At 40.5% G+C, this 57,671-nt stretch carries 54 protein-coding genes, 1 tRNA gene and 1 other RNA gene (2 of these 56 only partly in view); 21 read left to right on the top strand and 35 right to left on the bottom strand.

Annotated elements, in window-relative coordinates; genetic code table 11:
• Both OFY17_RS08505 and OFY17_RS08510 read right to left on the bottom strand, forming a co-directional pair.
• Positions 1 to 475 carry the 5' portion of an AI-2E family transporter gene (locus OFY17_RS08505; protein WP_263530298.1) on the bottom strand. 590 nt of this gene lie to the left of the window's left edge, so only the first 475 of its 1,065 coding nucleotides appear in the window; it begins with the start codon at positions 473 to 475; its stop codon lies off the left edge, out of view.
• A 12-nt stretch (positions 476 to 487) separates the two neighbouring features.
• Positions 488 to 724, bottom strand: a complete 237-nt coding sequence (locus OFY17_RS08510; protein WP_263530299.1) for a sulfurtransferase TusA family protein — start codon at positions 722 to 724, stop codon at positions 488 to 490.
• 33 nt (positions 725 to 757) lie between these two features.
• On the opposite strand from OFY17_RS08510, the gene OFY17_RS08515 reads away from it, so the two are divergent.
• Complete coding sequence (locus tag OFY17_RS08515; RefSeq protein WP_263530300.1) at positions 758 to 2,155, top strand: M48 family metalloprotease; 1,398 nt, start codon at positions 758 to 760, stop codon at positions 2,153 to 2,155.
• A 52-nt stretch (positions 2,156 to 2,207) separates the two neighbouring features.
• On the opposite strand, the gene OFY17_RS08520 is transcribed toward OFY17_RS08515, so the two are convergent.
• The gene (locus OFY17_RS08520; RefSeq protein ID WP_263530301.1) at positions 2,208 to 2,594 is read right to left on the bottom strand and encodes a cytidine deaminase family protein; all 387 of its coding nucleotides are present in this window, start codon (positions 2,592 to 2,594) and stop codon (positions 2,208 to 2,210) included.
• Positions 2,595 to 2,812: 218 nt separating this feature from the next.
• Here OFY17_RS08520 and OFY17_RS08525 point away from each other — a divergent pair, with 218 nt between their 5' ends.
• The 6 genes from OFY17_RS08525 (at position 2,813) to OFY17_RS08550 (ending at position 9,035) form a co-directional block, all read left to right on the top strand.
• Positions 2,813 to 3,706, top strand: a complete 894-nt coding sequence (locus OFY17_RS08525) for an AraC family transcriptional regulator (RefSeq protein ID WP_263530302.1) — start codon at positions 2,813 to 2,815, stop codon at positions 3,704 to 3,706.
• Positions 3,707 to 3,734: 28 nt separating this feature from the next.
• Complete coding sequence (locus tag OFY17_RS08530; protein WP_263530303.1) at positions 3,735 to 4,115, top strand: MAPEG family protein; 381 nt, start codon at positions 3,735 to 3,737, stop codon at positions 4,113 to 4,115.
• A 197-nt stretch (positions 4,116 to 4,312) separates the two neighbouring features.
• Complete coding sequence (locus OFY17_RS08535) at positions 4,313 to 4,564, top strand: TIGR03643 family protein (protein WP_263530304.1); 252 nt, start codon at positions 4,313 to 4,315, stop codon at positions 4,562 to 4,564.
• Positions 4,561 to 6,126 (top strand): cryptochrome/photolyase family protein, encoded by a 1,566-nt coding sequence (locus OFY17_RS08540; RefSeq protein WP_263530305.1) that lies wholly within the window; start codon positions 4,561 to 4,563, stop codon positions 6,124 to 6,126. Before OFY17_RS08535 ends, OFY17_RS08540 begins: the two co-directional genes overlap by 4 nt.
• 66 nt (positions 6,127 to 6,192) lie before the next feature.
• Entirely contained in the window at positions 6,193 to 7,551 is a 1,359-nt protein-coding gene (locus OFY17_RS08545; protein ID WP_263530306.1) for a DASH family cryptochrome, read from the top strand.
• Positions 7,527 to 9,035 carry a cryptochrome/deoxyribodipyrimidine photo-lyase family protein gene (locus OFY17_RS08550; protein ID WP_263530307.1) on the top strand — a complete coding sequence of 503 codons (1,509 nt, stop codon included), beginning with the start codon at positions 7,527 to 7,529 and terminating at the stop codon, positions 9,033 to 9,035. Before OFY17_RS08545 ends, OFY17_RS08550 begins: the two co-directional genes overlap by 25 nt.
• Before the next feature lie 171 nt (positions 9,036 to 9,206).
• Here the strand turns inward: OFY17_RS08550 and OFY17_RS08555 are convergent, their stop codons facing one another.
• The 12 genes from OFY17_RS08555 to ffs all read right to left on the bottom strand — a co-directional run bounded on the left by OFY17_RS08555 (position 9,207) and on the right by ffs (position 22,271).
• Complete coding sequence (locus tag OFY17_RS08555; protein WP_263530308.1) at positions 9,207 to 10,304, bottom strand: zinc-binding metallopeptidase family protein; 1,098 nt, start codon at positions 10,302 to 10,304, stop codon at positions 9,207 to 9,209.
• A gap of 317 nt (positions 10,305 to 10,621) precedes the next feature.
• Positions 10,622 to 11,206, bottom strand: a complete 585-nt coding sequence (locus OFY17_RS08560; protein ID WP_263530309.1) for a dTMP kinase — start codon at positions 11,204 to 11,206, stop codon at positions 10,622 to 10,624.
• Between the two features lie 72 nt (positions 11,207 to 11,278).
• Positions 11,279 to 11,527: a ParE family toxin-like protein gene (locus OFY17_RS08565; RefSeq protein WP_263530310.1), complete on the bottom strand. Its 249-nt coding sequence runs from the start codon at positions 11,525 to 11,527 to the stop codon at positions 11,279 to 11,281.
• Between the two features lie 2 nt (positions 11,528 to 11,529).
• Positions 11,530 to 12,450, bottom strand: coding sequence for a viperin family antiviral radical SAM protein (locus OFY17_RS08570; RefSeq protein WP_263530311.1), 921 nt, complete (start codon positions 12,448 to 12,450; stop codon positions 11,530 to 11,532).
• Between the two features lie 126 nt (positions 12,451 to 12,576).
• The gene (locus OFY17_RS08575; RefSeq protein ID WP_263530312.1) at positions 12,577 to 13,245 is read right to left on the bottom strand and encodes a hypothetical protein; all 669 of its coding nucleotides are present in this window, start codon (positions 13,243 to 13,245) and stop codon (positions 12,577 to 12,579) included.
• Positions 13,235 to 13,612, bottom strand: coding sequence for a hypothetical protein (locus OFY17_RS08580; protein WP_263530313.1), 378 nt, complete (start codon positions 13,610 to 13,612; stop codon positions 13,235 to 13,237). The genes OFY17_RS08575 and OFY17_RS08580 overlap by 11 nt, the downstream gene beginning before the upstream one ends.
• A gap of 15 nt (positions 13,613 to 13,627) precedes the next feature.
• Positions 13,628 to 14,212, bottom strand: a complete 585-nt coding sequence (locus OFY17_RS08585; protein ID WP_263530314.1) for a hypothetical protein — start codon at positions 14,210 to 14,212, stop codon at positions 13,628 to 13,630.
• Between the two features lie 41 nt (positions 14,213 to 14,253).
• Positions 14,254 to 15,189, bottom strand: a complete 936-nt coding sequence (locus tag OFY17_RS08590; protein WP_263530315.1) for a hypothetical protein — start codon at positions 15,187 to 15,189, stop codon at positions 14,254 to 14,256.
• Positions 15,190 to 15,258: 69 nt separating this feature from the next.
• Positions 15,259 to 16,725: a restriction endonuclease subunit S gene (locus OFY17_RS08595; RefSeq protein ID WP_263530316.1), complete on the bottom strand. Its 1,467-nt coding sequence runs from the start codon at positions 16,723 to 16,725 to the stop codon at positions 15,259 to 15,261.
• Positions 16,722 to 18,311: a type I restriction-modification system subunit M gene (locus OFY17_RS08600; protein WP_263530317.1), complete on the bottom strand. Its 1,590-nt coding sequence runs from the start codon at positions 18,309 to 18,311 to the stop codon at positions 16,722 to 16,724. The genes OFY17_RS08595 and OFY17_RS08600 overlap by 4 nt, the downstream gene beginning before the upstream one ends.
• 94 nt (positions 18,312 to 18,405) lie before the next feature.
• Complete coding sequence (gene hsdR / locus OFY17_RS08605; RefSeq protein ID WP_263530318.1) at positions 18,406 to 21,951, bottom strand: type I restriction-modification system endonuclease; 3,546 nt, start codon at positions 21,949 to 21,951, stop codon at positions 18,406 to 18,408.
• A 223-nt stretch (positions 21,952 to 22,174) separates the two neighbouring features.
• Positions 22,175 to 22,271: signal recognition particle sRNA small type (gene ffs, locus OFY17_RS08610), an RNA gene on the bottom strand.
• A gap of 195 nt (positions 22,272 to 22,466) precedes the next feature.
• On the opposite strand from ffs, the gene OFY17_RS08615 reads away from it, so the two are divergent.
• The 4 genes from OFY17_RS08615 to OFY17_RS08630 all read left to right on the top strand — a co-directional run bounded on the left by OFY17_RS08615 (position 22,467) and on the right by OFY17_RS08630 (position 26,598).
• Positions 22,467 to 23,330: a 6-carboxytetrahydropterin synthase gene (locus OFY17_RS08615; protein WP_263530319.1), complete on the top strand. Its 864-nt coding sequence runs from the start codon at positions 22,467 to 22,469 to the stop codon at positions 23,328 to 23,330.
• Positions 23,327 to 23,731 carry a phosphoribosyl-AMP cyclohydrolase gene (hisI, locus tag OFY17_RS08620; protein WP_263530320.1) on the top strand — a complete coding sequence of 135 codons (405 nt, stop codon included), beginning with the start codon at positions 23,327 to 23,329 and terminating at the stop codon, positions 23,729 to 23,731. The genes OFY17_RS08615 and hisI overlap by 4 nt, the downstream gene beginning before the upstream one ends.
• A 281-nt stretch (positions 23,732 to 24,012) precedes the next feature.
• Positions 24,013 to 25,680 (top strand): methyl-accepting chemotaxis protein, encoded by a 1,668-nt coding sequence (locus OFY17_RS08625; protein ID WP_263530321.1) that lies wholly within the window; start codon positions 24,013 to 24,015, stop codon positions 25,678 to 25,680.
• Between the two features lie 147 nt (positions 25,681 to 25,827).
• Entirely contained in the window at positions 25,828 to 26,598 is a 771-nt protein-coding gene (locus OFY17_RS08630) for a class II glutamine amidotransferase (protein ID WP_263530322.1), read from the top strand.
• Between the two features lie 59 nt (positions 26,599 to 26,657).
• On the opposite strand, the gene OFY17_RS08635 is transcribed toward OFY17_RS08630, so the two are convergent.
• Positions 26,658 to 27,605, bottom strand: a complete 948-nt coding sequence (locus tag OFY17_RS08635; protein WP_263530323.1) for an isopenicillin N synthase family dioxygenase — start codon at positions 27,603 to 27,605, stop codon at positions 26,658 to 26,660.
• Positions 27,606 to 27,617: 12 nt separating this feature from the next.
• Complete coding sequence (locus OFY17_RS08640) at positions 27,618 to 29,927, bottom strand: ATP-dependent helicase (protein WP_263530324.1); 2,310 nt, start codon at positions 29,925 to 29,927, stop codon at positions 27,618 to 27,620.
• Between the two features lie 221 nt (positions 29,928 to 30,148).
• Here OFY17_RS08640 and OFY17_RS08645 point away from each other — a divergent pair, with 221 nt between their 5' ends.
• From OFY17_RS08645 to OFY17_RS08655, 3 genes are all read left to right on the top strand, one after another.
• Positions 30,149 to 31,348 carry an ABC transporter substrate-binding protein gene (locus OFY17_RS08645; protein WP_263530325.1) on the top strand — a complete coding sequence of 400 codons (1,200 nt, stop codon included), beginning with the start codon at positions 30,149 to 30,151 and terminating at the stop codon, positions 31,346 to 31,348.
• Positions 31,349 to 31,513: 165 nt separating this feature from the next.
• A complete protein-coding gene (locus OFY17_RS08650; RefSeq protein ID WP_263530326.1) occupies positions 31,514 to 33,247 on the top strand; it encodes an ABC transporter permease in 1,734 nt (577 codons plus the stop codon).
• Positions 33,235 to 33,870 carry an ATP-binding cassette domain-containing protein gene (locus tag OFY17_RS08655; RefSeq protein ID WP_263530327.1) on the top strand — a complete coding sequence of 212 codons (636 nt, stop codon included), beginning with the start codon at positions 33,235 to 33,237 and terminating at the stop codon, positions 33,868 to 33,870. Before OFY17_RS08650 ends, OFY17_RS08655 begins: the two co-directional genes overlap by 13 nt.
• 57 nt (positions 33,871 to 33,927) lie before the next feature.
• Here the strand turns inward: OFY17_RS08655 and OFY17_RS08660 are convergent, their stop codons facing one another.
• The 3 genes from OFY17_RS08660 to OFY17_RS08670 all read right to left on the bottom strand — a co-directional run bounded on the left by OFY17_RS08660 (position 33,928) and on the right by OFY17_RS08670 (position 39,300).
• Positions 33,928 to 35,973, bottom strand: a complete 2,046-nt coding sequence (locus OFY17_RS08660) for a putative bifunctional diguanylate cyclase/phosphodiesterase (protein ID WP_263530328.1) — start codon at positions 35,971 to 35,973, stop codon at positions 33,928 to 33,930.
• Positions 35,974 to 36,046: 73 nt separating this feature from the next.
• Positions 36,047 to 38,098, bottom strand: coding sequence for a phosphodiesterase (locus tag OFY17_RS08665; RefSeq protein WP_263530329.1), 2,052 nt, complete (start codon positions 38,096 to 38,098; stop codon positions 36,047 to 36,049).
• 107 nt (positions 38,099 to 38,205) lie between these two features.
• Positions 38,206 to 39,300, bottom strand: coding sequence for a tRNA-queuosine alpha-mannosyltransferase domain-containing protein (locus OFY17_RS08670; protein WP_263530330.1), 1,095 nt, complete (start codon positions 39,298 to 39,300; stop codon positions 38,206 to 38,208).
• 102 nt (positions 39,301 to 39,402) lie between these two features.
• On the opposite strand from OFY17_RS08670, the gene OFY17_RS08675 reads away from it, so the two are divergent.
• Positions 39,403 to 40,143 (top strand): dienelactone hydrolase family protein, encoded by a 741-nt coding sequence (locus OFY17_RS08675; RefSeq protein ID WP_263530331.1) that lies wholly within the window; start codon positions 39,403 to 39,405, stop codon positions 40,141 to 40,143.
• An 82-nt stretch (positions 40,144 to 40,225) separates the two neighbouring features.
• Here OFY17_RS08675 and OFY17_RS08680 read toward each other — a convergent pair whose 3' ends face one another.
• The gene (locus tag OFY17_RS08680) at positions 40,226 to 40,780 is read right to left on the bottom strand and encodes a YaeQ family protein (RefSeq protein ID WP_263530332.1); all 555 of its coding nucleotides are present in this window, start codon (positions 40,778 to 40,780) and stop codon (positions 40,226 to 40,228) included.
• A 539-nt stretch (positions 40,781 to 41,319) separates the two neighbouring features.
• On the opposite strand from OFY17_RS08680, the gene OFY17_RS08685 reads away from it, so the two are divergent.
• The 6 genes from OFY17_RS08685 (at position 41,320) to OFY17_RS08710 (ending at position 45,954) form a co-directional block, all read left to right on the top strand.
• The gene (locus OFY17_RS08685) at positions 41,320 to 41,535 is read left to right on the top strand and encodes a hypothetical protein (RefSeq protein ID WP_263530333.1); all 216 of its coding nucleotides are present in this window, start codon (positions 41,320 to 41,322) and stop codon (positions 41,533 to 41,535) included.
• Positions 41,536 to 41,683: 148 nt separating this feature from the next.
• Complete coding sequence (locus OFY17_RS08690; protein WP_263530334.1) at positions 41,684 to 43,045, top strand: MATE family efflux transporter; 1,362 nt, start codon at positions 41,684 to 41,686, stop codon at positions 43,043 to 43,045.
• Positions 43,046 to 43,110: 65 nt separating this feature from the next.
• The gene (gene yciH, locus OFY17_RS08695) at positions 43,111 to 43,455 is read left to right on the top strand and encodes a stress response translation initiation inhibitor YciH (RefSeq protein ID WP_263530335.1); all 345 of its coding nucleotides are present in this window, start codon (positions 43,111 to 43,113) and stop codon (positions 43,453 to 43,455) included.
• 158 nt (positions 43,456 to 43,613) lie between these two features.
• Positions 43,614 to 44,624, top strand: a complete 1,011-nt coding sequence (locus OFY17_RS08700) for a GGDEF domain-containing protein (RefSeq protein ID WP_263530336.1) — start codon at positions 43,614 to 43,616, stop codon at positions 44,622 to 44,624.
• 20 nt (positions 44,625 to 44,644) lie between these two features.
• Complete coding sequence (locus OFY17_RS08705; protein WP_263530337.1) at positions 44,645 to 45,055, top strand: acyl-CoA thioesterase; 411 nt, start codon at positions 44,645 to 44,647, stop codon at positions 45,053 to 45,055.
• A gap of 203 nt (positions 45,056 to 45,258) precedes the next feature.
• Positions 45,259 to 45,954: a LacI family DNA-binding transcriptional regulator gene (locus OFY17_RS08710; protein ID WP_263530338.1), complete on the top strand. Its 696-nt coding sequence runs from the start codon at positions 45,259 to 45,261 to the stop codon at positions 45,952 to 45,954.
• Between the two features lie 151 nt (positions 45,955 to 46,105).
• On the opposite strand, the gene OFY17_RS08715 is transcribed toward OFY17_RS08710, so the two are convergent.
• From OFY17_RS08715 to ruvC, 14 genes are all read right to left on the bottom strand, one after another.
• Positions 46,106 to 47,119 (bottom strand): pentapeptide repeat-containing protein, encoded by a 1,014-nt coding sequence (locus OFY17_RS08715; RefSeq protein ID WP_263530339.1) that lies wholly within the window; start codon positions 47,117 to 47,119, stop codon positions 46,106 to 46,108.
• Positions 47,120 to 47,388: 269 nt separating this feature from the next.
• Positions 47,389 to 48,114 (bottom strand): hypothetical protein, encoded by a 726-nt coding sequence (locus OFY17_RS08720; RefSeq protein WP_263530340.1) that lies wholly within the window; start codon positions 48,112 to 48,114, stop codon positions 47,389 to 47,391.
• Positions 48,115 to 48,865: 751 nt separating this feature from the next.
• Positions 48,866 to 48,953, bottom strand: a tRNA-Ser gene (locus OFY17_RS08725).
• 90 nt (positions 48,954 to 49,043) lie between these two features.
• Positions 49,044 to 49,610: a nitroreductase family protein gene (locus tag OFY17_RS08730; protein ID WP_263530341.1), complete on the bottom strand. Its 567-nt coding sequence runs from the start codon at positions 49,608 to 49,610 to the stop codon at positions 49,044 to 49,046.
• Between the two features lie 44 nt (positions 49,611 to 49,654).
• Positions 49,655 to 50,698, bottom strand: coding sequence for a quinolinate synthase NadA (nadA, locus tag OFY17_RS08735; protein WP_263530342.1), 1,044 nt, complete (start codon positions 50,696 to 50,698; stop codon positions 49,655 to 49,657).
• Positions 50,699 to 50,808: 110 nt separating this feature from the next.
• Complete coding sequence (gene ybgF / locus OFY17_RS08740; protein WP_263530343.1) at positions 50,809 to 51,633, bottom strand: tol-pal system protein YbgF; 825 nt, start codon at positions 51,631 to 51,633, stop codon at positions 50,809 to 50,811.
• Positions 51,633 to 52,211: a peptidoglycan-associated lipoprotein Pal gene (gene pal / locus OFY17_RS08745; protein ID WP_263530344.1), complete on the bottom strand. Its 579-nt coding sequence runs from the start codon at positions 52,209 to 52,211 to the stop codon at positions 51,633 to 51,635. Before pal ends, ybgF begins: the two co-directional genes overlap by 1 nt.
• 24 nt (positions 52,212 to 52,235) lie before the next feature.
• Entirely contained in the window at positions 52,236 to 53,534 is a 1,299-nt protein-coding gene (gene tolB, locus OFY17_RS08750) for a Tol-Pal system beta propeller repeat protein TolB (protein WP_263530345.1), read from the bottom strand.
• The gene (locus tag OFY17_RS08755) at positions 53,535 to 54,527 is read right to left on the bottom strand and encodes a TonB C-terminal domain-containing protein (protein WP_263530346.1); all 993 of its coding nucleotides are present in this window, start codon (positions 54,525 to 54,527) and stop codon (positions 53,535 to 53,537) included.
• Positions 54,527 to 54,955, bottom strand: a complete 429-nt coding sequence (gene tolR / locus OFY17_RS08760; RefSeq protein WP_263530347.1) for a protein TolR — start codon at positions 54,953 to 54,955, stop codon at positions 54,527 to 54,529. The genes OFY17_RS08755 and tolR overlap by 1 nt, the downstream gene beginning before the upstream one ends.
• Entirely contained in the window at positions 54,955 to 55,635 is a 681-nt protein-coding gene (gene tolQ / locus OFY17_RS08765) for a protein TolQ (protein WP_263530348.1), read from the bottom strand. The genes tolR and tolQ overlap by 1 nt, the downstream gene beginning before the upstream one ends.
• Before the next feature lie 9 nt (positions 55,636 to 55,644).
• Positions 55,645 to 56,658, bottom strand: a complete 1,014-nt coding sequence (ruvB, locus tag OFY17_RS08770; RefSeq protein WP_263530349.1) for a Holliday junction branch migration DNA helicase RuvB — start codon at positions 56,656 to 56,658, stop codon at positions 55,645 to 55,647.
• A 3-nt stretch (positions 56,659 to 56,661) separates the two neighbouring features.
• Positions 56,662 to 57,264 (bottom strand): Holliday junction branch migration protein RuvA, encoded by a 603-nt coding sequence (gene ruvA / locus OFY17_RS08775; protein WP_263530350.1) that lies wholly within the window; start codon positions 57,262 to 57,264, stop codon positions 56,662 to 56,664.
• On the bottom strand, positions 57,261 to 57,671 hold the 3' portion of the coding sequence (ruvC, locus tag OFY17_RS08780; RefSeq protein WP_263530351.1) for a crossover junction endodeoxyribonuclease RuvC. 147 nt of this gene lie beyond the right edge of the window; only the last 411 of its 558 coding nucleotides appear in the window; the start codon falls outside the window, past its right edge — the gene reads right to left on this strand; the stop codon is at positions 57,261 to 57,263. The genes ruvA and ruvC overlap by 4 nt, the downstream gene beginning before the upstream one ends.

Here is a 57,671-nt window from a genome sequence, read left to right on the forward strand (position 1 = left end):
ACGATGGGATGCTAGATAGAGAAAAAGACACCAACCACTGGCCTAAATTGGTAGATTCATTTGCCAATGAATTGAGCAGCTCGTCAATCGTCGCCTGATTAACAAACTCACTATGCTCTTCAGTAAAAGCGAACACACCATCTCGTAATCCGGTAAACATTCCCGGAACTTCTTGTACAAAGCGCACCGCCTGTCGCCAAATAATCGGCACCATAAAGGCAATGAACACACCGCACACACTTAAAAAAGCAAAAAATACCAGTATCACAGAGGTGTTGTGGCCAACTCCTAGCTTTTTAAAGCTATCTACCAAGCCTTGCATTAAAAAAGCCAGCACAACGGCGACTAAAACAGGTGCTAACACACCACCCCAAAACGCCAACACACCCATTGTAGCCACTAGCAACAACAGGAACACCACCACTTCTTCATTGGAGAAATATCGTTTTATCAGGGTATCGACTATTTTAAACATACTGGGAACATCTCAGTTTTTTTGAATAACAAAAGTGAATATATTATCGTCTTGATCGACAGACAATAAGGAAAAGCCAACTAATTCTATATATTGGGGAATATCTTTTAATGAACCCGGGTCCCCTGCAATAACACACAAGGACTGCCCTTTTTGCATTTTACTCAATGACAGCTTGGTCTTTAGTAATGGCATTGGACACCTATCTTCTCTTGCATCCAAGATTACGTCATACTGAGCACTTTCCATTTATTCATTTCCAATAATGACACTCGCCATATTATGAGACTATTTTCCAAGGTTACAACAGGCATATTGATAGGATTACTCTTATCCACGCTTTCTTTTGCCCTAACACCCAACCTAGAGTCTCATCAAGACGAACGCTCGCTCTCTAATCCTTCCTATGTATTGGGCCAGCATTGGTTCAGAAAGCTCAATGGCAGTAACGCATTAATCGATTACCCGCCGGCTTATAACTATCTAAAAGAAACCTTATCAACACTCTTACCACAAACAGGCCTGTACAATAAAACTGTCGAAATAACGTTTTTAAACAGTTCAAAAAGTAATGCTTTTGTTATTCCCGGCAGCCATATGTTTATTTATTCAGACATTATGGAAACCATCACCAGTGAAGACATCCTATTAGGCTTACTCGCCCACGAGGTTGCCCACCTTGATTTGAAGCACCATGAGCGTCGCAGCCAAAACTCAGGTCAAGAAACGCAAAAAACATTGGCTTTTCTAGGGGCTGGTCTGGTGGCCATGCTTGCAGGTGCCGATTCCGATACAACCGCAGCACTTTGGATTGGCGGTATTGCTAACCAAGTAGATAATACCCTCGCCTATAGCCGCCAACATGAGATAGAAGCAGATAGGCAAGGGAGACAATATCTAATAGATGCAGGCCTATCCCCTGATGGCATGACCAAACTCTTCCAAGCCTTTTTCAAAAAAGCCATTGGTCGCCCTAAACTGGAGTTTCTATCTACCCACCCATTACCCAATACCAGACTGTCTGACTCATTCACAGGGGAGCAATCAGCCTCTATTCTGGAATATCAAAAACAAACCGAGTTTGAATTCTTCCGTGCCACTTTACTTGCTTATCGGGCTGGCCTAGAAGAAAAACCATACGCCTACCTCAATCAACAAGTAAAAGACATTAACGCCAACCTGTTTGCTAAGGCACTCTTCTCTTACCTTATTCAATCTCCAGAACGTGCTTTGTCTTTCTTAACGAAACTTACGGTCCAAAACCAATTTACCGACTATTTAGCCGCCCTCAGTTACAGCGCTGCGGGTGCACAAGATCAAGGCCTTGCCGTTACCCAAAAGCAACTCGACCTTGCTCCTAACAACTTCATTTTCTCAATGCTGCAAGCTGAAATTGGCAAAACTAGACCCAAAGCACTCACAGCAGAGTATTTATACGAAAGGCGCCTATTGTGGAGAGCGAACATCCAGTATTTCCAGACGACAAGAAACCTAGCTATGACACTGGCCTACCAAGCCCTACTCGACTTTAGCCAAGGCAAAAGTAAAACCGCACGATTTTTACTGACAAGAGCAGAAGACAACGCCACAGATAAAGAAAAAAGCTTTATCGATGAAATAAAGCTTTCCTTTGAAAGCATTCAGAATGCTGAGAAGCATGAGGATATTGAAGAGGGTTAGAGCGATGGATAGCTACAATTACATTTATTCAAGGAGTAATAAACAAGACTGATTAAGCATTGATATTCCATCTATGGGGTAGCAGATCATCCAATAAAAGCGCTTTACCCTTTGATAAATGTACTTTTGTTTCTATATTTCTAGAGTTAATTTGATAAATAAACTCTCGGCAACGACCACAAGGAGGCATAACTGCATCCTTACTAATCGCTATTATTTCTAAAATACGTGTTTCACGATTTTTTAACATCTCAGAAATGGCAGAGTGTTCAGCACAAAAACCAAGGCCACATGCAACATCGATACAAATTCCAGTAAAAATATTTCCCTGTTCAGTCATAAGAGCAGATGCAACCGAGCCGGCAGAAAAACCTGAACCTGCTAATGGAAAATCACCTAACACTTTAAACGCTTCTTCATACAGTTTTTCGTAACTCATACCTTTCACTCCAAATACAAAATATCTGTTTCATTCATTAGGAATACATACTAAACACAAGAGAGCGAGACATGGTTTTAGCATAAAGATATTAGAGATAAAAAAGTAGACCTAAATTCAAACCGGTTACTCTTAAGGATTTTAAAAAAGCACAAAAAATCAAATGAAGGTTTGGGTATTCGGTTTACTATAGCTGAAACGCTAAATAAGGGACTGATATGAAGTATTTAGACCGCATTCAAAAAGGCATTGATTTTATCGAAGAGAATTTAGACTCACCAATTCCTCTTACCTCGATTTCAGCCCATGCCAATATGAGCCACTGGCATTTCCAGCGTATATTCAAAGCCTTAACCAATGAAACCTTAAAGTCTTATGTACGCTCTAGACGCATTGCCAACTCTATGGACAGTCTTTACAACAAAGACTTGTCTATTTTAGATGTTGCCCTAGCTGCGGGTTTTGAGTCCCACGAGGCCTATACACGGGCTTTCCAAAAGCTATTTGGTTATTCGCCGAATGAGTATCGTCAGCGTGCACGCCAACCCTTAATCATTAAAAAAGCGCGAATCAACCAAGACTATTTAGAAAACCTTAGCCAGAACCTTACCCTAGAGCCGAGAATATACACAGCACCGAAAAAGATATTGGTGGGCACTAAGATTGAAGTGATCGGTATTGAGTCTGAAAAAACCAACATCGCAGAGAAACTGCCTGAGCTATGGCAAGACTTCATGCCAAGACTAACTGAGATTGAGCATAAAGTAGAAGGCACTTGCTACGGCATCATCAGTGTAGAAAAGAATGATAATGAAGAGCAGAAGCTATTTTATACCGCCTGCATTGAAGTCACTGATATCACCTCTCTACCTGAAGGCATGGTGAGTACTTCTCTCCCCGAACAAGAGTACGCTGAGTTCAAACACACAGGCCAAGTCAATACCGACGAGTTTAACCAGACTATTGGTTACATCTACTCAAGCTGGTTACTGAGATCTGACATGAAGCACACCTACGGGCCTGATGTGGAAACCTATGGTCCTGAGTTTGAATATCTGTCAGACAGTTCAGTCGTCTATTACGCCATCCCTATTGAGCCGATTACGGTTTAAAGCCTCCCCCACTACTTAGGAAACTCTTATGCATTTTGTGGAATTAATCGCAATATTATCGGTTTGTCAGTTCTTATTTTTTGGCGCTATGACAGGGCGAGCAAGAAGAAGGACAGGGCTATTGGCACCAGCAACAACAGGCGCACCAGAATTTGAACGCATGTACCGTGTGCAAATGAACACCCTTGAATTATTAGTGGCATTTCTACCCGCGTTATTGATTGCTGGCACCCACCATAACCCTATTTGGATGGCAGCTATCGGCAGTGTGTACCTAGTTGGGCGCTTTATTTATTGGTTCGCCTATGTCCGCAGCCCTTCAAGCAGAGGGCTAGGCTTTATGTTGAGCCTAATCCCAATCCTATTACTTTGTGTATTCGCCCTAGTTGGCGTGATAGGAGCGTTTTAATTAATTGAAAAAGGAAAGTGATCACTCAATTTGGCTTTGCCCCTAACTTAGATCTGGCTGACCCTAGCCCTTTTTAAGGGCTAGCTGTGCAACCCAAACTATTCCTATCCACTCAAATAATATGAACCATTCATTTTGCCTTGATCGTATTCCCTGTACATCACATAAATACTAAACCAAATTCATGGGTAGAATGAATGCAGTTAACTAAAAGCGATTTGTCTCGTGTCATTGAGATGGCTTGGGAAGATAGAACACCGTTTGAAGCCATTAACACCTTGTTTGGCCTTAGTGAACCGCAGGTGATTCGACTCATGCGCTCAAACTTAAAACGAAAAACCTTTATTGTCTGGCGCAAAAGGGTCACTAGCAGGAAGACGAAACACTTGCACCTGCGTCACCCTGACATCATTCGCAGCCACTGCCCTAGCCAATACAAGCCATCATGAAGGGAAAAACACTCAGGCTAATTTTAGGCGACCAACTGAATGCGTCGCACTCTTGGTTTGCAAATACAGATGAAAATACCCTCTATGTGATTGCAGAATTACACCAAGAAGCGAACTACACAAAGCACCATATTCAAAAAATATGTGCCTTCTTTTCTGCCATGCTGTCTTTCTCCCAAGCCCTAGAAAAAGCGGGGCATAAAGTGATCCATTTAACCTTAGATGATACGACTCAATATAAAGACCTGCCCGCGCTACTCTTAGCCTTACTCGATGAACACCAAGTTAGTTGCTTTGAATATCAGTTACCTGACGAATATCGCTTACGGGAGCAATTAAGAGAATTCTCAACTCAGTTAGCTATCCAGACTAGCGTGTATGAAAGTGAGCATTTTTTCTTAGAGGATCATGAACTTTGCCGCTTTTTTACAGCAAGCAAAAAACATCGGCTCGAAGCCTTTTATCGAAAAATGAGAGTGCGCTTTAATATTCTGATGGATGGGCCTGAACCATTGGGCGGACAATGGAATTACGATGCGGATAACCGCCAAAAGCTGAAACCTCAAGACTACTCTGCCGTGCCAGAGCCCTTGCTCTTCAGTAATGACGTACAAGATATTTTACTGAGGCTGAAGCGCCATAATATAAGCACCATAGGCAAAGCGGAAACAAACCTAATTTGGCCCACAACTCGTCAACAGGCTTTTGTTTTATTGGATCATTTTTGCCAATACGGGCTAGTCAATTTTGGCCGTTTTCAAGACGCCATGTCTGGCAGACTCGATACCTTAACGGAGCAAAAGCAATGGTCTCTTTATCACTCAAGACTGTCCTTTGCTCTGAATGCAAAAATGATATCGCCACAACAAGTGATTGACCGGGCTGTGTACCACTTTCATCATGCTGAAACCGATATTTCACTCGCGCAAATTGAAGGCTTTGTTCGTCAGATTTTAGGCTGGCGTGAATTTGTGCGAGGTATCTATTGGGCAAACATGCCAGATTACGCTGAGCTAAACTTTCTCACCGCCCAGAATAATTTGCCTAAATGGTTTTGGTCTGGGGATACCAAGATGCGCTGCCTATCCCATGCGGTGAAACAATCCCTCTACTACGCTTACGCCCACCATATCCAGCGGCTCATGGTTACAGGTAACTTTTGTTTGATCGCTGGCATCCATCCAGATCAAGTGGATGAATGGTATTTAGGAATCTACATAGACGCAATTGAATGGGTGGAAATGCCCAACACCCGTGGAATGAGCCAATTTGCCGATGGAGGTATTGTAGGTTCAAAAGCTTATGCTGCCAGCGGCAATTACATCAATAAAATGAGCGACTACTGCGGCGATTGCCATTACAAAGTAAAAGAAACCGCTACTGATAATGCTTGCCCATTAAACTCCCTCTATTGGCAGTTTATGGATCAACATCAAGAAAAATTTTCGAATAATCCAAGAACCAAAATGGTGTATGCAAACTGGCTAAAGAAAGAACCCGAAGCCAGAGAGTCGATATTATCCCATGCTAATAAATTACTCAGTGATTTGGATAATATCTAACAGCAACAAACCAATTCCTCTGGTGCTACGTATTAAATACATAAGCTCATATTACAGAGGTAAGGTATGAAATTGGGATTGGTTTGGTTCGGTAATGACCTGCGTTGTGCCGATCAAAGTATGTTGTCATTGGCAGCAAAAGAAGTCGATCAGTTAATCTGTTTGTATTGTGATGAGCCTAAATATAAAAAGCCCAGTCGTTATGCTACCCGAGGCATGTCTGCACTACGTCGTCGTTTTCTAAATTCAGGGCTGAACAGCTTAGCGGCAGAATTAAAACAACTCGATCAAACCTTATTTGTGAGTCAAGAAGACGCTGTTTCTAGTATCAGACTATTACTGAACGAAATGCCGATTTCCCACATTTATTGCAATCATCACAGTGGTTGGGATGAGCAGCAAAACCTCCGACAGCTAGCGTCTGAGTTTTCAGATGTGCACTTTCATATTGAACATGGCTTAACCTTGTTTGAGCCAGAGCAACTGCCTTTCACTTTACTGTCTTCTGAGACGCTAGACAGATCACCTAGTCTCCCGAGTTCTTTTTCAAAATTTCGAAAATTAGTCGAGCCATTAGAAGTTTCTTTACCAAAGCCCAAGGTGACGTACTTACCGATAGTGCCAGAATTGTTGAGCAAACTTTCTTTGCCATCCATTCGTCCATGGAAGATCGAGCCAGATACAGACGAGCAAACCTTTGCAGGCGGTGAAGAAGGCGCTCAAAAGCAGCTTAATGACTACTTTTCAACCAAGTTACCCAGTCATTATAAGGAGGTACGAAACGCCTTAGACGGTTGGGTTAATTCGACAAAGTTCTCACCATGGCTTGCCCAAGGAAGCCTTTCACCACGACAGATAAAAGCTGCGCTAACCCAATACGAAGAGCAACATGGGGCAAACGAATCGACGTATTGGATTTATTTTGAGCTGCTATGGCGCGAATACTTCCATTGGTATGCCACCTATTACGGTAAACAACTCTTCTTAGTCGGTGGTTTATCCAATAAAAAAGCTTACGGTAGTTATTATCCAGAGCGTTTTCGTAAATGGTGTGAAGGCAATACGCCATACCCAATTGTGAATGCCTGCATGAAGCAGTTAAAGCAAACGGGCTTCATGAGTAATCGTGGTCGCCAGATTGTGGCTAGCTGCTTAGTTCATGAACTCGATATCGATTGGCGCTATGGCGCGGCCTATTTTGAAGAACAGCTTATCGATTACGATGTGGCATCGAACTGGGGCAACTGGCAATACATAGCAGGTGTTGGTGCTGACCCACGTGGCGGTCGACGTTTTAATCTAGAAAAACAAACTGAGCAATATGACCCGAATCACAGCTTTATTCGTCAATGGCGAGGTCATATTTATGATAGCCAGTTGGATTCTGTGGATGCCTCAGATTGGCCAATTATGCCAAAGCCATGACAAGTTTGATTGATACTCAAAAGCCAACCGTTGTCTGGTTTAAGCGAGATTTACGCCTGACCGATCACTTGCCTTTAAGTCTGGCCATACAGGCGAACCGTCCGATCATTTTGCTCTACATCTTTGAGCCAGAGCTCCTATCTGATCCACATTATGATGAACGCCATTGGCGATTTGTCTGGCAATCCCTCGAAGATTTAAACCGTCAACTGGCTGAGCATGGCGGGCAAGTTCAGGTCTATTTAGACGAGCCGCAAGCAGTACTTCAACAGTTCCATGAAAGCACCCAATTCGATACGCTTTTTAGCAGCGAAGAAATCGGTCTAGGTGTTACCTTCAAGCGTGACATTCGTATCAAGCAATGGTGCCAAGAAAACAAAATCAAATGGCATGAATCGCCAACAGGCGCAGTTGTTCGACCACTGACTCATAGAAGAGACTGGGATAATGACTGGCAAAAAGTAATGCGAGCGCCGGTGGTAAAAGTCGAACTTGAGAGCATTGTCTGGCACCCTATAGAGGCGGTAAAAGCAGATATTCCCACAGCGTGGACAACCTACCAAAAAGGCATGCAAACAGGCGGACCAAGCTTAGCTTGGCAGACCTTGCATAGCTTTTATGAAGGTCGTGGTAAAAATTATTATCGATCGATTTCTAGCCCATCAAGCAGTCGCTCTGCCTGCACGCGACTGTCGCCTTACTTGGCTTGGGGAAATATCAGTTTAAGAGAGGTTTACCAAGACCTATTATCACGCTGGAATACGGTTGGCTGGCGACGCAGCTTGATCGCCCTTAGCTCTCGCTTGCACTGGCATTGCCACTTCATGCAAAAATTTGAGAGCGAATGCCGTATGGAGTTTCAGCCTGTTAATCGTGCCTATGAAGAATTCCCCTATCGCCAAGACGACCAAGTTATGGCCGACTTACAAGCTTGGCAACAAGGAATGACAGGTTACCCAATGGTCGATGCTTGCATGCGTGCTTTACAGTCGACGGGCTATATTAACTTTCGTATGCGAGCTATGTTGGTCAGCTTTTTATGCCACCACTTAAACATTGATTGGCGTTTAGGGGTACACCATTTAGCACGGCTATTTCTCGACTTTGAGCCCGGCATTCATTACCCACAATTTCAAATGCAAGCGGGCATGACAGGCACCAACACCATTCGTATTTACAACCCAGTAAAGCAGTCTCAGGAAAAAGACCCAGAAGGAGTATTTATTCACCGCTGGGTGCCAGAATTGCAGCAGGTGCCAGCCCCGTTAGTACACACCCCGTGGGACATGTCGCCTATGGAAGAAGCCCTTTATGAATGCCAGATTGGTAAAGACTACCCTGCTCCTATTGTTCACCTTGCTGACGCTGCAAAAGACGCCCGTGATCGCTTATGGGGATATCGAAAAAATCCAAATGTAAGCGCAGAAAAACAGCGTATTTTAGAGACACACGTCAGGCCTGCTAAGAAATCAAGGCATAAATAAAATCAGCAAGAGTGAGTGCTTTGATTTTACTCCTCCCCTCCTAATCTCCTCTGATTTGGCTAGGATTATTTTTCAACAGCGACACGCAGATGATGACTCTTCATAGAGTACGCATAAATTCCCGTAGAAAAGATCACCAAAGACTCTCAAGAAATAACTAAAAGTTCGTATTTACTGACTTTGAGAAATGCCTGTCTTAGTTAAGTTTGAAGTTCGAAGTAATTTATGAATAAAAGCCAATTTTTCCCGTACCGCTGGCACCAAGACAAAAGGATACAAATCAGGTTGTCCCATGCCTCTGTTTAAATTATTTACAGCAAAGGTCAAAGGAATATATTGCGTCAGTATTTCATCAAAATCATCATGACTGAAAGGATCAATATTCACCATAACGGCCAAGTTTTGTCGATTAGATCCAATGGGCTGAAAGCTCAACCCCAAATCACTGGCGGTTTCTAAGGTGTCGACGATATGCAGATAATGCGCCCAAGTTTCTGCCCAGTCTTCCCAAGGGTGTGATGAAGCATACACACTCACAAAAGATTGCTGCCAATCCGCATTCGGTGCTTTGTAATGAGCTTCTAACGCTTCAGCATAGTTTGCCGTATCGTCACCAAATAGAGCACGAAAATCCGCTAAAACTTGCTTATCATCAAATACCAATGAATCCCAGTAGTAGTGTCCAATCTCATGTCGAAAGTGGCCGATCACAGTTCGATAAGACTCATTCATGTCTTCGCGCATTTGCTCTCGGTCTACTGAATTACCTTCTGCCGCATTGATGGTCACTTGGCCTGAAGCATGACCCGTCATGGAGCTCACATCTTCTGGCACCACATTATTTTCAGAAATAAAGTCGAATGACAGTCCATCTTCTGAATCGTTCTTTTTACTAATCAAAGGCAAGCCAAGACGCAAAAGAGAATAGACTAATCTGTGTTTGGCAAACTCCAACTGCTGCCACGCTTGGCGTTCTTCTATTTTGCCTAAGTTAGGAATGTGACGGTTCAAATCGCACGCGACACAGAATGAACTTCCACCCTCTTCCACCAGCCAATTACATACTTGATGCTGATGGTTTTCACAGTAATACCAACGCTTAACCGGAACCGATGTGTCAGCCATGGCGTACCAAGCATTATCGACAGATTTCAGCGCACTGAGCACCTGTTTTTCTGGTAAGAAACCGAGAGCAGACGAACATTGCTCACAATGGGTGTTTTCAAATAACACTGTTTGACCGCATTGCTGACAACTGAAAATTTTCATAAGGTTCCGCCAATAAAGAAGAGGTCGATAAAAGTAAAAAAACTTAAGACAAGAAATAGGTTTTGGTATGACAATGCTTTCGCACTAGCATCATAGTGTAAATGAGGTTAAACACCTACCTATTACTCAGCTTTGTGGGGGGGGGTCTTATTTCATTCACATACTGAGATTTCTTATTACTACGCAAAAAGAGAAAACTAACTCTTGGAAAGTAATTTGAAAGTGCTAATTACAACAAGAACGCAAAAGGCCTACACTCTGAAAAACAGAGTGAAGACCTTAAATTTCTTAAACTTTACCAACTTCTTATGGGAAAATTATTTATTCAGATATTGAATCACTTTATCAACGATCTCCACTGTGCTTAAACTTGCATCTACTGTAAGCCATTTTCCAACACATGGAGAGTCGTTATAAGCATGATATAACTCATTCAATTTCTGATTATTCTCAAGCCCCATTGTCTGACGATCTTCATCTGTATTATCACTGCGCCCTCCTAAGCGCTTGATTCTTTCTTCGAGCGATAGCTCCAAATACACGGTTAAATCTGGCTTCAAGAGCATGCCCTCTACTTCGAGCAACTGAAAATGAGCACCTTGAGTACGCCAGCTGTGATAAACCTGCGTGGATAACCAGTAACGGTCCAGCACAACCGCAGGAATACTTTCTAATTTCTCTCTCACCTCATTTGAAGAAGCTATAGCTGTAGACGCATAAAATAATTGGCGCCCATAAGACTCTTTCCCATAAATTCCTTCAAGCTTTGGTCTTACCTCTTTAAATTTATCAAGCGGTGTATTTAACGCGACACCTTCTAACGCTGTGGCTAATGCTTTTGCCGTTGTAGACTTTCCAGTTCCATCTAAACCTTCGATCACTATAAATATTCCATTGTTCATGTTCGTATCTCCGTACATAAATTACATAGTTAAAATTTTTGAGACTTTCTATAAAAAAACGTCTTCACATCGCTAGCTATAACGTCTATCAAATTCAGTGTGGTTCATCGCGAAATAAGGCCCCGTTGCCTTATCATTACAGTAAACAACTAAGCGATAAGAGCGATTAATTTTGCAGCGAATCATATTTTTCTTACTGCTAATTTTTTTCCACTTCTTGTTTCTCTCTAGCGATCGAGACAATTGCAACGCTTCTTTTTTGGCTTTTTTACGTAAATGTCGAGGAATAGACTCTAGCCCTTGGATTATGAGTTTCATCATCACTACACCTCGGTAACGGGAATAAGCTGATAGCGTTGTTGGAAACCAGACACATCAAAAGGAATCTGTGATAAGGCTTCATCTACACCAACTTGCAAAATAGAATCGCTCAATAAATAGCCAGAACCTGCTTCAGAGTTTTGATAAAAGCGTCCTTCTGGGTTGACCATCAAATAGGTGTGCGTCATGGCATTATTGTCTTCTTCAACAATAATGTTAGCTAATGCTTGATGACGATTAACATAAGAAAAATATTCAGCTTGAGAGATGGCTAGATCATGATTATGGACAGGAAGAACCTTAAGCAACTTCCATTTATCAGGGTGAATTTGAGTCATCAGCGGCAACAGGCTGTCGTCTTTATTTACCGAATTCACCACAGTATTCAACTTCAACACGCCAGTTGGGTTTAAAGCTCGATAACGAGAGCACATTGCCAATAATTTGTCCGATGAAATCCAACGATTTGCACGATCTACACGACCAATTTTTTTAGCAACATCATAATCAGCCGAATCGTAACTAATACCTAAAACATCCAAAGACGGGCCTATGTCGTCTAGGATCGCATCCGATAAATAATGCCCATTGGTAATCAGTGATGTTCTAAAACCCAATTGATTTGCGAATTTCACAGCTGCAATAAAATGTTTGCCAAGCATCATAGGTTCGCCGCCAGCAAAGTTAAGGCGCACGTTTTCATAACCCATTTTGGCTTTGAGTGAATTGTCTGACAGAAAATAAGACGCTAGATTTTCAAGAAGGGACTCTACTTTATCAGATGATCGATGAAGTTCATTGTTGAATTCAAGATCGTCCCAAGTGGCATAACAGTAAGTGCAACTATAATTGCATTTTTCCGTCATGTGGAAGTTAATGACTAAGTCTGGCTTGCGCTGTGTAGCCGTAGTAAGTAATTTCATAATTGAATCTCCGTTTTTGTTGCCAACGGGATGTTGTCAACAAAACCTAGATTCAACTTGTGCACTGCACAACAAAGTGCTTTTTAAAATTAATTTCGCTTTTTTTCGGTTTCTCTTTTCAGGCGCTTAAAGTGTTCGCATGAAATCTAAAAGGACGTCTACGTCTTCCGCTTCAGTAATCTTCTTTTCAATTTCTGCTTTCAACTCTGCAACACCAGATGCATTCACATCTAGCTGATCTATTAAATCCTTCGCTTCCAGCAAGTCACCATCTAAATATTTCATTAAAATACTGTCCATTGGTTCTAGTATCGCAGCTTGCGCCAACAAAACACGAAGTAACGAAGTATTAGTACCAAGAGTTACCTGAGGCAAGGTTTTGAAAGGGTTCGGCAGACGTTCCGCTCTAAGGTCAAAACTCCCTTCAAGACACGCAATAAAAGCCGAAGCCTCACTACTAGAAAGCGCAATACCCGCCAGTGAGTGCTGGCGAGTAAACATGGCTTTTACCACTTCAGCACAGTTCGCACGCTTTTCGGCTTCAAAGAAAATAGCTTTTACTTCCTTTGAGTCTGCAAAAATAGAGCTCAACAACATGGCGTTAAACAAAGTATCCAGCTCGCTTTCTGGAATGGTGTTGGTATTCTTATGGATATTTAAATCTGCTTTAAAATTCAAAACGCCATTACGAAGAAAGGAATTCGCTTTGGTTCGCAAAGACGGCGTTGTCACCAACACTTGTGAACCAAATAGCATGCGTAAGGCATCTGGAATCGTATAATACTTAGAGTCCACAATACGCTTCCTCTAATAATTCAGAGGTGGATGTTCTGCCCAGCTGATAAGCAGTTAAATTACTGTTAGCAATGGCTGTTGCCATCTCTAAAACATTACGTTCTGAGTATCGACAATAACCAGCTTCTTCTCGATATTGTGCAATCACGCCAAGGCAATAACCTGTCCTAATACCCTCAGCTAAAGAAGTACGCTGGGATGCCAGAAATTTTTTCTCGCCACGAGCATCGTAAATATCGACCACTTCTTGACAGGCACTAATTAAAAAATTACTGCCTGATTTCAAAGGAATATCATTACGGGCAAAAGTATTCACACTTAATGCCATAAACAGAAGAACAGATACAACACGAGTGATTAAAGTCATTCTAAAATCCTTTTATTATTTACTTTCTTTATTGATGGAGTCTGCATGAGTATTTCCCGTACTATCTGTAAAAAAGTCAGCTTGTAGAGGAGCTTCAGACTCGTCATTCGAGACTTTCTTTTTAGATAACCAAGATAACTTAGGTAAAGGCGTAAAGGCATACAAAGCAAGAATATAGAAAATGCTGCTGGCAAAAAACGTAAAATCATCATAAGCCTCAGCATCACTAATCCCGAACTCACCTCTTTGGTAAAGCAAAGTAATTAAATACGACATGTATATAAGGGAGCTGACAGCATTCGCTACAATCGAGACAAGGACATAATGGCGAATTCTCTGCCATACAGATAAACCTTCCATTTTACTGCGGATAAAAAAGCGTATAGAAACTCCAATAAAAATCACGACCACCAGAAGTTCTAAATTATCTAATTCACTAATATTTAATGAATCTTCAAATGGTGTATAGAAAATGAAAAAGGCGCATAAAATAAAAAACAGCAATGTAAACACATACAAACAAGCACGCATGATCCACGATAAAAGGTAACCTAAAGATAGGTCAAATAGACCCAATAAACGCTTTATTGACAACAACATAGATTTTTTCCTTAAAATATTAATAATGAGTCACTTGATTGCTAAAGAAGTGGAATTTTACAAATGGCTTTGATCTCAGGATCAATTTCCAGCTTTATTTTTTCTCCTTTTCGGCTTGCGTTAAAAGGAGAGGGATAATAAGAAAAAGCACAGTTTTCACCATTTTTAGAAATGTAAGCAAAGTAAAATTCTTTTTGAATAAAGTAAGCATCATTCGTGAATAAAACAATATCGCCCCATAAAGCTTTACCTTTTATAGTTACCATTGAGCAAAGGTTAGTGTTTTGAAAATATTCTCTATTAAATTCAGGCTCATTGCATAAAGGCTCTGACTTCAACTTCTCAATACTATTAAACCCGTTTATATAGCCTACATAACTAGGTGCCGCGAAAAAACCAAATAACAGAAGAGCTATTAACTTAAAGCTACTCTGCTGAGCAAAAGCTACAATTAAGCCAATGCCCCCCCAAACAATAATTGACAACCTACTTGAGAGCAGCAACCAGCTAAAAAAATTAGATAAAGACCATTTATGAGGCTCTTTTTCTTTCTGCGAACTATTTTTCCTCTTAAAAAGTGAATAGTAAGAGTGAAAATTTATAACTAATCCCAAAACCAAAAATATAATAGTAAAAAATAAAACATCAAGAATTGATGGTATGCTAGAAATATTAATTACTCTAGATGTAAACTCAATGAGCCCCATAAATGCAAAGTGATAAATTTCTTTTATCTCGTAATTAACATCTATGTTATCTAAGCCAATAGATTCAATCATCCCTTTTTGGTATTCAAACCCATAGACAGCAAGAGCAATTGCAAGAAAAGCACTTATTTTAATCATTAACTCAAAAAACTTGCTTATTATAGATAAGTAGCTACCACTTATTTTTTTATTTTCAAACTCACCTTTGAGCTTTTGACCGTCTTTCTCTGATAGTGTGAAGCTTCCTTTTATTGCTTCATCACTTTTCATATTCTCTTTTCCTTCAGACTGCATTTTTCCCTAAAACTCCTTTTCAACTTAATTCACTATCTGTGTATTTTATGTCTTACTTTTCGCTGTTTTTTTAGCTGACTTCTTAGCTACCTTAGCGAGTGCGTCGGCTTCTTGTTTGGCTTTGGCGATGCGTTCTAGTAGCTTGTCGGCGGGTTCATCATCTGGGTCTTGTGGCACGAGTTCACCACGAAAGGCTTTGGCTAAGATGGATTGAGTGAGTTTATCGACGCGCTGTTGGGCGTTTTTCACTTGCTTTTCAATGGCGTCGGCGAAGGCGAAATATTGGTCAACAAGGCTGACGATTTCGGCTTGTTCTTCGAGTGGTGGAAGGTATAAAGGATATGAAGCTAAGCTTTTAGCAGATAAATTAGGCTGGGCTGAGCCATTATCGTATTCAGTTATTAACTTTTTAGCTACTGGGCTAATTAAAAAATAGTAAATAAACTCACTTAATATATTGTTGTTAGCTCTTAAAATCACTAAAGATGAGGCTATTGCGCCTTCTGAAAAATCAACCTTTGCTGTTTTTCCCATTGTTGCACCACGTAGACAATATACTATGTCCTTAGGCTTAACTTTACCGCTTCCAAGGGATAAATATTTATCCCTTGAAATATAGCTCATTCTGTCTATAGATAGTGTTCCATCAGGGTCAATATGACCAGTATTAATAAATGGGATGCCTGATTCTGTATATTCAGATTTATTAGGGTAGTTTTTTCCTCGATCTCCATTAATTAGATCTACTACAGAACCTAATCTAATAGGGACCCAAGTATTTATACTCCCATGATCTTTAAAAGATTGGCTGATAGTAGGTAACTTTATATTATGCTCTACCTGTAATGGATTAAAGCTTTCTCCTCCTCTCCACTCCTCAGTCAATTTCCCACTAACAGCGGAAGCGAGGACGGATTGGCGGAAGCGTTTTAGGATGTCGGGGATGCTGTCGAGTCGGGCTTTGATGCTGTCGACTTGCGCCAACACTTCATCCAACTTCTCGACGATGCGTTTTTGTTCGGCAAGTGGAGGGGCAGGTAAAGAAAAAGATTCAAGTTTTTTTCTTGTAATTCTTTTACGAGTTGACCCTGATGAATTGCTATAAATCAGATTTCTAACCAGTGGAGAATTAATCCAATATTTCAGCAAAGGGTTTATAAATGCTGAGCTATCTATATTTCTTATTAAGCAAACATCTACAACAGTAACTGCTTTCTGATTAACACCTGGAAATATACATGCTCGCCCTAATGGGTCTGGCATACGAGCAATAAGTAAGTCCCCTTCCTCTAGAAAAGTACAATTCAACCTTTTAGCGGCATCCATTGTCATAAATCTTGAGGATTTATTTTTAAATAAACCGTCCCCAATATCCGCCAACTGAATAAGTCTTACACCTCCATTAGTATCTTGATCTTTTGACTCAATCCAATCTCCATCGGAAATAAAAGATTTCACACTTAATGACTCTTTTAAACTAGTACTTTCCCACCCTTTCGGTAATTCGCTCACGACTTCGCTCCAAATAACTCACCTTGTTCATTGGATTCTTTTTCCTCAAGTTCAAAAGCTTGTTCTAGCAGTTGCTTTTGGGCTTCGGCTTCGTCGTCTGCGCCGAGGGCTTGCATAAGTTGGTAGAGTTCGCCCATGGCTTCGGTGAGTTCCGCCATGGCTTCGCCTGCTAGCACATCTGGCTCTGGCAGGTTTTCGGAGTCGGTGGCTTCTAGGTCTTTGAGCCAACTAATGTCTAAAGAGTCACCTTTTTGCTCGCGAATGTAATCGCGGCTAAAGACACGCCAGCGGGCGGTGTCGTCACCTTCATCGGTAGAAAGTCCGTCGATTTCACCAATTTGCTGGTAAATCCCTTCTGCGCGTGGCGATTGCCCGTTGGCGTCGTCGCCATAAGCAGTGATAAATGCTTCAAAATGCTTGTCGGTTAACATGCGGCGTTTGCCAAAGGTTTGCATATTGGTTCGCATGTCGTACACCCAAGTGCTCTCTGTGCAGTCCCTGTCTTGGTGTGGATTGCTTGGGGTGCCTTTTTGGAAAAACAGCACGTTGGTTTTTACTCCAGCGGCGTAAAAAATGCCTGTCGGCAAACGCAGAATCGTATGCAAGTTGCACTTGTGCATAAGGTCGCGGCGAATGTCCGTGCCTTTGCCACCTTCAAACAAGACATTATCAGGAATCACCACAGCAGCACGGCCACCGGGCTCTAACGTTTCCACAATATGCTGCATAAAGCAGAGCTGTTTATTGCCAGTGGCGTATAAGAAGGTACGCGTAATGTTGGTGCTGGCGGCGCTGCCAAAAGGCGGGTTAGATAATACCAAGTTGGCACTTAGCTTCTCCCCATCGCTGCTTAAGGTGTTACCTAGGCGAATGGCTCCGTCGTCATCGTCTCCCACAATATCGTGTAGCAAACAGTTCATCAGTGCTAAACGGCGAGTTTCTGGAACCAATTCCAAACCAACAAAAGCGCGCTTTACTTGGAAGTCTGCATCATTGTCTGATAATGCATTTAAATCATCTGTATTTGCTTTGATGTATTTGTCGGCTTCGATCAAGAAGCCTGCTGTACCCGCCGCTGGATCTTGAATAATTTCACGCGGTTGTGGTTTCATTAGCTGCACAATGGCACTGATTAATGGGCGAGGTGTAAAATATTGCCCAGCGCCCGACTTTGTTTCGTTGGCGTTTTTCTGTAACAAACCTTCGTACATGTCACCAAAATCATCTCGGCCTTTTTCGTACCAGTCTAGCTTGTCCATTTCCGTAATCAGCTCAGTTAATTGGGCTGGCTGAGTGATGGTCGTGGTGGTATTTAAAAAGATGGCCTGTACGATAGCATGATGGTCGCCGTCTAACTTGTTTAATAGACTTTTATAAAAGCTATGCTGTTCCACACCATTCTTACTGGTTAGGTCTTTCCAACGATACCCTTCTGGCAGTAACTCTTCTTCTTGGCCTGTTTGTTCGCACATTTTCAGGAAGAGTAATGAGGCTAATTCATTTACATAGTTTTGATAAGAGACGCCGCCGTCGCGTAGGTTGTCGCAGAGTTTCCAGAGTTTGGCGACCAGTTCGTTGTTATTCATAACAGTGTCTCTTTTGATTTTTATTTGTTGGTGATGCTTTGATTAATTTGAGCATCATGGTTTGTTAGTTAAATTTGGGCGCTATGATACCGAGCTATGCTCTTTCGTCCCAGATGTACTCGCTGAATTTTTCTAGAATTTCATCTAGCTCGTTGTTGAGGGCTTCTTGTAGCTTGCGCTTACCGCCTTCCCGTTTGTAGTTCCCTATTTTGTAGACGTCATCGTCCAATACCACTTTGTCCTTTATGGAATTGGCAAGGCGATCTAGCCATTTGATCTGTACACTGCTCCAGTCATTTTCACTTTTGATTCTCGCGAGAGCATGATCCACTCGTACACCAAAAGGTTGTAAAACAGGGTTTTTCATACTGGCACGGCGAATGTGGCCAACCAGCTTGGCGGCAATTTCTTGGGTGGTTTTTTTCTTCCATGCGACTTGTAAGGCGGATTCATCAAAGTGCTTGGTATCGAACCATTCTTGCAGTTCTACCAAGCCTTTACGAGTTAAATCTCGTGGACGATTGACCACAGCATCCAATGCGGTGAGTTTATTGGTGTTGTCGTTTACTAGTTGATCAAAGGCTTCGAGAAAATCTTCTGCTTTATTGTAATCTCCGAACAAGGTATCTACGCTGATTACCTCATCAGGCACATCAGAAAAAATCGGTCGATAACGCAGCCTATTGATAGTGCGTTTTAAGTCTTCCACCTGCTCTACTAAGGTAGGGAGTTTTGCAAAGTATTGGGCTGAGACTTTTGGCCCTTCATTTCTCAGAGTTTTGGCGAATTCAAAGAAGCCACATTTAACGACATTTTTTAAACGTTCATCGATTGAGAAAACGGCTCTTTCTACTTCTGGACTACGAACTTGATGGTATTCGGCTTGCACAATAACTCGCTGCAACTTGGAAACCAGCTGTTCGTGGCTGTTTTCGGCAAAGGATTTGTCGTTGGCTTCTATGACTTGATACGTCTCTTCAGTACTAATTTCTTTAACTAGTGTGCTTAGGCTCACATTTGGGCGGACAACCACAGATTGCATGGTATCGACAGGTTGTAGAGTGGAGTATAAATCTACCGCATCAAAAATACGGAAGCTGGTTTTGCCGACCTTTGGACATAATCGAGTGGCGCGACCTTTCATTTGTTCATAGAGAATTCGGCTTCGTACTTTGCGTAAAAACACCAGATTGCAAATACTCGGCACATCTATACCTGTGGTTAGTAGATCCACAGTGACAACAATATTGGGAATTCGTGGTTCTTTTTCAAATTTAATTATGAGTTCTTGAACCTTGTTGGCGTCTTTGTCTGAATTGCCAGTAATCTTCATGATGGCGTCGTGGGGAAGATTAGGATATTGCTCTTTAAACGCAGCTTTCAATTCATCCACCACTGTATCGGCGTGGTTGTTATTGACACAAAATATTAGGGTTTTCTGTTCGCTGGTTGGGTCTAGGTATTTGGTTAACTCGCCACAGATGGCTTTGGTGAAATTAGGCAAGATGATTTGTCGATTAAAATGATCGACTTCAAAATTTTGTTCATCTTCTAACGTGTCTAATTCTACATCACCTGTCACATTCAAACGTTCAACTTGTTCGCCTTCGGCAATGCAGACACCTTGGGTATTAAGCTTGGTGTTGATTTTGATAGGCGGTTCGTAATCGTTCAAGTAACCATCAATGACGGCGGTTCGATAGGAGTAGGTATAAATTGGACGGCCAAATATTTCAGATGTGTGCGAGGCTGGTGTGGCGGTCAGTGCCAGTTTAAAAGCATCAAAGTGGTCAATGACTCGACGATAGGCAGAGATATAATCTTTTTCGTCACGAAAAGCCTGTTCACCTTCGGTTTGCTCTTTGTCTAGTATATAGCCACGGTGAGCTTCATCTATAATGATGGCGTCATAAGTACCAACGCCTATAAAGTTATCACCCTGTAACACTCGCTTTACTAACGATTGCACTGTGGAGATGTGAACTTTGGTACTGTCTTCTGGGAAGCGTTCTGTCAGTCCTTGAATGTTGAAAATTTCATTGAAGGTGTAACTTTGAATACGTGTGCTTTCAAAAGAGTTCAGTGCTTGATTACCCAATGAGCGGCGATCTACCAAAAATAACACCCGCTTAAAGCGCTGGGATTGGATCATGCGATACATAATCGCAATGGCGGTACGAGTTTTACCTGTGCCTGTTGCCATAGCCAGTAACGCGCTACGTTTTCCTTCAACAACCGCTTGTTCTACTGCACGCACCGCGTCTTCTTGGAAGTAGCGCAGCCCTAATTCACTCATATCTGGGTTGGCTTTGAACCAGTTATTCAACTTACCTATTTGCTGAGCTAGTTTGTTTCGTAACTCTGTTGGTGTGAACCATTGGGGTAAAGCGTCTGGCTGGTTGGTGTCTAATCGGACATCTCTATACCAAATACCACTTTTGGTTTTTACGGCAGCACTGTAACCGCGGCCATTGGCTGAGAAACAAAACGGTATATGGAAGCCAGTAGCATTGTACTGATTGGTTTTCATCTCACTAACGTATTTAAGAATACTCTCTTGATTGAGCTCGTCATTAGCAGCCAATCGAGTCAATTCTTCTCGGTAAGTGAGCATGTCAAATGTGCGGCTATAACGGTAGGCTTCGTTAAGCTTATCAGCAACATCTTGGTTGTATCGCTTGGCTTCGACAACGCCAACGGGCGTTAAACCGACAAATAACACATAATCGGCAAAGCCTTTTTTTTTGGTTTCGTCAATACCTGTTGGCCACTCTGCAATGGCTATATTACGGCCTATTTGAGGGCGTGTACCATTGCTGTATTTTAAGTGCTGGGTATCTGCTTCCCAATCTGAAAGACGTAGTTGTTCATCGATAAGGTAACGTGTTTCTTGCTCGCTCAAATTAAGCGGTGTTTGAGTCGCTTGACTGCGTGCTTGGGAATGATATTTCTTGAGCTCTGGTTCACTTAGTTTTGCTAGCTCAACATCTTTTTGTTTAAGCAGAGCCTCTAACGCTAAAATTCGAGCCTCACTTTGAGCGACGGTTTCTTTCTCCTTACTTTCGAGCACAGCCAATAGGCCTTCTAGCTGGGTAACTTTAGCTTGCTGCTCATCTAATTCTGCTTGGCTCGAGTACTCTTGTTGTGTGGCCTTTTGATTCGCTTTTAACAACTGCCGTTTTAACTCAGCAATTTCTTGTTCCGCATTTTTGCTAGATTCTTTGTCTATGGGTAATTTAAATAAAGGCGCTACAAAGTCTTTATCTTTACTTATTAAGCGGTAATACCAAACGGCGAGTCTAAAAGATAAACGAAGGCACATTTCAGCATCATTTATATCATCATGATATTTATGAACGGCGTCATTACCCAAACTACGTAGCTTATGAAATACATTTAAAATGGTTTCATCAATTGAAGTACGTTTTTCTATTTCTTGGAGCAGTTTAAATTGAGTGTCTTGCGGTTCAATATTCAGTAGTTTACCGAGGTGCTTAGCGACATATTCGCCTGCTATTCGCAGCTTCATTAACGCTGTGTTGGCATCATCTGGATAATTTTTTTCGGAGGTATGGAGAATCGTAAATAAAAAGTCGTCCGTCCCTTTGAGGAAAACAAAATTAGACTGAATTGAAGGCACTCGCAGACATCCTTTATCCGTTACGATTAGATTTTAGTGTACCTTGTATAAATACAGATGAAAAATCTATATGCAGTAGATAATTGATATATAGGAAATAAACAAACCAAATAAGGTTTTATTGATAGGTTATAAAGCGAGAATATATTAAAACTATAAATTTGAAGTAGAGAAATGTTTATCTAATAGTATAAAAAATAACTGGAGGGAATTAAGGTGGCATCTCCACCAGCCGCACCTCGGCACACAAGTCCACCGCTGTGGCTGCTTCCTTCCGGACCTGACCAGATTAACGGTTTATTGTTGCGAGGGGACCAGCAGAGACACCATAAAGGAGGTCTGTGACCTTGGGCGCTGATTATACGCAGGCTTTTTGAAATATCAACAGGCTTGTTTTAAATACTTTTTCTGGGTTAATCGCTTCTTTTTGATAATCGTTATTAGTACCCGATCTTGTCTTACGGTAAGATACGCGCCGAAGCATTATTTGAAACTCTGTAACTGAGGAATGGGCGTTGAAGCTATTTGTAAAAAACCTAACCCATGTGGACTTTTCCTACTTTGATAGTCAACGTGGACTACTAGGTGAAAGCTGGCAAACGGACATCGTATTAACGGGCAAGTTAAACGATGAAAGCATGATTTGTGATTTTAGTATTGTGAAAAAACAAATTAAGAGATGGTTAGATGACAACATCGACCATATGCTGGCGATTCCGGCTCAACATGCCAATAGCAAACTGTCTAACTTGGAAGGCGATCGCGTTTCTTTTCGCTTTTTACACGACGATGGTCGACGTTTTCAGTGTGATGCGCCTAAACAAGCCATTTGCGCCCTACCCATGGAAGAAGTATCTATTGAAGCGACTCAAAGCTGGGTAGAGTCACAAATTCTTAATCTACTTCCTGCAGAATTGGAAGCTGTTCAAATACGCTTTACTCCTGAAAGCATTGAAGGCGAACAGTATCAATACAGCCACGGTTTAAAAAAGCACGATGGTAACTGCCAACGTATTGCCCATGGCCACCGTTCCACCATAGAAATCTACTCAAACGGTCAGCGCGATAGTGTCTTAGAAGCCGATTGGGCTAAGCGTTGGGAAGACATTTATTTAGGCACAAATGAAGATTTAAAAAAGGTGTTTGAGGAACAAGGTAAATCTTACCATCACTTCTTTTACACCAGCCAACAAGGGCTTTTTGAGTTAGTGATAGACAGCAACCAAACTTATATGCTGGATTGCGATACGACAGTCGAATCCTTGTCGTCACATATTGCAGAGACATTGGCACAAGAAAACCCTAACACTCACATAGAAGTTCACGCGTTCGAAGGCATTGGCAAGGGCGCGATTTCAGAAAGAAAGGTAGTAGCATGAGTTTAAAAAAATATGAAAATCTAAATATGGGTGAAAAGCTGCCTTTAGATACCGTTTTAGCCAACTTAAAAACCGATGATGCTGGTCTTATTGCGGCGATTGCTCAACAGCATGATACGGGTGAAGTGTTAATGATGGCTTATATGAATGAAAAATCTATCCGCGAAACACTAGAAACCGGACAAGTTTGCTATTGGTCTCGCTCCCGCCAAACATACTGGCGTAAAGGTGAAAGCTCTGGTCACAGACAGACACTAGTTTCTATGTCATTTGATTGCGATGGTGATTGTATTTTGCTGAAGGTGGATCAAAAAGGTGCTGCTTGTCATACTTTCAGAAGAGACTGCTTCTTCTTTACAATAGAAGGCGATGACGTCGTTATCAGTAAAGCGCCTATTTAGAGAACCAAAACGCACCATTACAAGGCATAGTCAAATTGTGGCTTTGCCTTTTTCCTAGAATAAAATAAATTCTTATTTTCCTGCAGCACAAAAAGATCACAAAGCGATCAATTCATATTACTTCTCACCAGATAAAGCCAAAACTTCAGTTTATATATCTATATATTGCATATTTTTCGGTTGATTTTAATAAACCCACTACCAAATGTAATGAAATGTATCTATATTGGCACGTACGTTGCTATTTGTAACTTATTATAAAATTTTATATGGATTGATGAATGAACAACTTATCGGTACGAATCAAAATTCTTTCTTTAATTGCGCTTTTTTCACTGGCTATCGTGGGTGTAAGCGTCAGCTCAGCCTCGTCAAGTAAGTCGACCTACTCAGACCTACAAAGCCTTTTTCACAAAAGTCTAGATTTAGTACATAACCTAGAAAAAAGTCGACAACTTTTACTTCAGCAAACGGTTGAATTCGAAAGAGGCTTCTTTCAAGTGTCTATTGCTAAGTCTTTACAGGGTTACGGTATAGAACAAGTAGCTGAGTCAGAAGAAAAATTCAAAGGTTATACCAGTGAACTTATTAACAGTATTAACAATGTTAAGAGCACACTTGCCTCTCTACCTGAGCATGAAGGTTTAGATGTTCTACTTACACAAATCAATGAGCTAGAGCAGCAACAAGAGGTATTCCTGAAAGCCAGTTTAGATACCTATAGCTGGTGGAAAAAACTCAAAACATTACAAGCCAATAAAGCAAGACGTCTCGCCCTTGCCACCTTAGATACTATCAGCCAACAGATGGAAGAGATTACGCTGGCGATCGATGAATATGATCTAAGTGTTGAGAAAGACCAAGAAGATAATCTTAATCGAAGCATTATGACGAACTATATCGCAGCAACTATTTTGATTGTTGTCGGTATTACCCTAAGCCTCATCATAGTGAATAGCATTTGTGGCCCTCTTGCTAAAGCCGTTCTACGAGCTAGAGAAATTGCATCAGGAGACTTGATGCAGCCTTTAAGCGATAGCCAGCGTAAAGATGAAGTAGGCATGCTTGAAGTCGCTATGGATAAGCTTGTTTTACAATTAAGAGACATCCTAAAAGATGTGACTGAATCCAGTAATTCACTAACCAGTTCGGCAGTTGAGTTGAACCGAATCACCAACGAATCCTCTCAAATGGTAGATAGCCAGCAAGAAGAAACTAAACTCATTTCTGAGGCCGTTGCTGAGATTCAGGAGAGAGCGGACTATGTTTCAAACTCGACTACGGATGCTAGTAAAGCCGCCCATGATGCAGAGCAAGCGTCGAAGTTAGGTACGCAAGCCATCAATAACACCATTGAAAGTATTGAGAGTCTAGCGGGTGAAATCTCTGACTCAGCTGAAGCTATGCAAGAGCTACAAAACAACACCAATGACATAAACAGCATTTTGGGGGTTATTTTAGGCATTGCAGAGCAAACCAACTTACTAGCACTGAATGCCGCAATTGAAGCTGCGCGTGCTGGTGAACAAGGTCGAGGGTTTGCCGTTGTTGCAGATGAGGTTCGTAATCTGGCACAAAATACTCAAGAAGCAACACAGCAGATCGAAACCATGATTAACTCCCTTCAAAGCGGTGCTGCTAATGCTGTTAAAGCAATGAACAGCAGCCATGAGCGCTCTATGAATACAGTTACTCAAGTAAAAGAAGAGGCAATGTCATTACAAGAGATTAGTCTTTCTGTTTCTAAAATCACCCAAATGAATGATAGCGTTTCTGCTACCACAACTGAGCAAGCCACCTTTACAGCGAATGTTACAAACAATGTTTCTAACATTATGGAAATATCGACTGAAACCACTAAGTCCATCCACGCTATCAGTCAGGCAACAGATCAGTTAACAAATCTAGCAACTCAGTTATCCAAAAAAGTTCGCTATTTCAATGTCTAATAAGACCTGTTAAATTGAGTTTCAGACTTCTTAACATTTGAACTCAAAAGCTAAATAAAAAGGAAGCACACTGCTTCCTTTTTCTTTCTTTGAAGTACGTATTTAAAAACATCTGGGCTCCCCCTTTTTTATTTATAGGAAAAATATATGTGCCGTTGGTTAGCTTACCAAGGAGAGACCGTCTATCTCGAATCAATATTATTTGAACAAGAACATTCCCTTATCCAACAGAGCCTTTGTGCGAGAAAGTCTACTGTAACGGTCAATGCTGACGGCTTTGGCTTAGGCTGGTACGACGAGCGAAAAGAGCCCGGTCTTTACCACGAAATTTTACCTGCGTGGAGTGACTGTAACCTCAAGAACCTTGCCAAACATATTAAAAGCGGCCTGTTCTTTGCCCATGTTCGTTCTTCTACAGGTACGGCAACAAACCGTTCAAACTGCCACCCTTTTGGTTACAAGAATTGGTTGTTTATGCATAACGGGCAAATTGGAGAATACGAATCCATCCGCTGGCAGCTAGACAGGTTAATTCCTGAATACCTTTATAACGAGCGCAGAGGCGCAACAGATTCCGAGGTAATTTTCTTATTGATGATTGCCAACGGCTTAGAAGAAGACCCAGAACAAGCCATTAAGACCACCCTATCTCAAATTTTTAAACTAATGAAAGAAAAGAATATTGAAGAAGCCTTGCGCTTTACGTCTGTACTTTCAGATGGCAATGAGATGATCGCTGTACGTTATTCTAGCGATGAAAGCGCACCAAGCCTGTATTTCAAACAATACGATGACCATATCGTGATTGGCTCTGAGCCGCTTGAGCTGTCTAACAAAGATTGGAATAAAGTCCCTTCTGGACACATTGCGAGAATCAAAAACCACAGTTATTGCGCTATGCCGCTTTTTGATGAGTAGAGACTTTTAAAGGCTTTAATATCTTATATTAAAGCCTTTGGTTGCTAACTCAGCCCACACTATTCTTCTCGGTAAGAATAAGTTGCATCCAAGCGAGCCTTAATCCAGTCCCCACTTAAGATAGGTTGATATTTTGCTGGCTTATCTACGGAAGCACAGCTCGGTACGCAAGCCACCTCTGTTTCATAGTCAGGCTCCACAAAGAAAGGGAAAGAATAACGATGGCTGTCAGACATAGAAGCCCTTACTCTGTGGGCTGTCGATACGTATTCATCATTCGTCCAGTGTTGCATGAGGTCGCCAATATTCACGACTAATGCATTTTCAATTGGCGTGGCATCTACCCATTCATTTTGGCGATTACGGACTTGTAGGCCACCAATTTGATCCTGTAAAAGCAGAGTCACACAGCCATAGTCCGTATGGGCTCCCGCGCCATTGTCATGCTCGATATTCGGTCTTGGTGGATAATGGATCATTCTTAATACTGTGACATGGTTCACAAAGCAACGAGTAAAGAAATCGTCTTTTAAATCTAGTGCTTGAGCCATAGCGGTTAACAACTTCATGGCAATTTCAAAAGCGTCCACATAGTAGTCTTGTAGAACTTCCAGGGTGCGAGGGTCTTTAGGGTTTTGGTTCGGCCCATACATAGACGGGTATTTTCCGGCTAAAGGGTGATCCGAAGGAAAGTCCAAGGCCATATCAAAAGTTTCTTTCCAATCCGCATTGCCTGTCTCATCCAGCTGCTCTTCACCTATGCCACCATAGCCACGATGATTCACACTATTGGTAATATCGATTGCGCTCTTTTCTGCTTGAGGCAGCGCAAAAAAGCGCTTCGCTTCGCGCATTAAAGCCTGCATTTTAGAGGCTGGCATGCCGGTATTCACAAGATAAAAAAAGCCTATTTCTCGACAAGCTTTATCTAATGCTTTTATTTCTTTGCTACGCACAGACTCTGTTTCGTGGGTTAGCTTTTCTAAATCAATCAAAGGAATAGACATGTTATTTCCTTGTTAAGTTCGTGAAGACAATTTAATCAGTTGCGTGTGTTTGGGGTTAAAACGTTTCAACCCAAGATCACCAAAATCGACAAAAATCATGTATTTACCACTTTGCTCCTGCCTGACAACAACGCCTTGGCCAAATTGGTCGTGGCGTACCTTATCACCCGGCTTAAGTTTGCTCTGACTTTCCATCTGATGGCGAAAGGTAAGCTTAGGTGAAGGTTCCACTCGACTCAGATAACGCTGGAACACATCCCCTTTTGCCGTATTAATGGCCTTATCAGAATGCAGATTTGATGCCAGATCAGCATTTTCCCAAGCATCACAAATCTGACTTACCGCGTGGGGTTGGGACTCAAAGACAAACCGAGATAAGGAATGGCTTTTACGAGACTCATTGGGAATATCGCCCTGCTGCATTTGTTTTTTGTCTGCTTTAGATGGAGCCTCAAGAAGCACAAGTTTCTTTTTCGCTCTTGTTATGGCCACATAAAACAAGCGCCTTTCTGATGCCATATCACTGGCAGCTTGCTTATCGATAGCACTTAGATCTTCTTCATAATAAGGGAAGCGCCCTTCTTGTAAACCAGATAAAAGCACCATGTCGAACTCTAGGCCTTTGGACTTATGGATCGTCATGAGGTGTACACCATGACTATCATCTCGCTGGGTTTCATTCAAACTTGATAGCTGCTTTAAAATACTGGCAGCGTCTCCTCCCACACCACGAACATAGCCGATAAAAGCTTCGCAAGTGGCTATTTTTTCTTGGCTTTGAATGTCTTTATTACTGGTGCTTTCAAAATAACGATATATCCCTAGCTTTTCTAGGGTATGCGTCAGACCTTGAGCAGGGTCGCTCGCATAAAGCGTAAGGCTACGAAGCCAATCAGCTCGTTCATACAACTTTTTAGCCCGCCAACCTTCCGAGGCATCGGCTAGAGTTTCAATAATTTGTGGCAACAAATGGGGGGACTGTTTGGCTTGCTGAATAAAGCGCTTACGCTGGTCAATTGACCCACCTAGGCTAGGAACAGTGAGCAGGCATTCAATATCCTCTAATTTGAAGAACATCTTAGGGTTTTCAAGCGCTCCTGCCATGATGGCTAAGTAGGCCATGAGCATACGGATTTGACGGTTCTCTAATAAGGGGGAATCCCCGTGTAGCTGGTAAGGCACACCTTTATGCATAAGCGCCAACTGGACAGGCACCATATCACTGTATAGGCGAGATAAGACGACAGCATCTTGCAGCGCTCCACCTTCATCAAGCCAAACTTTAAGTTCACTGAGTAACGCCCTTCCCGTTTTTTCATAGCGGGCAAAAGACACATGGGTCGACTCTCCCATGCCTAGTACTAGAGCATTCGGGTCATTCTCTGTAATAACACTGGAAGACATTAAGCCAACTGAGTGCCCAAAGCGAAAACTCGTACTCAAAGGATAACAGGCCACAGATGCAAAATCTTGGTCAAATTGGGAAGCCATAATCTCTGGGCTAGCACCGCGCCACTCGTATATGCATTGCTGCACATCGCCTACTATCATCCACTGGCAAGGGGGCAGAAAAAGCTTTTTCAGTAGCTCATACTGACAAGGGTTTATGTCTTGAAACTCATCAATTAATAAATAACGAAAATTGGGTAACAAGGCTCGAACTCGTTCAAGATTCTCATCATCCAAGCCCTTAATTAACTCGAAAGGGTCACTCAATAGATCAGCGAAAAAGCGTATATTATTTCGCTTCCTTAACGCTTCTAACTCTTCATATAACGCAGGGTAGAAATTTCTGTCTTTTGACCAGCTTAAAGACTCAAAAACGTCGCTTGCAGAAAGGTCAGAGGCTTTTACTAGATCAATGAAAAGTAACACTTCTTCTAGCCAATCTTTTTCATCTTGAATGGCTATTTTCTCGCCTTTGCGAATTAAGCGCTGTAAGGCTTCGCGCAGCAACTTTACCAAACTAAAGTCATCGGTTAGTAATTTAGCGGATGGCAACCAAGATTGCTGCTCCAAACGTCGGCAAAACTTCATACCAAAAGCATGGAAAGTCATCACACTAGGTGAACGACGGTGGCCCGATGCTGTAAGTTGGGCGCTCAAACGTTCAGAGAACTCGGTTTGCGCACTTTTATTGAACATAAAGATGCCGATTTCGGAAGGATCGATACCTTGCTCTAGCAAGTATTCCACTCTCGATATGAGCGTAGTGGTTTTACCAGCTCCCGCCACCGCAATGACTTTAGCAGGCGCTGAAAGCTCATGATAAACAACGTCTTGCTGTTCTTTGGTTAACTGTGTTCGGTACGATTTTTTCAAAATGAGACACTAGAATCAAAACAGAATGGAAGCGAAGTAAATGACCTTAAATACTGAGAAATACTTCACTGAATAAAACCAGCAACATGTTACGCTAAAGCCTATTTAATCAAAAGCCATTAGAGGCAACACGCTTAAACAAAAAATTGCCTATAAATTCTGTAATAATTTTTGATGTACACCGTCTAACCTTTATTAGAACAATTAATTAGGAGATAGGAATGAAAAAAACCTTTGCTGCGGCTTCCATTGCAACCGCTTTATTATGTACCAGCCTAAATAGCCAAGCGGCTTGGCAAGACACGCTATCCGAAGCAAGCGGGCAAACGGTTTATTTCAATGCATGGGGCGGATCAGACAATATCAATAACTACATAATGTGGGCCGCAGATCGCATCAAAGCAGAATACAATGTCACCTTAAAACACGTTAAGTTAACGGACACAGCTGATGCGGTTAACCGAGTACTTGCCGAAAAAGCAGCCAATAAAAACGATAACGGCTCTGTAGATCTCATCTGGATTAATGGTGAAAACTTTCGATCCATGAAAAACAACCAATTACTCCACGGGCCCTTTAGTCAGGGCTTACCTAACTTTTCTCAGTATGTAGATGAAAATGCCCGCCAAAGTTTATCGCAAGATTTTGGAACACCTGTAGAAGGTATGGAATCCCCATGGGGCATGGCACAAGTCGTCTTTATGCATGATACCGAGACGCTAGAAAGTCCGCCTAAATCCATTGCCAACCTATTAACGTACGCTAAAGCGAACCCTGGAAGAATCACCTATCCTGAGCCGCCACAATTTCTAGGTTCCACTTTTTTGAAACAAGCTCTATATGAATTAACAAATAACAAAGAAGCGCTATCTCAACCGGTAGATACTGTTGATTTCAACAAGGTTACTGCCCCTCTTTGGGGTTACCTAGATGACCTACACTCAGTTGCATGGCGAAACGGGCAACGCTTCCCATCAGGCTCAGAAGAAATGATACGCCTATTAGATGACCAAGAGATTGATATTGCTTTTAGTTTTGATGTTTCATCGGCTACCGTACAAATCAATGAAGGCAATTTGCCTGAGTCTGTTCGTACCTATGTATTTGATGGCGGCACTATAGGTAATACTCACTTTTTAGCCATTCCTTATAACAGTGGCGTAAAAGCGGGCGCAGAGGTAGTCGCCAACTTCTTCCTTTCACCAGAAGCTCAGGTAGAAAAACAGAAACCTGCAGTTTGGGGAGATTTAAGCGTGTTGTCCTACGACAAGCTCACGGCAAAAGACAAAGCTAAATTTGAGGCATTACCTAAGGGCATTGCAACACTAAGCATTGAAGAGCTTGGGAAATCTCTACCAGAGCCACATAGCAGCTGGGTGGATGCTTTGGAGAAAGAGTGGCGTAGCCGTTACGCAAAGTAATTTGACTAAAGGTTATTTAAGTAAATAACTATTAAACTAAAAATAATGAGCAAGCAAACGTTTCGTCAAGGTTAATATCAGCAGCTTTGAAAAGCGTTTGTTTGCTATGTTGATCTAATTAGACCCAAGACTGCAAACACAGCTTTCATATATTAAAGACATAAAATGCCACTAACACATACTCGCTGGATAACCGCTGTTCTTGCTTCATTGATGATTTTTCCAATCTTCATTGGTCTAATTGGCACCCTATTGCCTGCTTTTCAATTTCTTCCACCTATTGGAGAATATCAGTTCTCTCTTACTCCTTGGGTAAATTTATTCTCTAACCAAGAATTTTATTCCAGCTTAAAACTTACTTTAGTGACTGGCATTGTCGCACCGCTCATTTCCCTGTGGTTTGCACTTTCGCTCGTAGTTTGGGGACATGACAAACGTTTCTTTCGAACAATAGAAAGTCTACTTTCCCCTATTCTTGCTGTACCACATGCAGCCATTGCGATTGGTTTGCTCTTTTTACTCAGCCCGTCTGGCTGGCTTGTTCGCTTATTCAGCCCTTGGCTCACAGGGTTCGAGCGCCCTCCTAATTGGATTACCGTTCAAGACCCTTATGGTCTGTCTTTGGTTTTTGCTCTTGCCATTAAGGAAATGCCTTATTTACTTTTCGTTATCTTAGCCGCACTAAAAGGCCTGAAAGTAAAAGAAAGTTTACAAGTCGGACAAAGCCTAGGGTATGGTCGCTTCACATTATGGCGCAAAGTATTAATTCCTCAGATCTACCCCTTAATTCGTCTACCCATTTTTATTGTGGTGGCTTTTAGTTTAACTGTGGTTGATTTAGCTTTAGTGATCGGCCCTAATACCCCATCTACTCTTGCAGTCACCCTATATCGTTGGTTTAACAACCCTGATTTATCTTTAAGGTTAATGGCTAGTGCTGGTGCTATCTTTCTGATGCTCGTTATTGCACTGGTCTTAGTTGGCTGGGAAACAATTCATCGAGTGTTCAGTCGAATAACTCGTGCAGAAAGGGGAAATGGTAAACGTAGGGGCTTAACCGATGGTCTGTTACACCTGGGGGCTTATTTAAGCATAGTGACTTTGGCCAGCGCTTTTGTTGCTTTGTTGGTTTTGCCTATTTGGGCGCTAGCAAAACGTTGGCGCTTTCCAGATGCCTTACCTTCAAAGTGGACATGGGACAATATCGAACGTGCCAAGCCCCTATTATTTGAGCTAACGAGTAACACTCTAAGCATTGCTTTACTTTCGACTATTATTGCCTGCGCGGTTAGTTTAGTAATGTTGGAAACAAAGCGTATTAGCTACCAAAAATCACCTTCAACAAGCAACAATCATGTATTTGATTGGCTCATTTATATTCCTATTCTACTGCCGCAAATTGGCTTTTTGTTTGGTTTACATGTTCTGCTTATCTATCTCGACCTCAATGGAAACTTCTACACTATTGTCGCTTTACACATAATGTATGTGTTGCCTTATGTTTATTTAACGTTGAAAGGACCCTACTTAGCCTATAACGAAGACTACCTTCTAGAAGCCAACCGCCTAAAATATCACCCTTGGCGTCACTATCTTGTTGTGAAGTTGGCTATGCTGAGGCCTGCGTTATTAACAGCGTTTGCCATGGGATTCTCTGTCAGTGTTGCTCAATATTTACCGACTCTTATTGCGGGTGAAGGCCGTTACAGTACACTCACTACAGAAGCCGTCGCTCGAGCCGCCTCTGGTGACAGGAAGCAAGTAGGCAGCATGGCTCTGTTGCAGGCTCTCTTCCCTGTTCTTGTTTTTTGGTTAGCTCAATATATTCCCTCTCGCTGGACAAAATGGCGCCTAACGCTGATCTGCTTTTTCAGTAAGGATAAACAATGCTCAGAGTAAAAGATTTTTCTTTATCGACACCCAATAAAACGCTAATTGAAGCGTTAAGTTTTGATATTGAGAAAGGACAGGTTTTGTCTTTAATGGGTCCCAGCGGTATTGGTAAATCGAGCTTATTACACTACTTGAGTGGTCATTTAGCCAACTCACTACAGGCGACTGGTGAGGTGTTTTTAGATGATATCAGCTTACACGACAAGCCTGCGGAACAACGAAAAGTCGGGCTATTACAGCAATCTCCATTATTATTCCCACACATGAGTATTATGGAAAACCTACTCTTTGCCATCCCAGAAAACAAGCCCAAAAAAGTACGCAAGGCCTTAGCAATAGAAGCATTAGAAAAGCTCAAGATTCGAGATAAGGCCAATGCCCTACCTAATGAGTTATCTGGTGGACAACAAGCCCGCGTTGCCTTACTACGGACACTCTTAGCGGAGCCAAATTACTTATTATTAGATGAGCCTTTTAGTAAATTAGACCCAGCCCTAAGGCGTGATGTACGGGCTTTTGTGCTGACAGAAATACGCCAAGCAAATATACCTGCACTCTTAGTCACTCACGATGAAAAAGATGCTGAGGCTATGGAAGGAAACAGCCTTTACTTGAGTCCTTTAATATAAGTGGATAAATTTTTTTATAAGAAAAATTGCTGATTAGACACGAAATCAGCACTTTCTTTAGAGTGACTTCTCTCTTAAGCTTTCCCTTAATTTCTCGGTATGACTTGGATCGAGTAATGTTTTAACCTGATCCCATGGAACAGGTTTACAAAATAAATAGCCTTGTAAAAAGTCACATCCTAACTCAGACAAATAACGATACTGCTCTATCGTCTCTACCCCCTCTGCAACAGTCGTTAATTGATAAGTGGTTGCAAGAGAGTGAATTGACTTAACTATCATTTTTGATGCGTCATCTTTCTTTTCTAGCAAGTCTATAAAGGACTTATCAATTTTCAAATTATTGACAGGGTAATTGATCAACTGATTAAAAGAAATATACCCTGTGCCATAGTCGTCTAAGCTAAGTCGTACACCTAGCTCACGAATACCTTGTAATACCTCAATATTTTTATCTTCTACATTAACTAAGCTTGTTTCGGTTAACTCCAGCTCGATCCACTCAGCCGGAATGTCATATTGTTTTAACAGACGGGAAAGTAGGCCGACAAAGTTAGTATTCCTAAGTTGCTCGGATGAAATATTAATACAAAATATAGGCTTAGTAGCTTCTAAATATGTGTAGTTTTCTTTAATTATAGAAAATGTATTTTCAATAACCCATGCATCAATTTCTTTTATTAAGTTAAATTTTTCAGCAATAGGAATAAAAACATCCGGACCGATACCTTCCATCTTTTTAGACGTAGTTCTTAATAATACCTCTAAAGCCACAACTTTTAAGGATTGGGCTTCGTGGATTGGCATATATTGAAGGTAAAACTCATTTTTTCGTAATGCATCCTTAATAAACCCAGCGACTTCCTTATTAAAATAGACATGTTGTGAAAAATGTTTATCGAATACTTGAAAGTGAGGCAAGCTATTACTTTTTACATGATACATTGCTGAACTTGAATGAGAAATTAGCTTATCAAACTCAGCAGCAACATTTTCCCCCTTAGCAACACCTAGACTAATACCAACGCTTAGATTTTGAGAAGGCAGTGTGATTGAGTGGTACTGGCCACCACATATTGATGAAGCAATAAAGGACATTTTCTTTTCTGAAATATTCTCAAAAACGATAATAAATTCATTACCTGAAAATCGGCAAAAGTGTCCTTTTTCACCGAATTTCATCATAATATTTTTTATTACATCGGTAAACTCTATCAGCACCTGATTTCCAACCTTATGGCCATAAGTACCATTGATTTCTTTGAGCTGATCTAGTGCCATATAAAATAGGTATATACGACTTTCAGCTGAGACTTCTTTGATCTTTTCGCGAATACCACGGTGGTTATAAATTCCTGTCAAAGAGTCTATTTTTGACAATTCCTTGAGTTTATGATGTTGTTTAGCAAGTAATAGTAAAGCAACTCCCAGCCATAAAATGACTATTGCTTTGAGTAAATTGTATTCTGATATTCTCTCCCCTCGAAAAACTAGCTTTCTAATAGCAATGCTGTATTCGCCTAACACTGGCATTTTATTGGTACTAAATTCGATACGCACAATGTTTGTTAAATCCACCATACTGTTTTCAAAATTAACACTGTATTTTTCCAACCACCAGCGATCGACATTTAAAGATTTTAGAGGAACGGTGATAAAGTTTTTATTGAAGTTTGAAGGGTTAAAGCTAACAGAGTTAAACTTTTGAGAAACAAAGTCATTAGGAATCGAGTAATTTTCATTATGATTTCGAAAACTTACTTTTAACTTATCATTTTCAACAGGGGATATATATTCTATTTCAAAGTCAACTCTATTATAAATAGAAAGATCAAGGCCATTCAATCGATCTTTTTTCCCTAACTCCAAAGAAACACCACATAAACTAAAGGTCTCAACAAGCTCAAGCTGACATCGAACAACAGCCTGGCCTTCCTCTGTTTGCAAGCTGCCTTTTACTTTTCCTAACGAAAAAAAGTGAAATGTTTCGTTCTTGTCGTTTGGGTATAATATTTTTTTAGTATCTAAGTATCCAAGAGCGTAAAGCGATATGGTTAAAGCCGTACTAAAAACCAGAAAAAAAAACCATTTCATTTGATTCATCAAAATCTCATAATTTATATTAAAACAATAAGTATTCGAAGCAGTAGAGCATCAAAGTAAAGACATATATTTATCACCTTTCAATATGTTTTTCTTTTAATTTTTCTCTAACTTCTTCTATGTGGCTAGGGTCGAGCAATGTTTTAACCTGATTCCATGGCACAGGTTTACAGAATAAATAGCCTTGTAAAAAGTCACATCCTAACTCAGACAAATAGTGATACTGCTCTATCGTCTCGACACCCTCTGCAACAGTCGTTAATTGATAAGTCGTTGCAAGTGAGTGAATTGACTTAACTATCATTTTTGATGCGTCATCTTTATTTTCTAGCAAGTCTATAAAAGACTTATCAATTTTCAAATTATTGACAGGGTAATTAATCAACTGATTAAAAGAAATATACCCTGTGCCGTAGTCGTCTAGGCTAAGTCGTACACCTAGATCACGAATACCTTGTAATACCTCAATATTTTTATCTTCTACATTAACTAAGCTTGTTTCGGTTAACTCCAACTCGATCCACTCAGCCGGAATATCATACTGTTTTAAGAGACGAGAAAGTAGATCGACAAATTTAGTATTCCTAAGTTGCTCGGATGAAATATTAATACAAAATATAGGCTTAGTAGCTTCTAAATATGTGTAGTTTTCTTTAATTATAGAAAGTGTATTTTCAATAACCCATGCATCAATTTCTTTTATTAAGTTAAATTTTTCAGCAATAGGGATAAAAACGTCTGGCCCTATTCCAATAAGACTTTCTGAATTTGTTCTTAACAAAACTTCCATTGCAGAAACTTCCAATGTTTCAGTTTTATATATAGGCATGAAATTTAGAGTAAACTCATCATTTGAAATCGCACTCTTTATGTACTCTGAAATATTTTTATTTTGCAATATTTCTTGAGAAAACTCATCATCAAAAACTTGAAATGATAACGAATTATTTTGCTGAGAATAATTCATCGCTGCCCGAGAGTGAGAGATTAAAGTTCGATAATCATGAGTGCAATCAGGCGAATTAAAAACCCCTAAATACATAGAAAAGTTAACCTTATGGGAACGAATAGTGATTATCTTTTTCTTGATTCTAGTTATTTCTTTAGAGAAAGAAATTAGATCTTCTTCATTAGTATTTTCAAATAAAATAGCAAAACCATCATCAGAGTATCGACAAAGATAACTTTCACATTGAACTTTAGAAAGTTTTTCTTTAATTAAGTTGGTAGCATAAATAGCAACTTCATCAGCAATTTTATAACCATACGTATCACTTATATCCTTTAATTCACTTATACCAATATAATGCATACTTATATTATTACCTAAAGCCCTACTCTGAACTATCCTTTCAAATCCTATATGATTATGTAGACCTGTAACCATATCTTTTTTTGATATTTCTTTAACTAAATTTTGCTGCCTAAATATGCAGTAAATTCCTGTAAAAAACCATATACACACGATAATTGTAATTAAATTTTGAAACGAAATAGCCTTCCCTCTCAGGGTGATGCTTTTAACTAATATTTCATATCCCCCCTCAGCTTCCATGCCGCTAGTCAAAAACTCTACTTGAATAATATTAGAAAAATCAGAAAGACTATTTTCAAAATCGACGTTATATTGGCTTAACCACCAAGTCTCCACTTGAAAAACCTCAAGCGGAACATCTATAGGTAAGTCAAAAGTAGAAGTATCTAAAGTAATGGTGTTAAATTTATGGGAGACACGGTCTGAAGATTTTGAATAATTTTTATTATGGTTGCGTAGAGATATCTTAAGCCTAGATTTATCATCAGGTGTTTTATAAAACAACTCAAACTCAATGCTTTCATAGGGATTAAAGTTTTTCCCAGAAACCCAGTCATTCTCCCCTACACCTATACCAACCCCGCATAAGTTATAGCCACTAGCATCATCTAACTGGCAAACAACATGAGCACCTTTTTGTTCGCCTTTAGAAACCCTAACGTCACCAAGGCTAATAAGTTCAATAGGATCAAAATTATCGTTATACAAAGCGTATTTCGTATTAAAAACACCTAGGTAGTGAGAGAAAATTGCTACAATTGTCAAAAGTACCAAACAAGAAAACTGCTTAATATTATTACCTAGTGTCATCCTTTAACCCCTAAAACAGCAGAGTGAAAAATTATGTAAATAAGTTACATTATTAATACAATAATACTTTGTATACTATTGAAAAAATATCTAATTTTTTCCTTATTTCATTTAAACACCCGTACTTTTAGCTTTTCTATCAACTTATGATACTTCTTTATCAATTCATTTCCTAAATAAGACTCAAGCAAGGGCAGTACTGGAACCTCAGTACGCTGAATAATCAGATCCGCAGCCCCCTTGGCCTCTTTGCAAACATCGTCCAAGTCGCTTTGATAAAGATGAAATTCATCAAAAATTTCCGTATAAACTTGGCGATTAGGTAAAATTGGAATACAACCTAAGGAAACCGCTTCTAAAACAGACAGGCCTTGAAATTCATGTAACGCAGTGGATAGCACCATGTCCGAAGAGGATAAAATTTTCAGGTAATCACTGCGCTTTTCCACATAACCAAACTGTGTAATCCGGTGTAAAAATTTCACTTTGATTTGCTCGAATTCATCAGGAATAGAGCGGAACTGCTCTCCTAAAATAGCAATTTGATAATTCACTCCCCTATTCTCTAGTTCTTGAAGAATGGCCTGTAACCTATCGGGGCCCTTATCAAACTCCCAACGAGCGGACCACACCAGTTTGATTGGATTATCGCTTTCAAAAACAGTGGGGGAACTGGGATGTTGGAGGGATATATCTAAAGGGACAGGCAATACTATGGACTTTTCTTGGGTTCTGGTTAGCCAATCGGGGGAAACATAATCAGGCAATTTATTTAATAACGCACGAGCCCCATTAAAAAATGAGTTGCGATTAAATTGACTATTAAAGATGCATTGATCTACTGCTAAGGCGCTATATAAAGTCATCATTTGCATTTCGACAACCCCTTGCTGCTTATCACTAGCAGGGTACGCAAATTGGTTTTCATGGAAGTACAAAAGCCAAGGGATATTTTGCAGATCAGGGCAGAAGGCTTTTAGCCCTATACAATCTGTCATTGAGGTAGCAATCACTAGATCGTATGGTTTTTCTAAACTTGCTTTAAACTTTGGGTCAAAAGCAAAGCTCATTGCATTACCACGAATTCGCCAAGCAAAATGGCGAGCAGGTAAATAAATGTACTCCCAACTGTGCTCAGGTAAGCCTTCCATCAAACATGTCGCCCATGCCTTATGGCTTTTTGCTTCATACGCGCTAATCAATAAAATCCGCAATGCTTCGCTCTCTTTTTATAGTCGTCTATTTGTTTCTCATCTATTGGTCGAATATCATAATGAAATACACTCAGTTACTTAAGGGACATTATGATTATTCAGAAACACGACCAAGATATTACTACACCCACTGGCACCATGCGCTGTACTGTATATCACCCAAACGCTGAAGGCCGCTTTCCTTGCATTATCTTCTACTCTGAAATATTCCAACAAACTGCCCCCATAGCTCGATCTGCCGCATTGATGGCAGGTCACGGTTTTGTTGTTATCGTCCCTGAGGTTTTTCACGAATTAAATCCGATCGGCACTGTTTTAAGTTATGACGATGCAGGTAAAGACAAAGGTAATACGGATAAATTTACCAAGCCATTAGAAGATCACGATACAGACACTGTGGCTATGATTAGTGCTTTTGAAAATGCCGAATATTGTAATGGGCAATTTGGCTCTATGGGGGTGTGCTTAGGTGGGCACCTTGCATACCGCGCGGCGTTAAACCCTAGAATTCAAGCAGCTTTTTGTTTGTACGCAACAGACATACATTCCAATACCATTCCATGTAAGGAAGGTAACGACTCATTTACCCGAACTGCTGAGATTCAAGGTGAAATAACCATGGTGTGGGGGAAACAAGACCCTCATGTGCCAACAGAAGGCCGTCAAAAAATATACCAACAATTAATGGATACGGAGCGCCTTTTCACTTGGCATGAATTTAATGGCCAGCATGCGTTTATGCGAGATGAAGGTGATCGATACGACCCAGCATTGGCATTAGAGTGTTATACAAAAGCCATCGCTTTATTTCAAAGAACTTTAAATAGATAGCCTAATTAGCGGTAATAAGCTTGCTGTTGCGCATTGGGAATGTGCCTAATGCGCAACTGCCTATATTAAACAATCCTATTTATTAGGACTCGCCGCGCCATATTGGTGTTAAAGCACATTCGCCAAGCTCACTAGACACCCACATTTCGCTGTCTTGAATAGTAACATTAAGCTGCATCGATCGAGAGCAAAGCTTCTCTAAAGCCTGCACCTGCTGTTCAGGAAATTGCAGTATTCTAATATTATCAAAACGGCTTGTTTTGCCTTTATTTTGCTCCCACCAGATATCTGATTTGTCATTGTAATTGACAATAATGACTTGTTGGGCTCTTCCACAGGCCTTTCTTAAACGTTTTTCATCTGGCTGACCCAACTCTACCCACATTAGAATCTCATCCGAGAAGTTTTTCTGCCATAGATCTGGCTCATCTTCCGTGCTAATGCCTTTTGTAAAGCTCAATTGCTCTGTGCCTTCTTTCTCATCCGCTAATAAAGCAAATGCCGCCAATCGCACCATCATACGTTCTTCCGTTTCAGACGGATGTAACGCCAAGGTCAAGTCATAACCTTGATAATGATGCCTATCCATATCAGACACTTGAACTGTTGCTTTATATACTGTCGCTTTAATGGCCATAAAAACTACTTACTACTTTTAATATTGCTAGGGAAGGTGCGAATAATAAAGGTTTATCCACACACTGAAGCCAGTGAATTTGTTCGCATCTTCCCTAGAGGTTTATTTGATACCTGAAAAATTGCGCATCAAAGAATGAGGCACGATTATACAGCAAAACCCAATATTATCGGCTCTTCATGACAAATTGCTTTCCTAGGAAGCAACACACCGTTTTAAATTAAAAGAAATAAAAAAATAGTGTTATTTTCATATAACTAATTGACATATAAATACCATTCGGGCTCAATAAAGAGACTCTTTAATAGAGTACTTTTTACACATCCAATGCACAAAGAATCAAGGAGAAGCTATATGAACATGACTTATGTACTTAAACATATCGCTACCTCTATGGTGTCCCGAATTAATCGAGTGACATCTTTTTCGCTTGTGCGTTCAATGCCTGTGTAAAGCCAACATTGACCGCGAAATTTACGCGGTCTCCTGAACAAATAACCTCGTAAGTTTCGCAAAAAACACTTTTTTGGAGACAACTTATGAGCATCATCGCCCTACTAAACATCGCGAAAGAATATCTAATCACTCGTCGCACTAACGAGGCTTTGCGTCATCTGGATAATAGCCAGCTGAATGATATTGGCTTTTATCGTAAAGATGGGGTCATTCGTCCTCTGGCTAAAAATACAGACGAACAACCAACTTGTGGGGAGCGTTTTACAGCACAGCTGAAAGAACGACCGAACGACGGATAAGCCATTAACGTCACCTAACTAGCTATTTAGGTGACGTTAATTTCCTCCCCTCTAGTGCATACACCTTATCGTGATTTTTGTGAGATAATATTTAAAACTATCAATGGGTTACTTCTATATAAAAACCTAGTAACTTGAAAGGAAAAGCATGTCGTCCTCACCATCTTACCTTAGAAAAAATATTGCTCTAGCTTGGCCATTAGCTCTGAACGGCCTATTGATGCAGTCCATGCTGATGATAGACACGCTATTAGTTTCTCCTCTTGGAGAAATTCCACTCGCCGCTATGGGAATTTCTGGTGCCATCTTAATATTTATTTTAGGCATACAGATGGCTCTGGCAAACGGCACTCAGCTTGTTCTAAGCCGCGCAGTTGGCTCCAATAACCAAGAAGCCCTTTCTAAAGGTTTTTGGAGTGGACTCACAATAAACTTCTCTGTTGCTTTCTGTTTTTGGCTGCTGCTGCATTTTTTCAGCCTAGATCTCATCACAGCTTTAACCAAGGATACTGTTTTACAGGTCAAGACCCATGGCTACCTAACATACGCACAGTATCTTATTCCCCTCACTGCTATTACTCAGGTACAAGTCGCTTTATTCAATAGCAGAGGGCAAAGTAAAATCCCTTTAAAAGGCTATCTAATCGAAATGCCATGCAACGTTTTGTTGTCATACCTTTTAATTTATGGGTTTCAAAACATTGTAGGCATGGGCGTTGAAGGTGCTGCACTGGGCAGCTTACTTGCCATGTTAATTCGAACTTTTTATTTAATGGCATATATAAAGTTGGATAGAGAATTAAACCTAACGCTAACTACCAATCTATCTGAGTTTATAAGCAGTATCCGCTCACATTGTATCGAGGTTTTTCCTGTTGCCGCCAACATTACTATTCTGCAGATTGGCATTAGTATCTACCAACTTCTCTACTCTCAACTTAATATCAACGCTTATGTTGCTATTACTCTTGTCATGCCATGGCTTAAGGGTGGTAGCCAATTCATTACTGCATGGGCGCACTCTTCTGCCATTAGTATTAGTCAGATGATAGGTTCACGAAAGCTGGAAAATTTACCTTACAACATCAACAAGAGTATTGATGTTGCCGTGATGGTTTCCATTGCCTGTGCATTCCTTTTTTTCCTATTCAGCTTAATGTTGCCAAGTATCTACCCCGACTTAGAAGAAGAAACCTATATTGCGCTCAACTTGATAGCCCCTCTCTACATTTTGTTGCCCATTGTAAGAGGCTACAATACTGTCCATGGCCATGTATTGAGAGCACTAGGGAAAACAACTTCAGTATTTAAAATTAACTTCATAGGACAGTGGGTTATCTCTATCCCCTTGTGCGCATTATTAATTTTATACTTTGATGTTTCGATATTCTGGGCTTTTGCTATACAACCCTTTGAGGAGGTTGTTAAGGCACTTCCCTTCCGTCAGTTGGCGCGAAAATCAATCAAAGAATTTGATAAGAATAAAGCGGATAACCTGATGTACGATTAAGCTTCTCTAATCAATATTAGGGATCAATCATCACACCACCGCAGTTCAAAATAAAAGGCTAAGTAATGAAAAGTAAGAACATCGTATACTCCACAGACCAAGGTCGAATGTGCCCAGATTGTGGGAATGCAATTTCAGATTGCCAATGCAAAAGTGACAGCATACTTGGCGATGGTAACGTTTTGATATTCCTAGAGACGAAAGGCCGTAAAGGCAAAGGGGTTAGCATTGTAAAAGGCCTTCCTCTTACTGAAGCTGAGTTAAAAAAACTCGGTAAGAAACTTAAAAGCCAATGCGGTACTGGTGGCGCAGTTAAAAACGGTCAAATTGAAATTCAAGGAGACAATAGACAAAAGCTCAAAGAGCTACTTGAAAAAGAGGGTTATAAAAGCAAACTTTCAGGAGGCTAAAGCAGCTAAAAAAACTCTTTTTTAGCTAAAGAACTTCCTCAATAGGTCGATAACTAGATGGGTTAACGAATTAACCACTAATTTTTCTCCCTACAACGTTTTTTCTTATAGTAAATAATGGAACAGTTTACTAAGAAAGGTTTAGTAATAGAGGTGTTATGTTCCAACAAGATGTAAACCAAGCTAACTCACTTATGAAGGCAGCCATCCCTTTGATGGCTAAATTGGACATACCGCCAACACCATTCAATTATGGAGTTTGGTTTGAATACGTTTCCAATCGTACTCCAAAATTAAACGCCTCTGTAGACAAAGCATTACGTAAATTCGGTGGCCTCCCTGCTTTCGTCTCTCAAGATATTTTCAATGAGTTCATCTTAACTGAAGACTTTCAATGCGCTCAATCTCAGGGACCTACTCTTAAAAAGCTCACTCATGACTTGGCTAACGAAACAGACCAAGTTAACGATGAGCTGAAAAATTTTAAAAGAACTCTCAGCAAAGCTACCAAAGCGATCAATAAAGCAAACGACGTCGCTCACATCGAGAAATTAACATCCTTACTTGAACAACGCACATTTCAAGTCAATCAAATTGTAGAACAATTTAGTGAAACCTTAATCGCAGCTCAAGAAGAAATAGATTTACTGAAAGCAGAGCTATCGGATGCTAAACTCAATACGGAATTAGACCAGCTAACCTCATTAATGAATAGAAAAGGCTTAGAGAGAGCACTATTTTCCCTTGCTCCCTATTCAGAAGATGACCTCAGCTTACTTTTTGTTGATATAGATAACCTAAAGAAAATCAATGAAGAAAATAGCAAAGCCATTTGCACATCACTGATACGCTATTTTGCAAAACTATTATCCAGCCATACACCTGAGGGTTCTCATCTAGCTAGGTTAAATGGCGGACAATTTGCAATATTGCTTAGTGAAACGGAACTGAGTTTAGCCTCTCAATTTGCAGAAAATTTACGTAAAAAAGTATCAGTTCAAAAAATCCGTAATAAAAACACTAAGACTATTCTTGATTCTGTTACGGTTTCTATAGGTGTTGCCACTCTGTTCGGCAACGAAAGCCCAAGCGACCTTATAAAACGATCTGAAGATTTCTTAGTACATGCTAAAAAGTCTGGAAAAAACTGTGTCGTTCACCGTAAATAGATATTTCTAAAGGCTAAATTATGAATAACCCTATAAATCAAACTCACAGTGTCAACTTTGAAGTACGAGATTATGAGTGTGATATGCAGGGCATAGTAAACAATGCCGTTTATCAAAACTACTTAGAACATGCACGACATCAATTCATTCACTCTAAGGGACTAGATTTTGCCGAAATTACATCGCAAGGCATAAATCTAGTTCTCACTAAAGCAGAATTAGATTACAAACGCTCTCTGAAAAGCAATGACCGATTTTATATCACCACAACAGCTAAACAAGTATCAAAGCTTAAAATAGCCTTTTATCAAGAAATTTACCTAACAGACAGCAAGCAACTAATGCTAAAAGCAAAAATGACAGTCGCCTCTACAACTAATACGGGCAAACCTATTCTTTTTAAGCAAGCAGACAAGCTGTTTGAGCTGTAAAAACCTAATTTTAAAACGACATAAAAAAGTTATCACATTAAGATTTTTGACCCTAAGAATAATGTGTATTTATGTTTATTTAATACCAATATGTTTATTTTTGTTTACAAAATAGGTATTTGATATTCAAAGCCGTTATATTCAATTTATGGTAAGTAACAGTTTGCACTTCTGAGTTTTAATGAGGCTTATTAGCGATAATAATGACAAAAATAAATAGCCTAAAAAACAATTACCCAACTATCGCCATTTTAACTAATACAATGGCAACACCTTTTACAGAAGGTATCATTTTTGGGGCCGCTGACTTCGCGAAACAGCATAATTATAATATTTTATGCTTTTCTGGGTCGAAGTTTGCCAAACATACCCCCACTGATATGTCTCGTCACAGAATTTTTGAGCTAATAGATTTAGACTTAATTGATGGCATTATCATACCAATAGGGTCTTTGAGCCGTTTTATCTCTCGTGAAGAGCACGCGAGCTTTCTAAGCAAGTTTTCAGGCATCCCCATAATAACCATTAATAGCGATGTACCCGGCTATATTGATATAGGTTTCTCTGCACAAAAGGGCATGTTTGATCTAGTAGCCCACCTACACAACGACCACTCAGTAAGGCGCTTTGCTTTTGCAGGAATCACAGGCACCCATAGATCAACACAACTAAAAAAACAGAGTTTTATCGATGCCCTACAAGACCACAATATAAAGTTCGATGAAAAATTTCTGATCACAAGCGCAATGTATCGTAACGCCCCTTTAGATGGGCTAGAAGAACTATTTAATTGCAAACGTAATTCTTGGCCGCAAGCCATTGTTTCAGCAACGAGTAGCATAGCAAAAGATATCATCTCTAAATTATCACTACAGAATATTCGCGCCCCGAAGATGTAATAGTAACAGGAAGTATGGACGCCAAAGACTCAGGCGTTGCGTAGGGTTGTAAATGCAACTGTGCGTCCATCTATTTTCTCCTATGAAAAAATTGTTATTTAATCGTACGTTTTTAACCGCTTATCCATGGCAATTTGTTGTTCATCCTGCTCTAAAAAACCTGATTTTTTACCCCTTTCCATTGGCATTTATCTTCTTTTAGAGAATGAATATTGGTGGAATTTAACTGAACATGATTAAAAATGCATTGGCTAAGTTGAGCATAACTTAGGTTGGCATAGGCTAGCTGACTATGGGAAAAATTAACCTTCGACATATTGGCTTGTTTAAAAATCGACTGGGTTAAATCACACCCAATCAGAGAACAATCCTGTAAATGCGCGTCGGTAAATTTACTATTATCCAAATCGCCCCCATCAAACTGACAATTCTTGAGAACACTCTTTGTAAACAAGGATTTCATCAATTTGGCCTGACGAAAATCCACCGATTCCAGCTCACTGTTGGAAAAACTGCAGTTGCTTACCGTGGCCCCATAAAAATTGGTTTTTACTAAACGGTTACCATTACAAGTACAAAAATGAAACTTCAAATTAGAGAAATCTAAACCACTCAAATCACATTGAAGTAATAACACCCTTTCAAACTCGCAATGCTTCAGCATCAATGTGGAAAAATCTGTATCCATCCACGAGACTTTGATAAATTGGTTATGTTGAAATTCAGTATCGTTCATTATCAGCTTAGTAAGAGATACGGTTAGCCATTGGCAATAATTAAACTGAGCGTTGGATAAATCCCCCAAACTAAAAGCACAAAAAGTCAGTGTTACTTGATTCCAAACAGACGCCTTAACTGAACAATCACTGAAATTTAATTTTTTGACCTCGCCATGCCATTGGCTGCTATCTAGTAGACACTTAACAAGTTGGGCAGAACGATAATAGTTATCGGAGAATTGCGCATTCGTCATGCTGCATTCACTAAAAAACGTCTTACTTAAATCACTCTTTTTAAACACACAACCATCGAACATACAGTGAATAAAATGCGCACCTGCAAGGTCAAAGTGATCGAAGTTCAAATGCCGAAAATCGAGATCTTGCATAATCTTTTGATCGACAATGGATTGACGTATCTGGGCAAAGCTGCCTTTTGCTTTCATTGGATCAGCTTCCGTTGTGTGACCTCACGATACTTTCTCCATCGCCGATAGGGGTAACATGTCGTATCTCGCATTAATGTGTCGGAAAATTATAAGAGTTTTCGAAGGTCTGTATAGGATTTTTTTGATCCCCTAAAGAGGACTAAGTTAAAAAATAGAAATTAATAGAGCCGAAAACAAAATACACATTACAAATATTGAGATTTTAGATTTGTTAGAGTTATTAACCTTTTCCCTAGATGACTCAATATCATTGATAACTGCAGACCTTACACTCCCCCCTTTTTTAAACTCTTTAATTTCTCCTTATCTTCACTTACCTCAGCTTTATAGCGATCAATAATCGTATTTAAAGAACCCCCTAATAGGCTACAATAAGTTTTACCAGCATCAGTTTCTTGAATTAAACTTAAAATATCATCTGGATTTATAGCCAGTTGATGTATCAAAGTGTATTGAGGCCTGCCAATCCTATATGCACTATTGGAAAAAATTGATTCTCTCTCCCGACCATAACCAGAAATCATAAATCCAGCAACTAAACTAGCTAATAAGCCACTATTAGTATTTTTCTCACCTTGTATTTGCCTTAACATTGAGCAATAAGTTAAAAACACTCCCTCCCAATCATTTTGGGACACCCCAATGGATAAATTTTTATTCAAAACTCTCCACTTGGCATCTGAAACCAAGACATTTACTTCATCCAGCTTCCATTCCTTCGCAAGGTATTTACGGGCTTCAAGCACATCTCCATTAGCTTCAAACCAAGCCTCCCAATTACCATCAGATAAAGCTTTTAATTCCTCTATTAGAAATCGATACAATCGTATCTTGCCTGACAACGACTCGTTTCGAGGGTATATAGACTTCTTACATGATTTACATTTTGCTTTACGCTTAGGGATCTTATCTAGTTGGTATTCACAATAAGGACAAGTAATTTCTGTTCCACACGTCCTAGCAAGCTCTTTTAATTGGTTTTTCCTTTCCATGTTTACTCCATATCAATAAACAGCTTTAAACTAAAATGAGTGTAGTTTTTGATAACTCTTATATCTTACAATTACGAGAAAAAACTATACACGAAGTAATGAAACCCTGCTCACTACATTAGATATATCTAAAGTAGGTTAGAATAGACTTATAATTCAAAGCATATAAATAGTATGGCACTTTACAGCCTTTAAAAATTAGGAGTACATAAACATGGGATGGTTAATTTTCTGGATAGCTTGCGGGCTAATATCTGCAACTATAGCATCAGGAAAAGGTAGAAGCGGTATAGGATGATTTTTTATTGGCGCACTCTTAGGCCCTATAGGAACTATACTCTCTCTCGTAACAAGCAAAGATGATGACGGAATACTTAAAAGCGGAAACCAAAAGAAATGCAAACTGTGTGCTGAGCTGATAAAACTTGATACCAAAATCTGTAAGCATTGCGGAAACAATCAGACATCCAACACACCTTTATTAACCGATATGGAGTCTACTCATAAAGATTTACAAGAAGCTATCTACAAGAATGAAGCAGAGAAAGTAAAAGCAATAATTGATGCTAACATAGATCCTAGAAACAATGATCCCACTATTAGCCACTTAGATTACGCAAAAGTGTATAAAAACTCTGAAATTATTAATTTAATAGAATCTAAATTAAAGCAGAACGAAATAAGTAGGTATGACCTGACAAACAAAAAAGGTTATAAAAACCCTTGATTTAAAAGGGCTTTTTTAAAATAATGGCGGTGAGCAAGAGATTCGAACTCTTGATGCCTTTCGACATACACGCTTTCCAGGCGTGCTCCTTCGGCCACTCGGACAGCTCACCATTAACTTACATACAATGTAATTTATGGCGCGTATAGTAGTGATAAAGAACAAATATTGCAAGAGAAAAACTAAGCAATTCCTTTAAAAATTAATCTCTTACCCACTCAAGCCTGTCTGACAACTTAGTGTCTAAAACTTTTTTTCCGGCATCTTTAGCTGTGCCTACGTAAATCAAACCAACTATTTGATCTTCCTCTTTAAGACTTAACAAATCTTTCGTTGCTTGCGTGAAGCAAGCAGGTCCAGTTCGCCATATGGCACCATAACCTAAAGCATTTAGCCCTAATAACGCCTGTTGCGCCGCCGCAGATACTGCCATAACTTGTTCTATTGCAGGGACTTTGGAGTGGTCTTGCACATGAGCATAGATAAGTAAAATTGCTGGAGCTCTATAGGCTTTTTTTATAAAAGCCTCTTTCTTACTATCGGCAATGGATTCAACTTCAGCCATCGCATGACGCCAATAGATCTGCCCTAACTGATTACGCCCTTCTCCTTCATAAATACGAAAGCGCCACGGCTTTAAGTTGCCATGATCTGCTGCACGACTAGCTGCATCAAGAATCAACTCCCATTCAGCAACATTAGGAGCAGGTTCATTTAAAATAGGCTGAGATACTCTGTTACGCATAAACTTGATGAATTCTTGGCTCATATATTACCCCGCAAAGCTAAATCTTTTTTACACGTATTGAAAAGTTAGACTTTAAAGTCCAGCATGCGCTGCAATGGTATTAGCGCTTTTAATCGAGTTTCTTCAGGAATATGTATTTCACCCGAAGAGTTCAATAAAGAGTCACGCAACATTTCTAGACTATTTAAGGCCATCCAAGGACAGTGGGCACAACTTCTGCAGTTGGCACCAGAGCCAGCCGTTGGCGCTTCAATAAAGCGCTTATTAGGTGAAGCCTGTTTCATTTTATAAAAGATACCTCTGTCCGTAGCGACAATAAAAGTATCATTTATCATTTCTATCGATGCTTTTAAAAGCTGGGAGGTCGATCCCACAACATCTGCCACTTCGACAACCGCTTCTGGAGATTCAGGATGAACAAGAACAGCCGCATCAGGATAAATAGACTTTAGATCTAGAATACCTTTTGCTTTAAACTCTTCATGGACAATACAAGCCCCATCCCAAAGAATCATATCCGCACCGGTTTCTTTCTGTATGTAGCCACCCAGATGCTGATCGGGAGCCCAAATAATTTTTTCCCCTTGCTCAACCAAATGCTCAACAACTTCTAAAGCAATACTAGAGGTCACAACCCAATCTGCTCTAGCCTTAACAGCTGCTGATGTATTGGCATATACCACTACTTTACGGTCAGGGTACTGATCACAAAAAGCTGAAAACTCATCAATTGGGCAGCCGATATCAAGAGAACAAGTCGCCTCTAATGTGGGCATTAAAATAGTTTTTTCAGGACTAAGGATTTTAGCGGTCTCGCCCATAAACTTCACGCCAGCAACTATCAAGGTTTCCGCTTCATGATTCGCGCCAAATCGAGCCATCTCTAAAGAGTCAGCAATAATTCCACCAGTCTCTTCCGCTAAAGCTTGAATGGCATCTTCCGTATAATAATGTGCGACTAAAGCAGCATTACGCTCTTTTAACAGCGCTTTAATTTCTGAACGGATTTGTTCATTATCAACAAACTCTTTTTCTAAGCTCTTTTCAGCCTCAGAAAGATATTGTTGGACCGTTTCTCGAAGCGCAGATTTATTAAGAAGTTGTGACATATTGTTACCGATGAAGAACCTGAAAACTTGTTATTAAATTAGCTTAAACAGCAACTGCAAACATAAATAAATGGGCTCGTAATCTTACAGAGCCCATTAAATATTTCAAGTTATTTAATTTTACTAAGGTAGGCACCCGCTTTACTTGCTGAACTAGTATCGGGGAAACGCTTTATAACATCTTGAAGATAGGATTTGGCTTTTACCGTATCCCCAAGTTGATCTATAACCGTACCTAACTTGTAAAGAACATCGGGCTCTTTACTGTGACCTGGAAATGTCTGTAGAACGGTTTGAAATGCTTTGATAGCCTCTTCAGACTTACCCTGAACAAGCTTCACTTCGCCTAACCAATAATAACCGTTACCTGTCAGTGTATTGTCTGGATACGCCTCAACAAAATTGGATAGAGCTACTTCTGACTCATCAAATTTTCTTTCACGAATAAGGTTATAGGCATCGGAGTAAGCTTGTTTCTCCTGATCCGTAGGAGAATGAAGAACAATAGGTGCCGGAGCCAATGCAGAACTTACGACAACAGGAGTGCTTACGGGCTGTACTACAGGAGACGTTTGCTCTCTAGCAGATACAGGCTGATTAGATTCTACAATAGAAGTTTGAGCAACAGTAGGCGAGTTAGAATTAGAGTTAGCTACTGATGATGTCATCATAAATGACAAGCGCTTATCTAAGTCAATATATCTATCGCGTTGACTTGCTTTCATTAGTTTAAGTGCATGACCTTGTTCTTCTAGTTGCCCTCTTAAGCTTTGCACTTCTAGCTGTAAAGTTTCTAGTTGAAACAAAAGGTCAGCAATAGCATCAGGTGAAATTTGCCCTCTGCTATTTGCATTTGTGCTCTCAGATAGAGCAAATGGCGCTGTCAAAGACAGCACCATTGCTAAGGAGCATAGTTTGACGTTCTTAAAAGCCATTATTCGTAACGTACTTCAACACGACGGTTTAATTGCCAAGCCGCTTCATTATGGCTAAATGCCATTGGAACTTCTTCACCAAAACTAACCGTTTCAATTTGAGAAGCTGCAACACCTTGAATAGTAAGGTAACGGCTAATTGCTTTTGCACGACGCTCACCTAGAGCCATATTGTACTCACGAGTACCGCGTTCATCAGCATGTCCTTCTAAAACAACACGAGCATCAGGATTAGCAACAAGGTACGCTGCATGTTTCGCTAAAGCTTCGCGAGATTCAGGACGAACAATAGATTTATCAAAATCAAAGTAGAATACAGTTGCTACACCAGCTAAAGAATCAAGGGCCGTTGCCGCTGCTTCTTCCGCTTCAACAACTACACTAGTGATGGCTGCATCTTGGCCAGCTCCAGCTGTACTACTAGTATCTGTGTCTGTTGCTGCATCTGTCGTTTCTGCTGCTGCAGTATCTTCAGTTGCTGCAGAAGTGTCAGTATCAGTTGAAGTTGTGCTACAACCCGCAATAACAGCGGCCGATAGACCTATTACGGCAAACTTGCCTAATTTACTTGCAGTCATTCTTTACTCCTTAATCTAACATTTTTATTTAAAATATGGTGACCATGATGGCTCTCGTACATCACCCTCAGCCGATGGTAACCTATATTTAACCAAACCATCAACGGATACTACAGCTAAGATGCCCTTACCTTTATAAGTTGTGGCATACATAACCATACTACCATTAGGGGCAATACTTGGCGATTCATCCAAGTAAGTCTCTGTAAGTATTTGTACTCGGCCATTCTTCATATCTTGAAGCGCTATATGGTAACTGCTGTCATACTTTTGAACAGTTACAAGGTAACGGCCGTCCGGTGTCATACTTGCTCTCGTATTCGAATCACCTTCAAAGGTTACACGTTCAACTCGTTTACTACCAACATCTAATCGATAAATTTGAGGGTTACCGCCACGATCTGAAGTAAATACAATACCTTTTCCATCTGGCTCCCAGCTTGGCTCTGTATCAATCGAGTAATGGTTAGTCATTCGCTCTAGCTTTTGAGTTGCTAGGTCCAGTGTGTATAGCTCAGGATTATTATCCTTAGATAGTACTAAGGCCAGTTTACTTCCATCTGGAGACCAAGCCGGCGCGCCATTTAAACCTCTAAATTGTGCTACCTGTTGACGCGTGCCCGTTGCCAACTCTTGAATAAATATACTAGGTCGGCGGTTCCTGAACATAACATAAGCAATGTCTTTGCCATTACGGCTCCAAGATGGTGACAATATGGGCTCTTTAGATTCAACAATAACCTGTGGCCTATGGCCATCTGCATCCGCTACTTGCAACTTAAAGGTAGGCGCAGCTTTATCCCCTTCCGCCGTTACATACAAAATTCTTGTGCTGAAAGCACCTCTGGTACCCGTTAGTAACTCATACACTTTATCACTTATATAATGAGCTGCATCGCGGAAATTTCTAGCACTGACATCTAAGTAACTATATTGCTGAACAGGCTTTTGGGTTAAAACATTAAGCAGCTCAAAACCAATTCTAAACTGCCCTGTAGTAAGCTTTTGAACAGAGCCGATCACGACATAATCACTCTTTAGAACACGCCAGTCACGGTAAGACACATCAGCAGCTTTAGAAGGCATGCTCAACATGCTGGTTCTAGGAATTGGCTGAAATAGACCACTACGGGATAAATCATCTTCGACAATTTGAGCTATATCCTCAGGTAGAGCTTCAAAACCTTGGTACCCAAACGGAACAACAGCAATAGGTAATAGCTGATCTGCACCACTGGTAATTTCAATAACTAATTGTGCTTTTGCTGCATTTAGAAAAAAAATACAAGTAAATAAGACAGCTATCCATTTTTTAAACATCATTTAATTTCTCAAATCCTGAGGGTTAAATATTAAATCTACATTACGAAAATTTCGCTCAAACCTAACAATATCTATATCGGCAAGTTCTTCAATTTTTCCAACTTTAAATACTGCATCAAGCGTCCGCTGATCAAACAAATCATCACCACTACTTTGTGTAATATGAGCATCCAATATTTCTCCATTGGGTAAAAACTCAATCCTTAGCTGAGCCTTCATTCCATTTCGAGCATTAGGCGGCCTATTCCATGACGAAGCCACTCGATCATTAATCAAACCACTAATGGACTGGACCATTTGAGCTTCATCGGCAGCATCTTGTCTAGCCTTCTCGGCTGCAGCAAGGGCAGCTGCCTCTTCTTCCGCTTTTCTTTTTTCGTCCGCTATGCGTCGAGCTTCTTCTTGACGCTTTCTTTCTTCTTCCGCAATACGTTCCGCTTCAGCTTGAGCCAGTAACTCTTGTTCTCTGCGTTTGCTCTCTGCTGCAGCTTCTGCCTTTCGTTTTTCTTCAGCAGCCTTAGCTTGACGCTTTCTTTCATTTTCTTGAGCGATTCGCTTTTGTTCCGCTGAACGTTTTTCCTGCTCAGCTTTTTCTGCAATGCGTTTTTGTTCTGCTAAGCGCTGTTTTTCTTGCTCCGCTTTCTGAGCTGCTTCTCTTGCGGCTTTCTGCTTAGCTTGAGCTAACTGCTTCTTTTTGTCTTCTAATGCTTTACGTTCAGCTTGTTGTTTTCTCTTTTGTTCCGCTTCTTTCTTTTGTTTTGCCGCTTGTGCCAGAGCTTGCTGTTTCGCTGCTCGCTCTTCTGCTTCTCGTTTACCAATAACCGTTTCAGAAATATCTATAACCTTAGCATTCACAATGACAGGCTTTTTAGGCTCTGGCTTTTTATCGTTCGTAAAATCTACGGTAACAATACCAACAATTACAATAAATGCATGTAGACTAATGGCTAATACTACTGGCAAGCTATAGCTATCGCTTTTAAACCATTTCATTAGTTTTGGTCCGGCTCTGTAACTAGTCCGACATTAGGAACACCAGCTGCCTGTAAAGACACCATTAATCCAATCACATCACCATAGGGCACGCTTTTATCACCACGCACCAAAACAGATATATTTTTGTTTTGAGTTAGCACTTTCTGAACCCTATCTTGAAGCTGCGCAAGTGTAATAGGTTCTTCTTGCCCCCCTACATCAAGATAAAACTGACCACTAGAGTCAATGGATGCGATCATCACATCTTCTTCCGAATCTTGGATTGGTGCAGCATTTGCGTTGGGCAACTCAACATCAACGCCTTGAGTTAACATTGGCGCTGTGATCATAAAAATAACCAATAAAACTAACATCACATCAATGTATGGAACAACATTGATTTCAGACATTGGTCGACGTTTATTTCTTCTTCTAGAGCGAGCCACTATGCAGCCCCTCCCTCTTTAACATGAACTTTTCGGTGCAATATACTAGTAAATTCATCAGCAAAGTTTTCATAACTTGCAGCCAAGGACTCTGTCACCGCTGAGAAGCGGTTATAAGCTATAACTGCTGGAATAGCTGCTGCCAAACCGATAGCTGTAGCTATCAAGGCTTCTGCAATCCCTGGCGCAACTGTCGCGAGTGTTGCCTGCTGAACTTCCGCCAAGCCAATAAAGGAATGCATGATCCCCCAAACCGTACCAAATAAACCAACATATGGGCTTGTTGAACCAACTGTCGCTAAGAAAGGAAGGTGTTTCTCAAGCTTTTCTTCTTCTCGATATAAAGCTACTCGCATTGCCCTTTGTACACCATCCATAACAGCATCAGGGTCAACATTTTGGTTCTGTCTTAGGCGTGTAAATTCTTTGATGCCAGAAGTAAAAATCACTTCCATACCTTCGACGGTACGACCTTCTTGGGTTAATTTACGGTAGAGCTGGCTTAAGTCGATTCCAGACCAAAATTGATCTTCAAAAGACGCTCTTAATTTTTTAGCCTGCTTTACAACTCTTATTCTTTGAAAAATAACAACCCATGAAAAAACGGACGCAGCTAATAACGTCAACATAACAAGTTGAACGACGATACTAGCACTGGCGATAAGACCCCAAACTGACATTATTAACCTCTATTTAAAATCGGAAGGTAACTGGTAATTAAAATGTTTATATGCACGTTTTGTTACCTGACGCCCCCTTGGCGTCCGGATAATAAAACCTTGCTGTATTAGAAAAGGTTCAATGACATCTTCTATTGTATCTTTATCTTCTCCTAGAGCGGCAGATACGCTATCTAAACCGACGGGGCGACCATCAAACTTCTCTATCATGGTCAATAACATACGTCTGTCTAGGTGATCAAATCCCTGACTATCTACACTTAACATATCTAATGCGCGTTGGGCAACTGTTTGTCCAACTACAGACACACCTTCTACTTGAGCAACGTCTCTTACGCGGCGCAATAATCGATTCGCAATCCGAGGTGTTCCTCGTGAGCGCCGAGCTACTTCATAGCTACCAGAATCGTCTAATTCCACTCCCATTTTATTAGCAGATCGGGCTACAATAGTAGTTAAGGATTTCACATCATAAAATTCAAGACGCTGTACAATACCAAATCGATCACGTAAAGGAGAGGTTAAAAGTCCTGCTCGCGTTGTAGCTCCGACAAGGGTAAATGGTGGGAGTTCAATTTTTATTGATCTAGCCGCAGGCCCTTCCCCTATCATGATATCAAGCTGATAATCTTCCATTGCTGGATAAAGAACTTCTTCGATAGCAGGACTTAGGCGATGTATTTCATCAATAAACAGAATATCACCTTCATTTAAATTAGTGAGTAAGGCGGCTAGATCTCCCGCCCTCTCTAACACTGGACCAGAAGTTGTTTTTACTTCTGTCTCCATTTCATTGGCAATAATATTCGCTAAGGTTGTTTTACCTAAACCCGGGGGGCCAAAGATAAGAGTATGGTCAAGGGGCTCTTCACGCTGCCTTGCAGCTTGAATGAAGATTTCCATCTGTTCTCTTACAACAGGCTGTCCAATGTATTCCGCTAACAACTGTGGCCTGATAGCTCTATCTACTTGCCTGTCATTGCCTTTTAATTCCGCTGAGATAATACGATCTTCTTCAATCATCAATTAATTCCTCAGCATCCCTTTTAAAGCCACTTTAATTATTTCTTCGCTGCTCGCAATATCCATGGGAACCGCCGAGATTGTCTTAGCTGCTTCTTGAGGCTTATAGCCAAGGGAAATAAGCGCCGCTTCGGCTTCTTGCCTTGGGTCCGCTTGCACTTGACGTAATACGGCTGGAGCTGAAAACAGATCTTTTTTCGCAGCTTGCCCTAACTTATCTCGCAACTCAATAATAAGGCGCTCAGCGGTTTTCTTACCAACACCCGGAATTTTGGTTAACGCTGTTACATCAGATTCTTGAACATTAGAAACAAGCTCTTCTGACGACATACTAGACAAAATAGCCAACGCCATTTTAGGCCCAATTCCGTTCACTTTAATCAATACTTTAAACAGGGCTCGCTCATTTTTATCAATAAAGCCATATAAAGTTTGGGAGTCTTCTTTAACAGAAAAATGAGTAAAGAGAGTGACCTTTTCACCAATTTGAGGAAGTTCATAAATCGTAGTCATAGAAGCACTAATTTCATAGCCTACTCCCATGACATCCACCAGCAACTCAGGTGGCATTTTCTCTATTAAGGTACCAACAATTCGACCTATCACATTGCCTTCCTTACATCTTGTTCAGTCCAACGACGAGTGGTTCGTTTTGCCCTTTTCCCTACTCCAAACTCTAACCCGCCAGATGTCCTAGAATTGGCATGACATAAAGCAATTGCCAAAGCATCAGCTGCGTCAGCCTGAGGTTTAGATGAGAGCTTTAGTAATAATTGCACCATCATTTGAACTTGTTCTTTATCCGCACTACCGCTACCCACAACAGACTGCTTAACGCGCTTTGCGGCATATTCGTGAACCGCTAGTTCTTTTAGTGATGCGGCAACAATCGCAGCACCTCTTGCCTGTCCAAGCTTGAGTGCTGAGTTGGCATTTTTAGCCAGAAACACTTCTTCAATGGCAAACTCATCAGGTTTATATTCTTCCAATAAAGCTGTCACGTCGGTAAATAT

The sequence above is a fragment of the Marinomonas sargassi genome (assembly GCF_025716875.1).
Lineage (GTDB): Bacteria > Pseudomonadota > Gammaproteobacteria > Pseudomonadales > Marinomonadaceae > Marinomonas > Marinomonas sargassi.

Bases quoted from the DNA above. Each gene is read 5' to 3' on its own strand.
- ruvB (WP_263530349.1), bottom strand. From the start codon at position 56,658: ATGATTGAAGAAGATCGTATTATCTCAGCGGAATTAAAAGGCAATGAC.
- OFY17_RS08625 (WP_263530321.1), top strand. From the start codon at position 24,013: ATGAACAACTTATCGGTACGAATCAAAATTCTTTCTTTAATTGCGCTT.
- pal (WP_263530344.1), bottom strand. From the start codon at position 52,211: ATGACTGCAAGTAAATTAGGCAAGTTTGCCGTAATAGGTCTATCGGCC.
- OFY17_RS08585 (WP_263530314.1), bottom strand. From the start codon at position 14,212: ATGTTGTTGTCAATAAAGCGTTTATTGGGTCTATTTGACCTATCTTTA.
- OFY17_RS08510 (WP_263530299.1), bottom strand. From the start codon at position 724: ATGGAAAGTGCTCAGTATGACGTAATCTTGGATGCAAGAGAAGATAGG.
- OFY17_RS08635 (WP_263530323.1), bottom strand. From the start codon at position 27,605: ATGTCTATTCCTTTGATTGATTTAGAAAAGCTAACCCACGAAACAGAG.
- OFY17_RS08555 (WP_263530308.1), bottom strand. From the start codon at position 10,304: ATGAAAATTTTCAGTTGTCAGCAATGCGGTCAAACAGTGTTATTTGAA.
- OFY17_RS08685 (WP_263530333.1), top strand. From the start codon at position 41,320: ATGAGCATCATCGCCCTACTAAACATCGCGAAAGAATATCTAATCACT.
- OFY17_RS08565 (WP_263530310.1), bottom strand. From the start codon at position 11,527: ATGATGAAACTCATAATCCAAGGGCTAGAGTCTATTCCTCGACATTTA.
- OFY17_RS08660 (WP_263530328.1), bottom strand. From the start codon at position 35,973: ATGAATCAAATGAAATGGTTTTTTTTTCTGGTTTTTAGTACGGCTTTA.
- OFY17_RS08755 (WP_263530346.1), bottom strand. From the start codon at position 54,527: ATGAAATGGTTTAAAAGCGATAGCTATAGCTTGCCAGTAGTATTAGCC.
- OFY17_RS08655 (WP_263530327.1), top strand. From the start codon at position 33,235: ATGCTCAGAGTAAAAGATTTTTCTTTATCGACACCCAATAAAACGCTA.
- OFY17_RS08705 (WP_263530337.1), top strand. From the start codon at position 44,645: ATGAATAACCCTATAAATCAAACTCACAGTGTCAACTTTGAAGTACGA.
- OFY17_RS08515 (WP_263530300.1), top strand. From the start codon at position 758: ATGAGACTATTTTCCAAGGTTACAACAGGCATATTGATAGGATTACTC.
- OFY17_RS08525 (WP_263530302.1), top strand. From the start codon at position 2,813: ATGAAGTATTTAGACCGCATTCAAAAAGGCATTGATTTTATCGAAGAG.
- OFY17_RS08730 (WP_263530341.1), bottom strand. From the start codon at position 49,610: ATGAGCCAAGAATTCATCAAGTTTATGCGTAACAGAGTATCTCAGCCT.
- OFY17_RS08630 (WP_263530322.1), top strand. From the start codon at position 25,828: ATGTGCCGTTGGTTAGCTTACCAAGGAGAGACCGTCTATCTCGAATCA.
- OFY17_RS08700 (WP_263530336.1), top strand. From the start codon at position 43,614: ATGTTCCAACAAGATGTAAACCAAGCTAACTCACTTATGAAGGCAGCC.
- hisI (WP_263530320.1), top strand. From the start codon at position 23,327: ATGAGTTTAAAAAAATATGAAAATCTAAATATGGGTGAAAAGCTGCCT.
- OFY17_RS08675 (WP_263530331.1), top strand. From the start codon at position 39,403: ATGATTATTCAGAAACACGACCAAGATATTACTACACCCACTGGCACC.
- OFY17_RS08590 (WP_263530315.1), bottom strand. From the start codon at position 15,189: ATGAAAAGTGATGAAGCAATAAAAGGAAGCTTCACACTATCAGAGAAA.
- OFY17_RS08720 (WP_263530340.1), bottom strand. From the start codon at position 48,114: ATGGAAAGGAAAAACCAATTAAAAGAGCTTGCTAGGACGTGTGGAACA.
- tolB (WP_263530345.1), bottom strand. From the start codon at position 53,534: ATGATGTTTAAAAAATGGATAGCTGTCTTATTTACTTGTATTTTTTTT.
- OFY17_RS08540 (WP_263530305.1), top strand. From the start codon at position 4,561: ATGAAGGGAAAAACACTCAGGCTAATTTTAGGCGACCAACTGAATGCG.
- OFY17_RS08665 (WP_263530329.1), bottom strand. From the start codon at position 38,098: ATGACACTAGGTAATAATATTAAGCAGTTTTCTTGTTTGGTACTTTTG.
- OFY17_RS08680 (WP_263530332.1), bottom strand. From the start codon at position 40,780: ATGGCCATTAAAGCGACAGTATATAAAGCAACAGTTCAAGTGTCTGAT.
- OFY17_RS08710 (WP_263530338.1), top strand. From the start codon at position 45,259: ATGACAAAAATAAATAGCCTAAAAAACAATTACCCAACTATCGCCATT.
- OFY17_RS08650 (WP_263530326.1), top strand. From the start codon at position 31,514: ATGCCACTAACACATACTCGCTGGATAACCGCTGTTCTTGCTTCATTG.
- OFY17_RS08545 (WP_263530306.1), top strand. From the start codon at position 6,193: ATGAAATTGGGATTGGTTTGGTTCGGTAATGACCTGCGTTGTGCCGAT.
- OFY17_RS08600 (WP_263530317.1), bottom strand. From the start codon at position 18,311: ATGAATAACAACGAACTGGTCGCCAAACTCTGGAAACTCTGCGACAAC.
- OFY17_RS08715 (WP_263530339.1), bottom strand. From the start codon at position 47,119: ATGAAAGCAAAAGGCAGCTTTGCCCAGATACGTCAATCCATTGTCGAT.
- OFY17_RS08580 (WP_263530313.1), bottom strand. From the start codon at position 13,612: ATGACTTTAATCACTCGTGTTGTATCTGTTCTTCTGTTTATGGCATTA.
- OFY17_RS08690 (WP_263530334.1), top strand. From the start codon at position 41,684: ATGTCGTCCTCACCATCTTACCTTAGAAAAAATATTGCTCTAGCTTGG.
- OFY17_RS08520 (WP_263530301.1), bottom strand. From the start codon at position 2,594: ATGAGTTACGAAAAACTGTATGAAGAAGCGTTTAAAGTGTTAGGTGAT.
- yciH (WP_263530335.1), top strand. From the start codon at position 43,111: ATGAAAAGTAAGAACATCGTATACTCCACAGACCAAGGTCGAATGTGC.
- tolQ (WP_263530348.1), bottom strand. From the start codon at position 55,635: ATGTCAGTTTGGGGTCTTATCGCCAGTGCTAGTATCGTCGTTCAACTT.
- OFY17_RS08535 (WP_263530304.1), top strand. From the start codon at position 4,313: ATGCAGTTAACTAAAAGCGATTTGTCTCGTGTCATTGAGATGGCTTGG.
- OFY17_RS08560 (WP_263530309.1), bottom strand. From the start codon at position 11,206: ATGAACAATGGAATATTTATAGTGATCGAAGGTTTAGATGGAACTGGA.
- OFY17_RS08645 (WP_263530325.1), top strand. From the start codon at position 30,149: ATGAAAAAAACCTTTGCTGCGGCTTCCATTGCAACCGCTTTATTATGT.
- OFY17_RS08530 (WP_263530303.1), top strand. From the start codon at position 3,735: ATGCATTTTGTGGAATTAATCGCAATATTATCGGTTTGTCAGTTCTTA.
- OFY17_RS08570 (WP_263530311.1), bottom strand. From the start codon at position 12,450: ATGAAATTACTTACTACGGCTACACAGCGCAAGCCAGACTTAGTCATT.
- nadA (WP_263530342.1), bottom strand. From the start codon at position 50,698: ATGTCACAACTTCTTAATAAATCTGCGCTTCGAGAAACGGTCCAACAA.
- ybgF (WP_263530343.1), bottom strand. From the start codon at position 51,633: ATGGCTTTTAAGAACGTCAAACTATGCTCCTTAGCAATGGTGCTGTCT.